At 49.1% G+C, this 46,114-nt stretch carries 42 protein-coding genes; 6 read left to right on the top strand and 36 right to left on the bottom strand.

Annotation, left to right across the window (positions count from 1 at the left end; translation table 11 throughout):
- Positions 1-157: 157 nt before the first annotated feature.
- The 9 genes from HP570_RS28440 to HP570_RS28400 all read right to left on the bottom strand — a co-directional run bounded on the left by HP570_RS28440 (position 158) and on the right by HP570_RS28400 (position 7,792).
- Positions 158-436 carry a hypothetical protein gene (locus HP570_RS28440; RefSeq protein WP_015892771.1) on the bottom strand — a complete coding sequence of 93 codons (279 nt, stop codon included), beginning with the start codon at positions 434-436 and terminating at the stop codon, positions 158-160.
- A gap of 339 nt (positions 437-775) precedes the next feature.
- Positions 776-1,018 (bottom strand): hypothetical protein, encoded by a 243-nt coding sequence (locus HP570_RS28435; RefSeq protein WP_173627898.1) that lies wholly within the window; start codon positions 1,016-1,018, stop codon positions 776-778.
- 105 nt (positions 1,019-1,123) lie between these two features.
- A complete protein-coding gene (locus tag HP570_RS28430) occupies positions 1,124-2,005 on the bottom strand; it encodes a LysR family transcriptional regulator (RefSeq protein ID WP_173627897.1) in 882 nt (293 codons plus the stop codon).
- Between the two features lie 187 nt (positions 2,006-2,192).
- Positions 2,193-3,314, bottom strand: coding sequence for an aminotransferase (locus HP570_RS28425; protein WP_173627896.1), 1,122 nt, complete (start codon positions 3,312-3,314; stop codon positions 2,193-2,195).
- Positions 3,315-3,345: 31 nt separating this feature from the next.
- Positions 3,346-4,395: an ornithine cyclodeaminase family protein gene (locus HP570_RS28420; RefSeq protein WP_173627895.1), complete on the bottom strand. Its 1,050-nt coding sequence runs from the start codon at positions 4,393-4,395 to the stop codon at positions 3,346-3,348.
- A gap of 130 nt (positions 4,396-4,525) precedes the next feature.
- A complete protein-coding gene (locus tag HP570_RS28415; RefSeq protein WP_087351054.1) occupies positions 4,526-5,257 on the bottom strand; it encodes an IclR family transcriptional regulator in 732 nt (243 codons plus the stop codon).
- 27 nt (positions 5,258-5,284) lie between these two features.
- Positions 5,285-5,974 carry an amino acid ABC transporter permease gene (locus HP570_RS28410; protein ID WP_173627894.1) on the bottom strand — a complete coding sequence of 230 codons (690 nt, stop codon included), beginning with the start codon at positions 5,972-5,974 and terminating at the stop codon, positions 5,285-5,287.
- Between the two features lie 64 nt (positions 5,975-6,038).
- Positions 6,039-6,851: an ABC transporter substrate-binding protein gene (locus HP570_RS28405; protein WP_173627893.1), complete on the bottom strand. Its 813-nt coding sequence runs from the start codon at positions 6,849-6,851 to the stop codon at positions 6,039-6,041.
- A gap of 218 nt (positions 6,852-7,069) precedes the next feature.
- On the bottom strand, positions 7,070-7,792 hold the full coding sequence (locus HP570_RS28400) for an amino acid ABC transporter ATP-binding protein (protein WP_173627892.1): 723 nt from the start codon (positions 7,790-7,792) through the stop codon (positions 7,070-7,072).
- A 213-nt stretch (positions 7,793-8,005) separates the two neighbouring features.
- Here HP570_RS28400 and HP570_RS28395 point away from each other — a divergent pair, with 213 nt between their 5' ends.
- Positions 8,006-8,605 (top strand): hypothetical protein, encoded by a 600-nt coding sequence (locus tag HP570_RS28395; RefSeq protein ID WP_173627891.1) that lies wholly within the window; start codon positions 8,006-8,008, stop codon positions 8,603-8,605.
- Between the two features lie 32 nt (positions 8,606-8,637).
- Here the strand turns inward: HP570_RS28395 and HP570_RS28390 are convergent, their stop codons facing one another.
- From HP570_RS28390 to HP570_RS28365, 6 genes are all read right to left on the bottom strand, one after another.
- A complete protein-coding gene (locus HP570_RS28390; RefSeq protein ID WP_173627890.1) occupies positions 8,638-9,450 on the bottom strand; it encodes a metallophosphoesterase family protein in 813 nt (270 codons plus the stop codon).
- Entirely contained in the window at positions 9,447-9,998 is a 552-nt protein-coding gene (locus tag HP570_RS28385) for a riboflavin biosynthesis intermediates N-glycosidase (protein ID WP_173627889.1), read from the bottom strand. Before HP570_RS28385 ends, HP570_RS28390 begins: the two co-directional genes overlap by 4 nt.
- A 21-nt stretch (positions 9,999-10,019) precedes the next feature.
- A complete protein-coding gene (locus HP570_RS28380) occupies positions 10,020-10,721 on the bottom strand; it encodes a YwqG family protein (protein ID WP_173627888.1) in 702 nt (233 codons plus the stop codon).
- A 127-nt stretch (positions 10,722-10,848) separates the two neighbouring features.
- Entirely contained in the window at positions 10,849-11,199 is a 351-nt protein-coding gene (locus tag HP570_RS28375; RefSeq protein ID WP_173627887.1) for a DUF6463 family protein, read from the bottom strand.
- Positions 11,200-11,212: 13 nt separating this feature from the next.
- On the bottom strand, positions 11,213-12,397 hold the full coding sequence (locus HP570_RS28370; RefSeq protein WP_173627886.1) for an ArsA family ATPase: 1,185 nt from the start codon (positions 12,395-12,397) through the stop codon (positions 11,213-11,215).
- A gap of 76 nt (positions 12,398-12,473) precedes the next feature.
- A complete protein-coding gene (locus HP570_RS28365; protein ID WP_173627885.1) occupies positions 12,474-12,950 on the bottom strand; it encodes a MarR family winged helix-turn-helix transcriptional regulator in 477 nt (158 codons plus the stop codon).
- 145 nt (positions 12,951-13,095) lie between these two features.
- On the opposite strand from HP570_RS28365, the gene HP570_RS28360 reads away from it, so the two are divergent.
- Complete coding sequence (locus HP570_RS28360; RefSeq protein ID WP_173627884.1) at positions 13,096-13,284, top strand: H-type small acid-soluble spore protein; 189 nt, start codon at positions 13,096-13,098, stop codon at positions 13,282-13,284.
- A gap of 85 nt (positions 13,285-13,369) precedes the next feature.
- Here HP570_RS28360 and HP570_RS28355 read toward each other — a convergent pair whose 3' ends face one another.
- The 17 genes from HP570_RS28355 to HP570_RS28275 form a co-directional block, all read right to left on the bottom strand.
- Entirely contained in the window at positions 13,370-15,553 is a 2,184-nt protein-coding gene (locus HP570_RS28355) for a polysaccharide pyruvyl transferase family protein (RefSeq protein ID WP_173627883.1), read from the bottom strand.
- A 4-nt stretch (positions 15,554-15,557) separates the two neighbouring features.
- Positions 15,558-16,265, bottom strand: coding sequence for a glycosyltransferase family 2 protein (locus HP570_RS28350; protein WP_173627882.1), 708 nt, complete (start codon positions 16,263-16,265; stop codon positions 15,558-15,560).
- A 30-nt stretch (positions 16,266-16,295) separates the two neighbouring features.
- Positions 16,296-17,789, bottom strand: a complete 1,494-nt coding sequence (locus HP570_RS28345) for a glycosyltransferase (protein ID WP_309139220.1) — start codon at positions 17,787-17,789, stop codon at positions 16,296-16,298.
- Between the two features lie 29 nt (positions 17,790-17,818).
- Complete coding sequence (locus HP570_RS28340; protein WP_015892790.1) at positions 17,819-18,016, bottom strand: hypothetical protein; 198 nt, start codon at positions 18,014-18,016, stop codon at positions 17,819-17,821.
- Between the two features lie 14 nt (positions 18,017-18,030).
- The gene (locus HP570_RS28335; RefSeq protein WP_173627881.1) at positions 18,031-18,408 is read right to left on the bottom strand and encodes a DUF2642 domain-containing protein; all 378 of its coding nucleotides are present in this window, start codon (positions 18,406-18,408) and stop codon (positions 18,031-18,033) included.
- A gap of 224 nt (positions 18,409-18,632) precedes the next feature.
- The gene (locus HP570_RS28330) at positions 18,633-19,601 is read right to left on the bottom strand and encodes an aromatic acid exporter family protein (RefSeq protein ID WP_301337221.1); all 969 of its coding nucleotides are present in this window, start codon (positions 19,599-19,601) and stop codon (positions 18,633-18,635) included.
- 162 nt (positions 19,602-19,763) lie between these two features.
- A complete protein-coding gene (locus tag HP570_RS28325; RefSeq protein WP_309139219.1) occupies positions 19,764-21,416 on the bottom strand; it encodes a YcdB/YcdC domain-containing protein in 1,653 nt (550 codons plus the stop codon).
- Between the two features lie 121 nt (positions 21,417-21,537).
- Positions 21,538-22,290 carry a hydrogen peroxide-dependent heme synthase gene (gene hemQ, locus HP570_RS28320; RefSeq protein WP_015892794.1) on the bottom strand — a complete coding sequence of 251 codons (753 nt, stop codon included), beginning with the start codon at positions 22,288-22,290 and terminating at the stop codon, positions 21,538-21,540.
- Positions 22,291-22,410: 120 nt separating this feature from the next.
- Positions 22,411-23,175, bottom strand: a complete 765-nt coding sequence (gene nagB / locus HP570_RS28315) for a glucosamine-6-phosphate deaminase (protein ID WP_173627880.1) — start codon at positions 23,173-23,175, stop codon at positions 22,411-22,413.
- A 203-nt stretch (positions 23,176-23,378) separates the two neighbouring features.
- Positions 23,379-24,272 carry a MurR/RpiR family transcriptional regulator gene (locus HP570_RS28310; protein ID WP_015892796.1) on the bottom strand — a complete coding sequence of 298 codons (894 nt, stop codon included), beginning with the start codon at positions 24,270-24,272 and terminating at the stop codon, positions 23,379-23,381.
- A gap of 119 nt (positions 24,273-24,391) precedes the next feature.
- Entirely contained in the window at positions 24,392-30,946 is a 6,555-nt protein-coding gene (locus HP570_RS28305) for a carboxypeptidase regulatory-like domain-containing protein (protein ID WP_173627879.1), read from the bottom strand.
- Positions 30,947-31,183: 237 nt separating this feature from the next.
- Positions 31,184-31,549: a YisL family protein gene (locus HP570_RS28300; protein ID WP_016741391.1), complete on the bottom strand. Its 366-nt coding sequence runs from the start codon at positions 31,547-31,549 to the stop codon at positions 31,184-31,186.
- A gap of 152 nt (positions 31,550-31,701) precedes the next feature.
- Entirely contained in the window at positions 31,702-32,706 is a 1,005-nt protein-coding gene (locus HP570_RS28295) for a proline racemase family protein (RefSeq protein WP_173627878.1), read from the bottom strand.
- A 43-nt stretch (positions 32,707-32,749) separates the two neighbouring features.
- Positions 32,750-34,189: an aldehyde dehydrogenase family protein gene (locus HP570_RS28290; RefSeq protein WP_173627877.1), complete on the bottom strand. Its 1,440-nt coding sequence runs from the start codon at positions 34,187-34,189 to the stop codon at positions 32,750-32,752.
- Between the two features lie 14 nt (positions 34,190-34,203).
- A complete protein-coding gene (locus HP570_RS28285; protein WP_142498653.1) occupies positions 34,204-35,088 on the bottom strand; it encodes a dihydrodipicolinate synthase family protein in 885 nt (294 codons plus the stop codon).
- Between the two features lie 33 nt (positions 35,089-35,121).
- Positions 35,122-36,147, bottom strand: coding sequence for a 4-hydroxyproline epimerase (locus tag HP570_RS28280; RefSeq protein WP_087350989.1), 1,026 nt, complete (start codon positions 36,145-36,147; stop codon positions 35,122-35,124).
- Entirely contained in the window at positions 36,144-37,337 is a 1,194-nt protein-coding gene (locus HP570_RS28275) for an NAD(P)/FAD-dependent oxidoreductase (protein WP_172143200.1), read from the bottom strand. Before HP570_RS28275 ends, HP570_RS28280 begins: the two co-directional genes overlap by 4 nt.
- 194 nt (positions 37,338-37,531) lie before the next feature.
- Between HP570_RS28275 and HP570_RS28270 the strand changes: the two genes are divergently transcribed.
- Complete coding sequence (locus HP570_RS28270; protein WP_173627876.1) at positions 37,532-39,232, top strand: sigma-54 interaction domain-containing protein; 1,701 nt, start codon at positions 37,532-37,534, stop codon at positions 39,230-39,232.
- Between the two features lie 599 nt (positions 39,233-39,831).
- Here the strand turns inward: HP570_RS28270 and HP570_RS28265 are convergent.
- The 3 genes from HP570_RS28265 to HP570_RS28255 all read right to left on the bottom strand — a co-directional run bounded on the left by HP570_RS28265 (position 39,832) and on the right by HP570_RS28255 (position 43,240).
- Positions 39,832-40,275 carry an ABC transporter substrate-binding protein gene (locus HP570_RS28265; protein ID WP_173627875.1) on the bottom strand — a complete coding sequence of 148 codons (444 nt, stop codon included), beginning with the start codon at positions 40,273-40,275 and terminating at the stop codon, positions 39,832-39,834.
- Between the two features lie 21 nt (positions 40,276-40,296).
- The gene (locus HP570_RS28260; protein ID WP_173627874.1) at positions 40,297-41,952 is read right to left on the bottom strand and encodes a peptide ABC transporter substrate-binding protein; all 1,656 of its coding nucleotides are present in this window, start codon (positions 41,950-41,952) and stop codon (positions 40,297-40,299) included.
- Positions 41,953-42,172: 220 nt separating this feature from the next.
- Positions 42,173-43,240, bottom strand: coding sequence for a M24 family metallopeptidase (locus HP570_RS28255; RefSeq protein WP_173627873.1), 1,068 nt, complete (start codon positions 43,238-43,240; stop codon positions 42,173-42,175).
- A gap of 149 nt (positions 43,241-43,389) precedes the next feature.
- On the opposite strand from HP570_RS28255, the gene HP570_RS28250 reads away from it, so the two are divergent.
- The 3 genes from HP570_RS28250 to HP570_RS28240 are packed head-to-tail and all read left to right on the top strand — an operon-like array spanning position 43,390 to position 45,196.
- Positions 43,390-43,662 carry a (2Fe-2S)-binding protein gene (locus HP570_RS28250; RefSeq protein ID WP_041749592.1) on the top strand — a complete coding sequence of 91 codons (273 nt, stop codon included), beginning with the start codon at positions 43,390-43,392 and terminating at the stop codon, positions 43,660-43,662.
- Positions 43,659-43,994 carry a (2Fe-2S)-binding protein gene (locus tag HP570_RS28245; protein WP_064203436.1) on the top strand — a complete coding sequence of 112 codons (336 nt, stop codon included), beginning with the start codon at positions 43,659-43,661 and terminating at the stop codon, positions 43,992-43,994. The genes HP570_RS28250 and HP570_RS28245 overlap by 4 nt, the downstream gene beginning before the upstream one ends.
- Positions 43,991-45,196, top strand: a complete 1,206-nt coding sequence (locus tag HP570_RS28240) for an NAD(P)/FAD-dependent oxidoreductase (RefSeq protein WP_173627872.1) — start codon at positions 43,991-43,993, stop codon at positions 45,194-45,196. The genes HP570_RS28245 and HP570_RS28240 overlap by 4 nt, the downstream gene beginning before the upstream one ends.
- Positions 45,197-45,226: 30 nt before the next feature.
- Here HP570_RS28240 and HP570_RS28235 read toward each other — a convergent pair whose 3' ends face one another.
- Entirely contained in the window at positions 45,227-46,054 is an 828-nt protein-coding gene (locus tag HP570_RS28235) for a DUF2161 domain-containing phosphodiesterase (protein WP_173627871.1), read from the bottom strand.
- Between the last annotated feature and the right edge of the window lie 60 nt (positions 46,055-46,114).

Here is a 46,114-nt window from a genome sequence, read left to right as displayed (position 1 = left end):
CTAGTCTGGAAATATTCTTCTCCCCACCGCAGCCACCGTCTTTCAGACTTACCATGATTACCCTTTTGCGTTGTGAGAATAAAAAAGCACATCACCCTCTACAGGGGAATGTGCTTGGAACACTACTCTTCTTTTCCTGATAACCAGACGTCCTCTATTAGTCTATGTATCCAGCGACTCCTTTTTTAATCAAGTATTCCATTTCTACATCCAGGATCTTCTCGACAGTGATCTCATCCAGCTTCACATCTGACTTACCCATGACGTAATCTACGAGATCATCAAAATCAACGTCGACATCACCTTTTGCATCTGCCTTCGCACTGTTCATGTACGCTTGCTCATGCTTGAGTACGATCATGATTTTTTGCGGGTCTACTTTTGTTTTCGCTGCTACATGCGCAACGAGTTCGGTTTCGTTTACTTGCTTACTCATTTATAGTCATCTCCTATTTCTCTTACCTTCTGTCATTTTACACTATCATTGCCCTTCCACACAGAAATGAAAGAAATCAAAATTATATCAGTCAAACAATCCTCGCTCTAGAGCTGCAAGAAGAGAAAATATTGTTTCCAAAAGACAATTTGCCCCACATTCAATTTTTATAAACGTCAGACTCAGGTCACCTTCGATATCAAAGAGCTAATTTTTGAATGAAAAGCATCGATTCCTATATTTTCCAACTAACTATTGGGAATGTCATGCTTATGCTATGTAAATAATTATCCTAACTTTATGCTACGCGTATAAAACAGTTACATGTTGGATCTACACCTATATAAAGGAGATGCTTTTCTTGGAGAATAATAACAACAGTAATAACAACTGCTCGGGGAAACCGGTGCCAAAGTCAGAGCCTTCGACAGAGTCTACTACATCTACTACATCTACAACCCCCACAACATCTACGACTCCTACAACACCTACGAGACCGAGACCGGAGCCTGGAGGAGGTTTAATACCGACGGAACCCCAAGGGGGAGGTACAATACCGTCACCGCATCGATAATAGTTCACAGATGGACAAAACCATTTGTAACCCAATTCTAAGCATGAAAGGAACCTCTAAGGGCTCCTTTCTTCTTACTTTTAAGGGACTTCTTAGACAGTCCCTTGTCATGACTACTCTTCTCTTACGGATAACCAGATGTCTTTGACTAGTTCCATGAAGGTCTGGATTGCCGGTTCTTCTCGTCGGCGACCCAGACAGACCAGCGATGTTTCTGCTTTCTTGGAAAAGCGGTACAGCTCGATTAGTTCTCCTGTTCGAAGCTCTTTTTCCACGAGAACCTTACTGAGCAGGGCTATGCCTGTTTGGTTCAGGACTGACCGTTTGATCGTTTCTTCGCTGCTACATTTTATGACAGAGGGTGGGCTGTAGTTTAACTCCAACAGGCATTGGGTAATAAATTCGTCGAGATTGCACCCCTCCTGATAGGACAAAAAAGGAAAGGTCACGAGTGCTTCTGCCAGTGTTTTGTCCTTCATCAAATCAGGAGAGGCAATCAAGGTAAATTGTTCCAAGTCCACGACGCTGGAATGAATACCTGGTTGCGAGGTGGTGCCCGCAATGATCCCAATATCCGCCTCGTGGGCCTGAATTTTTCTCAAACTCTCCTGACTGGTGCATGAAATCACCTGAAGATTGACCTGTGGATGTGGCTCGACATAAGCTTTCAGAATTTGGGGCATGTATTGTATGCAATAAAACTCCGGGGCCGCCACGACCAGCGGTCCTACAGGCATGTCTAAGTGATTAAGTCCCTCCGCCATGTGCTGGAGAACGTAGAAAAGCTGATCCGTATGCTGCTTCACTATTTTTCCGGCCGGTGTCAAAAACGTGCGCTTGCCTACCCGATTGAGCAAAGGATGTCCCAGCTCCCGCTCCAATGCTTGAATCTGGAGTGTAATCGTAGGCTGGCTGTATCCGAGTTGCTCTGCGGCCTTCGTCAGGTTCAAATGCTCGGCAACGACCTGAAATGTCTTCAGATTGCGTAACTCCATGATTGATTATCCACTCCCTCACCGAACGACACCCATTCTTCGTGTAAGTGCGTGTTCAAAAATTCGGCTTTTTGAACAACCTCAGTTAGAAAAAGTGTAGCCGAGAGTGGCTCTATGTTCAACCGATACCCTATGCGTGCTTCCCTATAATCTCCGCCAGCTTGTGAGCCGTCTCCTACTTTATCCCTTATTTGCGTGACTCCAAAAACTCCGATACTTTTGATAGACCCACTTGAAGTACTTCCGTCGAGCAGGCGTACCCGATTCGTAACCACCCTTCCATGTCAAAGCAACTGCCTGGTGTCAAAAAAGCCCCTGTCGTTTTAAACAGGTCAATACAAAACACTTCCGAAGGGATATCCAGCTCGTATTTGAGCATCGCCGTTGTTCCTGCCTGCGGCTTGACGTAAGAGACCAACGGCTCCTTTGCTACCCATTCGTCGAGTATTTGCAGGTTGTCACGCACAATCTTCAGGTTGCGCTCCATGATCTTGTCGCGGTTTTTCAGTGCATGGACAGCCAGCATATCATCCAGCATCCCGCAGCTGATAGTGGTGTAGTCGCGGTGCGTAAAGCAGCTCTTGATCACGTCCTGAGGTGCTGCAATCCACCCCAGACGCAAACCCGCCAATGAAAACACTTTGGACATGCTGCTTGTCGCAATCCCTTTTTCGTACAAGTCGACGATCGATGGCACCACAACCTCTGGGTCTTGGTGCAAATTACGATACACCTCGTCACACAGCACATAAGCGTCAACGGAGCGGGCAATCTCTACGATTTCTCGCAGCAACCCTTCACCCATCAAAGCGCCAGATGGATTGTTCGGATTGTTGATACAAATCAGCTTGGTCTTGTCTGTAACGAGCGAGCGCAGCTCATTCAGATCAGGCAGAAAATCATTTTCCGGCAAAAGTCTGAGCAGCTTGACCTGCGCTCCGAACGACTCCGGTACCGAATAAATTTGCTGATAGGTCGGATGAACGGTAATGACTTCGTCACCAGGCGCAACGAGCGAGAACAAGGTGAGAAAATTCGCTCCAATCGCCCCGTTCATCGCCAAAATGTTCTCTGGCTTCATCATTTGATACATACTCGCGACGAGGCTGCGGAATTCCGGCGAACCCTCGATATGACCGTACGTCAGCTTCTTCTGGGCCATCTCGCGGAAAAAATCTTCCGGCTCATCGGAAAGGCGGATCAACTCTTCTACCGTCAGCGAATCGACGCATGTTTCGGCAATATTGTAAACAGCCTCCGTCTCATAGGCGTTCATCCATTCTTCTACTTTAAATGGTGCAATTCTCATCGTCGTTCCTCCTTATCCTATCCTTTCACTTTTACAGATCCACTATCGTACCTACACCACGCTTATCCGCCACTTTCAAAATGTGTGCAGCTGTCAGTAAGTCTTGAAACGCGATCCCGGTGCTGTCAAAAATCGTGATTTCTTCTACATGTTGTCGTCCTTGGACATGACCGGGGATGACATTGCCGATCTCTGCTGCGATATTGCCTTCTGTTATCAGGCCCTTTTTTACAGCTACCTTTGTCTCTCCCACGCGTACAGCCTGTCCTACATCATCAACGAAGACGCGCGCTTTTGCAAAAAGCCGTTCATCGATTTCCTGTTTTCCTTCCATGTCTGCCCCGATGCAGCTAATATGCGTCCCCGGCTTTACCCACTCCGCCTGGATCATCGGTTCACGTGAAGGGGTTGCGGTGATGATAATATCTGCTTTTCTAGTCGCTTCTTCGAGGGTGTCCACTGCAATAAACTGCACGTCACAACGGCTGGCATAACACTCGTACTCTTCTCCTGCATATTTGGAGACGAATCTGGTCAAAAGGTTTTCTTTGATATTGGCGGCAAAGCTTTGCGCCTTCTCTGGTGATCGCGGATTGCAGATGTACACCCGCTTGATCTCTGTCATCGTCATCAGTGTCGCCATGATTTGAAAAGGAGCCTGGTGTCCCGTCCCGACAATTAGAAGGTTCTCCGATTCGGGACGTGCCAAATACTTTGCCCCGATTCCACCGGCAGCTCCTGTACGCATACAAGTAATGTGCTCTCCACTCAAAATCCCCTGTGGTACACCCGTTTGGCTGTCCAATACCATCACCGTACCAACTAATTGTGGCAGACCTTTCTTGTCATTGTCACCGAACCACGAGACGAGCTTGAGTCCAAATATATCCGCTTGGGGCAAATGACCGGATTTGATATCCATGTCCGCTCTACCCTCGACGAACTCATGAAAAATGAGCGGAAACAACGTCGCCTGCTGACTCGATTTCATTTGATAGGCTTGCTCGACCACTTCAATCACGCTGGCCATATCCAGCACATCTTCGGTAGTTTCCTGATTTATGACGCGAAATGGAAACATGTCTATCTTCCCTCCCTGCTGTTTCTTTCACACTAACACAGTTTTTCAGGGCGAAAAAATTGAAAGATCCAATGGTTCCTATTAAAAAAAGCAAACCCTCCACCAACAGATGCTGGAATGGAGGATTTGCTTATGCTCCACCGATTCTTGCCGAAATCGTTGTAGCTTGACGCTTCACTTTTTCGATGAGTAGGGGCAATCGATCTTCTGTCACCCGAAAGCATGGGGCGTTGATCGAGAGCGCTCCGACGAGTTGATTTCCGTAGCCGATGATCGGAGCGGCAACTGCCATGGTGCCTTCCGTCTTCTCCTCGTAGCTGATCGCATAGCCACTTTTCTTGGCTTCACTCAGCTGCTCCAAAAATGACGGCTGCTTGTCTCGTGCAAGCTGGGCGGAAACGACCTTTGTAATCGCATCCTGCTTCAAATACGCGAGAATGATTTTACTGGGGGCGCCAATTGTGAGAGGTATCCGCTCCCCCAGATTCTCATCTATGCGTATTTTCAGTGGACTTTCTACTTTTTCGATCGGCATCGAATCCGTTCCGGCCAATACGTTGAGGAAAATACTCTCCTCGACTTCATTCGCCAGCTCCTCCATGAAAGGTCTCGCTACAGCTCGCAGGTTTAGCTTTTCATGCAGGATAAAACCGATTTCCATCCACGTATATCCCGGCTTGTAATGCTTGGTGACTGGGTCCTGCTCAACCAATCCGAACTGGATCATGGATTCGAGAAAACGGTGGAGCGTACTGATTGGTAGACCTGTTGCGCTCGCTAGCTCCGAAATCGGCCAAGCATGTTTTTCGTCTGAAATCAGTACCCGAATAATTTTCATCGCCCGTTCGACTGATTGAACCATCCTTCTTTCGTCCTCCATGACAAAAAGTTACGCTGCAACACTCGTGCTATCTTTCGTTTGTTTAGTGGGAGCTTTTCCTTTGGCAAGCCTTGCTTCCAGCTTATTTACAAAATACGAGAAGATCATGATCAGTACGAGATAGTACAACCCGACGACCATATACGTCTCCAGCTGCTTGTAGTTGGAAGCTGCCTCACCGAGACCCGTTCCCCATAAATCCTGCATCCCTACGTATGCGACCAACGATGAATCCTTCAACCCGATAATAAACTGATTGCCAAGCGACGGGATCGCCCGACGGAACGCCTGCGGCAAAATGATTCTTCGCATCGCCAACGGGTACGACATTCCGAGTGATCTGGACGCTTCCATTTGCCCGCGGTCGATGGACTGGATGGAGCCTCGGAAGATTTCCGCAATATACGCACCGTTATGAACGGCCAGCGCGATGGCCCCTGCCCAAAACTGCGACAGTGTGACCATATTCGCCAAGCCGAAGTACAGAATACAAATTTGTACGATCAATGGCGTTCCGCGAATGACGGTAATATAGGTGTGCGCGATGTAGTTCAATGCTTTGGAATCGGATATCCGGAAAAAGGCAATGACAAGACCTACCACACACCCGAGGAGCAGGGCAACCGCCGTCAACTGAACCGTGAGCCATGTCGCTTTTAGAAAAAGGGGATAACTGGATAGAAAAATATCAATAATCACGTTTAATCCTCCTCACATGAAGCGTTAAAAGGAGGGCGTCCATCACGGACACCCCGTTGCCCACTTACTGTTTTTGCAAGATGTTGCGGCCAAACCATTTTTGGCTGATTTTCTCATAAGTGCCGTCTTTGACGATCTCATCCAACGCCTTGTTGATCCGCTCCACTGCCTCTTGGTCGCCCAAGCGCACAGCGATTGCTTGCTCGTCAAAGCTGAGTGGTTCGCCTACATCAATCACTTTTCCGCCGCCTTCTTTAATGAATCGCAAGCCTACTACCTGGTCGGTAATCACTGCATCGAGACGCCCTGTCGGCAGGTCGAGCAAAGCGGTGATATCGCTATCATATTGAGTGATTTTGTCTTCATCCGTCAGCTTTTTCGCCCAATCCAAGTAGTTGGATGCTTTCACGACGCCGATCTTTTTACCTTTCAAATCCTCTTTGGTCTTGATTGTTGTATTGCCCTCTTGTACGAAAATTTGCGAACCGGAACGGTAGTATGGATTGGTGAACAAAACAGCTTTTTGGCGTTCAGGTGTGACGGTCAAGCTCCCGATGACAGCGTCGTATTTTTTCGCGTCCAGGCCAGGGATGATCGTTTCGAATGGATTGGTGATCGGCACCGCGTTCATGCCCATTTTTTCTGCCAGCGCTTGTCCAATCTCTACGTCAAAGCCAGTCAGTTGCCCGTTTTCCTTGAAGCTAAACGGCTTGTACACGCCACTCATGGCGTACGTAAAATCCTTCTTTCCACCGTCACCAGCAGCTTGTCCACCTGCTGCCGGTGCACTTCCCTGTGATCCACAAGCAGAGAGCAACAACGAGCCTACTAGGACAGTGGACAACAAAATTCCGGACCATTTTGCATGCTTTTTCATTGGTGATTCCCCCTGTATTCATCTCTACTATTCGTGTTCAAAAAGTTGGCTTTTCAGCACCGAGAAAGTGGTGAGAACCTGAAGAAGGAGGAGCGGAATGTAGCGGACCTACATGAGCACCGGACTTCGAAGGTGAACACCTCTTTCGATGTCGAATTAGCTTTCAGGACTACTTCGTGATCAAAAGACGACTTTTTGAACTACCTTTTTCATGGATTTTAACGGATGCTGCGTAAAAACTGCTTGGTACGATCATGCTGTGGGTTTTCAAAGAATTCTTTCGGCGGTCCTTGCTCCAGAATTTGCCCATCGTGCATGAACACCGCCCGATCAGCTACTTCACGAGCGAACCCCATCTCGTGTGTCACGACGATCATCGTCATTCCTTCTTTGGCGAGCTGCTTCATGACCTGTAACACTTCACCGACGAGCTCGGGATCGAGTGCAGAGGTTGGCTCATCAAACAGCATGATCTTCGGCTTCATCGCAAGAGCCCGGGCGATGGCAACCCGCTGCTTTTGTCCACCAGAGAGCATATCCGGGTAGACATCGGCTTTGTCCTGCATATTTACTTTTTTTAGGAGCTCGTACGCTAATTGTTTGGCTTCTGCTGCACTCATCCCTTTGACGTGAACTGGTGCCTCGATCACGTTTTCCAAAACGGTCTTGTGCGGAAACAGATTGAAGTGCTGAAAAACCATGCCGACCTCGGCGCGGAACTGATTCAGATTCGTCTTGTGTGGATCAATTTGCTGGCCGCCGATTCGAATCTCTCCGCTGTCATAAAATTCCAGAAAATTCAAACATCGGAGTAAAGTACTTTTGCCTGATCCACTGGCTCCAAGCAAGACAACCACTTCCTTTTCTTCCACCGTGAGCGTAACGCCCTTCAACACGGTTAACGGGCCAAAAGATTTGACAAGCTGCTTAACCTCAATCATCCTGCTATCCCCCATTTATCTCCCGGATGAATTGCGTATTCCTTTTTCCGAATACCGGAAACGTTTTCTGATTTAAATTATAATTATATATTTTCTGATATTCAAGAAAAATATGTTTTATTGAATAAATATTCATGATAAGAATATGGAATAGTTTTCCTCCCCGCTTGGAATGAATAAATGAGAGTGTTTTATACATCAAGGAGGATCGGGATGAAAGTAGCAACGTGCTTCTCAGTAGGACTCATCATCATTTTTCAGCTCTCCGCCTGTTCGCTGCCAGGTCCACAAGCAGCACCACCCCCACAGCAAGCGGCTCCATCTGACCCTGAGCCGGAAGTCAAAAGACCGGCAACCGATGAGATCAAAGGTCGAATCATAAACAATCAGTTCACGGTGCCGATCCCGATCACCGAGACATTTACGTTTACCCTTCCTCCCACTTGGAAAGGAAATTACATCGTGGAGGAGTTCTCATCGACGACGAAGCGTCCCCCTCGCCAACAGCCACAGGAGGGCAAGCTGGATGTGCCGACGAAATACGAAGTGCATTTTATGTTCGCGCCTAATCAGCGAAAGGAAGGGCACTCCTCACTCCTCACCATTTTTGTCATGACGGTACCGCATTGGAATCACTTGTCCAAAATGGAAGGGCCTCCGCTAGGTGATGTACTGGCACAAACACATGGGCTTGTCTACGCTGTCTCCTTGCCCCAGTCCAATCCATATGACCCCGCGACTCCAGACGGAAAGCTATATGGGCAAATGGTCATGTCCCTTGAACAGGTAAAAAATTCCTTTTCCGTTCAGTAATAGAAAAAAGTGGTTAGCAGCGCAGAGTCTGCTCAACCACTTTTTCGCGTAAAGACAAATAGTTTCCCATCCGCGTTCAACACTTGTGTCCCTTGGCCAAGCTCGATCCAAGATCGCGCCCAGTGTACATGCCCACAGCAGACGAGTACTGGAGAGTGTTGCTGCAAGCACTCACGAATTTCAGGTAAGCCTTGCAAATCAAATGAAGGCTCATCCGGACCTTGATGAAGTAACAAAATGTCAGGCTGCTTCCGAAGCAGCTCCCGCATTCCTTTCAGGAACTCCTTCCTTTCCCTCCGATTCGGTTTATCCGCACGACCTACGATTCCGCCCAGGCCCGCAATACGGAGCTGGCTGACTTGCACCATTTCGGGATCATTGATTACGGTGATGTCTGCCATGTGTTGAAGCTGTGCGAATGAACCCGAGTCAAACAAATCGTGATTGCCAACAACCCCGACCACCTCTCCAAACTCGCGTTGAAAAGCTTTCCACACGGAAGAGGGATCGCCGCTACTTCCCCGTTCCCATGGATCGGCATACAAGTCTCCGCATAGCAAGACCAGAACGCGTTCCCTTGAAATGGATGGCTTTTCGATTTGGAGTAACAGTGAAACCATCTCTGGCAACGCTTCGCCAAGCAGTACCTGCTGCTCGTGTCGAGACTCTATCACCCCTTGCAGATCGGAAGTAATGATGATCGCATCATAAGCATCAGGAATATTCACCATTTCCCCAAAAAAGATGGGCAACCTGCTCGGAACAACACCTTTGCCATTCGCGCCTGCTGCTAGATAGGGAACCTGCTCGACGGGTTCTTCTCCGATCTTGGTAATCCGGATCACGAACGCAGTTGCTCCCTGACTGCCATCAATGCAAAACCGAGCAAATTTTCTCCCCGCCACTTTTCGGGCTGTTCCGCATGCGGATGATCTTGGGCCATTCCTATTCCCCATATCCGATCATAAGGACTCGCTTCGACAATAATGCGGTCACCTGTGTCCAAGAGGTATGCTTTCAAATCGACATGCTGGCTGAATTTTAACAGGTTTGCTTGGCGAACAATCGATGTCTTGTTCGCATTCCACACAGCCTCGTCAAAGGAATGTACCTTTCGTCCCAAATCCTTCGCTTGTTTCGGATGATTTTTTCTCAGTATTTCATCACGGATGGCAAGATCACCAAACAGCTCAGCCTTTTTCGCCATCATGTAATGCTCCGCGGTTAGGTACGTGATACCGTCCTCTACAAAAGCGGCCGGATACCATTGGCTGAAACAAGATTTATCGGTCGTGCCTGAATCCTTCTGTGTATGCCCCCAAAAGAACAAGTATTTCACTCTGGTCTTCTGCGATTCTTTGAGTAAGCTTTGGACGTCATGTATGTGCGCCATCGTTGTATCCCCATCTTTCTTTTATAGACAATCCCATGAATACGAAACCTTTGAAAAATCCAGACGAAGAAGGTCCTCCCTGCGAATGAAGAAGTTGCCCACTCCGCTATCTCCCCACGAGACATAGTAATCGTAATTGTCGCCTTCCATATCCAGTTGAAGGAGCATCTCCCATCCATCCTGATTCCCATACTCCTGGGTAAAGTAGGGATATCCTCCGATCCGTGAACCGCTTGCATCGGCAAGGTCCCAATATTTGGAGTAGGCCACTTGATTCTCGTCAGTAGGTAGCTGATAATTCACCGCCTGTGGATCTCGATGAGGGACGTACTGCGACTCTAGTTTTCCTGTCACTTTGTATGGCCCACCTAGTACCGGACTGTACACGTCAGGGTCCTCTGGTTGAAACGGGTCAATTTCCTGTGTGTCCATGACCTCATCAAAATGGAGCACGTGAAAGGATTGATCCATCAATCCGAAGGTATCATCCTCCTTGACAAAAAAACTGGTCAATCCACTAGCAGGGTAGCCATCGAGTCGCGGCATTTGCGTCCAGTTGATTTGTTCGAGAAACAAGTAGTCGTTTCCATCTTCATCCTGTGGGTATGGCATTTGTGGCGGCAGCCACGGCTTTCCGCCCACCTTGCTATCTGTTAAGGTGGCCGCTTCTTTCGTCAGCGTGAGCTTAATGGATGACTTCGCGGATTTTTGGATGTGTTCCAAAAACTCTGGGGTCCATTGGTTATTGCATCTAAGAAGTTCAAGGAAGATCACCTCGGATATTGAACCATATGGAAAATGGTTACATTCATTTTATCTGAACCATCTACCTATCCGCAAATTTCTTACATCACTTGCGCAGCAGGATGCCAGCCTGTGGTATACCAAGCCAGAAGCCAGAGGTAGGCATGGCAATCATCCCGACCACACATATCCCGAGTATCGTCCACCCAAAGGCAGCCGGCGTCTCCATTCCCTTCTTTTTCATCAGCCAATCCGCCATATATCCGAGCAACATCAGCAAAAAGCCAAACATTAGAAACCAGAAAGCAGCAACTTCTTCTTTCCCTACCGCATTCCAAAAGCCATTAGCAACAATCTGCTGAAGCGGCTCCGCGTATAAAAACAGACCGACAACCGTATGCAGCAGTCCTGTCAGGATGAGAGTGAAGCCCATTTGGCGCTTGATCCCACTTACCATGTCCATTCTCCTCTCAATGCTGGGCAGCCCCTTCCCTTGCGCTAAAACGAATGATCAGCCGATCTTCCGCATATTTCGCTCCCGTCACCTGTCGTCCCATTAACACTCGTGGCAAGATGACTTTTCGCTTGTAGGCGCCAGCATTTACGGTCAATTCATCCCCTGTTTGCGTTAAATCCAGCGCTGCCTTATCCACAAAAGGAATCATCAGCTCCAAATGCAGCTCACCATCCACTTCTCGAATCAGTTCCGTTCTGCCCTGATAAAGCTTGGCGGATGGATCTTCTGTTCCAAAAACGATATCAGCCAATTCTTCTAACACGGGAAGCCCAATCACTTCTTTTGGCATCATCGGGGCTTTCAAAATCGGCAGCGGCTGAAAGTTTTCCACGATTTCGTTCTCATACTTGCGCTGCAGATCCCGCCAGTGGGCAAAAAATCCTTCTCCCGCTTCATCCGGAAGCACCCGATTCACGATGATGGCATCCGTATTGAACCCGAACAGATTCAAGTACGTAAACGAGCGCTTTGCTTCCGCAAGTACCATTTTTTCTGGATTTACTACGATCCTAACTGATGTGATTTCCGGGTCCAAAACAATGCGTTGCATTTCCTCCAGCCCCCGGGCGAGCTGCTCGACGCTGTTTAGCACATCATCAGAAGGAAGCTCTACTTTGTTGACGATCTTGGCCACTGGGCGAACCAGTTTGATCAGCTTGCGTTCCGTCGGAAAAATTTTCTCCAACCACCAATTCAATACGTTGGGATAACTGAGCAGACGCAGGGTTTCTCCGGTTGGGGCACAATCTACTACCAGGACGTCGAACTGCCCGCTTACGGCATGTTCCTTGATCTGTAGCAAACTGAACATTTCCTCCATGCCAGGAAAAACAAGCATCTCCTCCGTCGTAATATCAGTCAGCTGTGCTTTGTCGAGCAGTGTTGTCAGCCATCCCTGAACGGCTCCCCAATTGCGCTCGGTTTCCCGCAAGCTGTTTACTTCCTGGCCCCATAAATTTTCGCTAATGAGTACGGGGTCTGGTCCGATCACAGTCCCCAATGAATCTGCCAAACTGTGTGCCGCATCCGTACTGAGTACGAGCGTCCTCTTTCCCTGCTTTGCTAGCTTAACAGCCGTTGCTGCTGCAACACTTGTCTTGCCAACTCCACCTTTGCCAGTGTAGATGATGATTCTCATCTCGACTCTCTCCTTCACGATCCATTTAGTACGATTTCGTAGTAATTAAACAAAAAAAGAAGCAGATTCGATCAAACTATTCCTCAATGTTGATCTTGATGGAACGAACCTTTGTTTCACGAGGCTTGACAGGTCCTCCGTCCTGAAATACCTTGGCGGCTTTGAGTAAAAGGGCAGTGAATTGCTCCATTTCCTCCGGTGTAAATGCCTCCTGAAGCCTCCCCAACATCGCTAGCATCATTTGCTCTGATTCTTTTGCGAGCTGTTTGCCTGGTTGTGTCAGTGTGACGAGCTTCACCCGTTGATCCTCTGCAGAGGTAGCCCTCGCGATGTAGCCTTTGCGTTCAAGCCGTTTCGCGATGCTGGTCATCGAACTAAGCGGCGCCCCCATCTCTTGCGCCAACTCTGACATAGTCAAATCTCCGCGGAACAACAATAGGAGGAGGGTCGTCAAATCAGAGCGAGTCAGTTTTTCTTCAAGCTGCATCGTATCGGGCATAAAGGCGAACGGACGCAAACCGGTTTTCAGAAAGAGGTCATATAGTTGCTGCATACCGGTGACTCCTTTTAGTACGATTTCGTAGTAATTTCCCCTCCAATTTATTACATATTTTAGGTAATGTCAACAGCGGTAAAAAGTATACTGCGCTGGGCTGACGTACATATTAAAGCTGTTACAACTGACAGGAGGAATCAAAATGAATAAACAGCGCGCGAAAGAAATCGCCGCTTCACCCGTTATGGCGAATGTGACCTGCGATGGAATGCCCGTATACATCCAGCACATAGATGATGACAACGACATGGCGAGAATTTACCCGCTCAACCAGCCGGATCATGAGATGAGCGTTCCTGTAGCCAGCTTGCGGGAGCACGGTGAGTACTGATTTTTGTCACGATCAACGATTGAGGGGACCTGTAGCGAATCCACAGGTCCCCTCATCTTTTACTTTTTTTATCGTACAAATGGTCTTACAACAAGCCCTGAATGAACGGCAGCTCCAAATTCTCGATCATTTTTTTCTGACTCGCCGCCAATTTTGCTGTGATCTGATCCTTGCGTGCGATGGCCTCCCAGGTGCAGGAAAGAATTCGTTCACCTAGTCGCGGCTCGTCTGTTGACACGATGAGCTCCGGGAGATCCAGTGAATAAGCGAAGTCAATACCCTTAATGCGATACGCCAAACAAACGAACGGAACACCCGCAGCGGCACTCAGCACATTGGCATGCAACTTAAAGTTGATTGTCGCTTGAAAGCCTTTCATCAACTGCAGCATTTGCGTATGATCGTGCAGCTCAAGGTCGAGAATCGTATGCGCTGGATCGTTGATTTTTTTGTACAGTCTTTTAATGGCTTCCCGATCCGGTCCCCACATGGTGAGCAAGTGGATATCGTAGCCTGCCTGGATTAGCTTCTTGGCTGCATGCGCTAGCGCATCCTCTACTGCAGTCTCGTTTTTCCCATAAATCCGGTTATAGGAAGTGCCCCAGTTGATACCAATCGTGGGTCGCTTGTTTTTATCTACGACTATTGGCAATGATGCAGGGAGAAGCAGCATCCCCGGATCTCCGCTAATCGCTGCCTTTTCTCCTACTCCCGCTTGCTGGAGGTATTGGAGTGTAATTGGTCCGCGTACACCCAAAAACGTGGCGTGCTCGGTGATTTTTTGCAGCATGTGGCTCATTTTATCTTGGCCATTTATCAGCTTGCTCGTCATTCTGCCGGAAGAATCCAGCTCTACTCGATCTTGCGAGTCAAATCCGCTTCCCCAGACCCAAAGATTTTTTTTCTGTTCAACAGCACGATAAGCTACATCCACATACCCAGGGATGAGAAGCGATCCTCCCCCCAAAACGACGGTGTCATACTCGCTTACATCCTTCAGATCAACCCCGGGCAAGGAAGGTATTACCTTGTATTGTGTAGGGTCGAGGTATTTGCACGACAAATTGTAAAAGGCATGCCACATCAGCTCGTCGCCCAAATTGTTGAACCCCAGCCACCCAACGTACAAGACTTTTTTCATATTTGTTGTCCCCCCTCCATTCTTTATTTGTGCATAAATAGTAAGCAAGGAGGCACATTTTTGCGTGATATGAAAATGGTTTTGAACCCACACCCTTCCATGACCTCCTATTTCCTTCAATTGACTCCGGTCGCTACATGCTTGACGCAATGCACTATCAATCAACGAAGGAGACGGCTTCTGCACAGAGGAGTGGTCACCGAAGTAACAATCCCAAGCCAACTCGTAAGACGAAGGTTCCACCAAACCGACGTAGCCGTGATTCCCGATCGCAAGCACAGGCTTTCCACATGCCATCGCTTCGAGTGCGACCCTCCCTGTTCCAATCACCAAATCACTGATGGCGTAATACGGCCGGACATCCGTTTGTTCCCCCACAATGTGAATATAGGGCTGCCCTGCGGCTTTATTCAGCACTTTTGCCAGCTCATGAACATGAATGGCCTGGGCACCCGAACCCACCACCACGATATGCAGGTTGGGGATTTCATTCCGCAGTGTTTTGGTTGCCCGCAACACCATGTTGCACACCGTCGCTTTTTGCCAAGCCAACCTGCTGACATACGTAACCACTGTGGCATCAGGCGGCAAAGACGGCACATCAGCCCTACTTGCTGAGCCTGACTGAAACTCTTCCATATCAATCCCATTGGAAATGAGTGTGGTTTTTACCCCGCGCTTTTGCCAGAATAGTTGGACAGGTTTGCTCACACTGATAACGGCGGAGCAGAGCTGGGCTACTTTTATCGCCTCATCCTTTGGGTAGTACGTTCCATGCAAGGTGAACACGACAGGAATGCCGAGCTCATTGGCTGCCGTAGCGGCAAGAAAGCCTGATGGCGTTTGATGGACATGGACGATGGTAATACGATGCTTCTTCATACATGCACGGTAACATTCGATCAGATGCTGTCTGCGTGCCGAAAGCGGCTCACGAGCGGATTCTATCGGTTCAACCAAAAAGCCTGCATCAACAAATTCTTGGTAGAAGGGGCCATTACCACCTGCATAAAACAATTGGACTCCTTTTTTCCTCAATGCTTTCCCCATGCTAAGAACGTATGTCTCCGTTCCGCCTGTCCTCAAACTGTCCAGCACCATCAATATCCGATCATTACTGCTAGTCAACTTTTTACCCTCCCTTCTTCCGATAATAGTGGGCTGAACGCTGCTCAGCGTGGGTCCGGTAATAATACAATGCTTCTGCTATATTGTTCACGCCTGCTCTCGCATTCAAAGCTTTGGCGATAAATTCGTAGTCTTCTGCACCCTCAATCCGGCGTGTCGGGCCACCAATCTGGTCAAACAATCGCCCTCGAAACATGCAGGTTCCGTGACAGACGCAGTGTCCCCCGTTTCCGTATACTTTGCGAATGTCATCGCCGTACTTGATCCATCCAGCTAGCTGCTTTTTTTCCGGATGATCGGCCGAAAACGCATAGTAGTTCGTACCAACCAAATCGATCTGGGGATGGTTTTTCAAATATTCAACCTGCCGCGAAAGACGCAGGATATGGGAGAAATCATCCGAGTCCTGAATCGCGATGAACTCGCCTCTGCTCAGGTAATGCCCGACATTGATGGCACCCGAAAAGCCAATATTGCGAGGGAGCTCATGAATCAGCACCTGATTCTCTCTTGGAAAAAACCTTTTACTCTCTTCCAACCATTTTTTGGCCACTTCTACGGAATGATCTGTCGATGCATCATCGATCAGGATAATCTCCCAATTCTCATAGGTTTGCTGGAGGATGCTGTCCAAGCATTCACGTATATAAGCAGCCCTGTTGAAATTGGTAATGACGACACTTACTAGACCTTCTATTCTCTCTTTTGCCAAATTCTTTTCCTCCTTCCAGTCCTCTTGTTTTCACATCTCATCTCGCTGCCGTCCTTTCGCCAGAAACTGTAAAGCTTCCACGTGGTCACCCGCAATCTGTTCGACGGCGGGGGGCATTCCAGCGCTGGCGAAGTGTTTTTCTGGCCGGAGTCGGTTGGAGGTGAAGCTGTTCACCTGATGAACCAATTCCATCTTTACACCTGCCTGGGCATATGCTGCTTGTGCTTTTGGAGGACAAAGCAGTATGTGCCACCCGAGCGGAGCAACCGCTTCCCTGCGTAAGGCAAAGGGGACGGTCACCATAGACCCGATCCCCAAATCCTTACGATTCAAAGCCAAGTTGAGCGCTTGGCGACAAGCCACGAAGACATTGTCTGGGCAAGGTTGATTCAAAAATACAGAAACATCATTCAGGGCCACATCCACGCCGCACTCACACGCGAGAACAAATGGGTACAGATCATGGACGGTCATAATCATATCCGCATCGACAAACAACAGGATGTCGCCTTTCGACAAACTTGCACCAATTGCCCGTCCAGTATCGACGCCCAATGCAAATGGGAACTCTACGGTCGTCACGCCGCATTCACGGGCAAGCTGTGCTGTTTGATCAACGGAACCATTGACGACCACGATGATCTCAGCAGGGTCCAGTCGAAGAACTTCACGGATCACTTGCTGGATCGTCGCTGCCTCGTTACGGGCTGGAATGATCACGGATAGCGTTTTCCCACCGTAAAGAGTTGTTCGTCGCAAAGGCCATTTCCCTACCTGTGTAACAGGCATACCACTGTTTTTACTACTCACATTCTCTGCTATATCTCTTCGCCGGCCTCCATCGGACAGTCCGCCGCGAAAAGGAAGACGCGAGACGAGATCAAGCTGTTCGGCAATCACCAGCTTTTCATACAAGGAGAGCTCTTTGAGCAACGAACCGTGAAGCTGTGGCAAAAACATCCGTTCTTCCGTCCCCGTTCCAAAGGTTTGCGCGGTAATGGACAGCCCACTCATAACCGCCCGCTTGTGTGCTTGGACAGGCTGTGCCAACTGTTCCACTCCGATTTTGGAAAGTGCCTCTCTGGTCATCGCGTGAGGGGTGTCTAGTAAGGAAGCTTCACGCAGATCAGTGCGGCCGAAAAGATTATTTAGCAGCAGGGAAAAACTGTGGATAGGCCTTGGTTTTGTCAGCCTCCTGTGTCGTATATCCTGCTGGGGCAAAACGACCTGTGCCTTTCCATATAAAATCGGGAACAAGAAGCGCTGCAATCCAGACAGCGAATCGATTTGTTCTTCACCGAGAAAAAGCAGGACACTTCCTTTTGCATGCTTGGCAGCCTCTCTGCGCCATGAGAATAGATTCTCAGCAGCCTCTACAAGAACGACGCGGACACCTGAGTCAAGTTCCAGGGCCCTTGTTGAAATCACGATGATCTCCAGAGGTGCAAGCTGTTTGCATGCGGCGATCAGCTTTGGCAGATGAGCTGTCCCATGCATGGCAGAGATTAGAATGGATAGGGGCACTAGGCCCCTTATCCCTTGCCTCTCTTTCATTAGAGAACGCGCACGTACGTGATGCGATCGAGTTGAAATACTACTGTTTGGCCACCGCCATAGCCGGGATCACTTGCTGCAAGCACGGTTAATGTCGAATTGGTCACGCCAAGCAACTCACCGTTAATCACGTCTAATCCGATTACGACTTGTACACTATCGCCTATAAACGTTCTCAATTTCTGTACATAGTTCATTTGTCTTCTCCTCCTTACACCTCATGAACATAATTAATTTGTGTGAAACGAATCAGCACACGTGAACCGCCTGACTCTATGATTTCAGCATAGTCCCGACCAACCTCATTCAGGACGCCTGTGACACTTCCTGCATCAGTTCCCAGCTCGACGTTTTCATGCAAATAGCGCAGCAGCACTTTACGAAAAGAATCTTGTCGCAGCAAATTATTGTGGTTTTCTTGCAGAAACGCGGCGAATTCTTCTGCATACAGCTCTTTGCGAAGCGAACAGCGAATAGCTTCTTCCTTGTCATTTTCGACTTCTTCGTCTCTTTGATCTTTTCCCCAAACGAGACGTCGCAGCCCTTGAAAATACTCTTTCAACTCTTTTTCATTCACAATTAATTTCATCTGGTCACTCTCATCTCCTTGATCCTACTCTTTTGATTTATTTTTCGCCGCTTGTACACGGTATACAAGTAAGTTCAAAAACGTACTAGGACAACTGTGTAACTTTTTGGTTTTAATGAAAAGTTCACGGAGTTTTTACCGAAAAACAAAAAAAGACTGCGAAAAGTATTCGCAGCCCTTCCTTCGGTGTTCTACAACTCTTTCATTGTTACGTACTGTTTTGGCTAACTCTTTGCCACCTGTGCCTTTTCGTCCCTGTTCTTGCCTAGCTCATGCTTGATGAACAAATAGCTCTCAATTTCCCCCAGAAGGTAGAAAAGCGAGGCACGCGTCTCAAATTCCTCTCGCGTTCGCGGCAAATCTGCTGCCTTGATCTCCTCTTGCATCACACGTAGTTGGTCGATGAAGCGGTAGGCGGTATTGCCCGGATGTACCGAGGCACTGATTCGCTCAAGAAAATCTGCGATCCGATGGCTCTCTGCCACCTGATTGTCCAAGGAAGAGACGATTGGCATCATGCGTTCCAGTAACTCGAACTGCTTTTGCCGCATCACAAAATACTCGTAGTACGAATCATGACGACGTCCCAATCGATTGCCAACATCTCGTGAAGCCAAACGAATTGCCGTTTCCAATACACCGGTTGTTTCGATCAATTCTTTCCCGTCCCAATCACTTTCCCCGTGACGCAAGTAGTAGCAGAACTCTCGCAAAATTTTGCTGAACAGCTTCTCCACCTTTACTTGCATCCCTTTCAGCTCTTTATCGAGACTCGGCATGTACAGATTGACCAGTAGGGCTACACCCACACCGATGACGAGCAAAGCAACCTCATTTAGCAATAGCATCCCATCGATTCTCTTTGAAGAATACAGATGCATAAGCACAACCATGCTGTTGACGAAGCCTTCCTGAATGCCAAAACGCACGGCGAGCGGCAAGAAAAGCAAAATGAAAAGGAGAATGGCAATCGGCGTATAGCCCATAAGGGAAAACAGACAAACACCGATTCCCAGACCCAATAAACTGGCCAGAATCCGATTCCATGCTGTCTGAAACGATTGCTTGACTGTTACCTGAATACACAAGATCGTAATGATCCCCGCAGAAGAAGCAAACATCAAGCCTAGCTGCTGGGCGATCAGAATCGAGATAGCCGTTCCAATGGCTGTTTTTAACGTACGATAACCAATTTTAAACTTGAGAAAGCCCAGTCTTGTTCCCCTCCGCTGTCAAAAATGCTTTCCTGTTTACTTTAACAAAAAGTGTCCGGGAACCAAAGACAAGGTTTCATAAATTTTTGCAGGAATGTCGGCAAGGGTATTCATGCGGTCTGGCTTGAGCCACCCACTCGGCTACTGCTTTCGTTCCTTGGTAAAGCTGTGCCACTTGCCATCTGCTGTGACGAGCCCTTTTTCTCCCACATAACGATAGACGAGGAGTGGCTGTTGAAGCATTTTCATTATTCCATTACTCCCCCTTACTTTTGGCTGAAAGTAAGTAAGCATGAGCTTCTTGTTCTCTTTCACGACTTTTTTCGCCGCATTCAGATCGATACCATCTTCATTTTTGGGAAGAGATGAATCACCCGAAGGTCCAAGGTTATACAGATGGTTATACAGATCCACTACTTCCCCTGTCTCAGCGTCGACATTGACTTGAAAGATGCTGGAATCGCCTGCCGGTACGCCGTTTATCAGATAGCCAAATTCGATCTCATACGGTTCATCATTTTCCCAGATTTCTTTGATCCTTTCCTCACTTGGAGCGTAATCGACCGCATATATTATTCCTAACTGATCAGAGTAGAATGTTTGTACGAGCTTTCGTGCACTCTCTTGTGCTTGTACCCAGGTAATACCCTTTTCTATTTTCTTGCTCTCTTCGTTGAACCTGGTCTTTTGATTCACGTTGTATTGGACGAAATAGCCACTGGTGTCAATCCCTATTTTCACAGTATCTGACTTTTTTCCCTCCCTTGGTTGGGAGGTAAACTCGAAAAACCAGACCTTTCGATCAGATCCTGAGCCTGATTCAATAACCCTGCCATTCGAAAGATATGTACCAGGGAGCTTTTTGAGCTGTTGCTCGGCTATTTTTTGCGCCTCGTCTTTCGTAATGAGCTTTCTTTCTGCGGTGGATGGAGGAACGGTTTTCCCTAACGGCTGTATCTTCCTTTCTTTGGCAACCTGTCCGTACGAATCGAGCATCTTTCCTGTGATGGCATCTACAAACTGGGGGTCGTTACGCTGGAATTCATACACGAGCTGGTATGGTTCAGATTCCTTCCGAGAGACGAACGCCATATCCTTTGTTGGAAACGCCCCTTCATCCCATTTCTTCTCCGCTTCCGCTATCTTGATGACTTTCGAAGCATCTGGAAGTTTCCCCTCGGACCAGCGCCGCTCAAAATAGATCACTTCTCCATCATTACCCACTATCAGTCGAAACCCATTCTCCAGAAAAGGAATCCCGTTTTCGATACGAGTAAAATTTACATCTATTCCCTGTTTATCACGCGTGTAGAAAATGTCCGAATCAGGATATTCATTGGGCTTGGATACACGGCTCCGTTCTTCTTCTGTCGCTACTTGCTTAAGAAATTGAGTCGCCACTTGAAACGCCTGATCTTCCGTTAGTTTCTTTTGATTTGCATCCAAGTCCTGTTCTTCCCCAAGATACTCGTATTTCCATATTTTTCCTGACGTTGCATCCTGTTGCACACCTAAACTTCCACCATTTTCTTTATCCCACCTGGTATACCATATGGATTTTCCCCATAACATTTCAATGCCGTCTACGAATTGGGCATCTCTTAACTTATACTCGCTCAGCATCGTCAACTGCTTCTGGGCAAGTGCGATTGCCTCTTTCTCCGAAAGCGTCTTCTCGGCAGCATGTACGGCTGGCGTCAGAATTTCTCCCCCTACTGAAGCAAATACAGTTGTCATCAAAAGGGTAGATGACACTCCTAGTGAAAGTCCCCACGATTTAGTACGTTTTAACACAAATCAACCTCTCCTCTCCAATTCCAAACAACCTTATTTTACCATTTATGAATAACAAAGGCTCAAATAAAAAAATCCGCCAATGCGACGATCTCGCACAGCGGATTTTTGGGCATGTTGATTATACTTCCAGCTTTTTCACCAGTGTTTCTTCATTCAATATGTTTCCTACGAGGAAGTTGCCGAATTCACCGAAGCGCGCACTCACTTCGTCAAAGCGCATTTCGTAGACGATATGCTTGAATTCCAGCGGATCGTTGGCAAAGAGGGTAACGCCCCACTCCCAATCGTCGAAACCAACGGAGCCACCGATGATTTGCTTCACGCGACCAGCGTAGGAGCGACCGATCAAGCCGTGGGAGCGCATCATTTCTTGGCGCTCCTGCATGGAGAGCATGTACCAGTTGTCTTGCAGATCGCGCTTTTTGTTCATTGGATAGAAGCAAATGTGCTCCCATTTTGGCAGGATTGGATAGAGGCGGTCGCGCACATGCGGATTCGCTTTTGGATCTTCACCTGGGCTATTTACATAATTGCTCAGCTCTACTACGGATACATACGAATAAGGAGCTTCTGTATAAGCAGCAAAGCGAGTTTTATTGAACACTGTTTTGATCTCATCGAGTTCTTGCATAGTTGGACGCAGGAACATGAACACAAGGTCTGCTTTGTGTCCGAGAATGGAGTACACAGCCGTGCTTCCTTGGTTCTCTCCCTCATTCGCTTCCCATGTGCGGATCAAAGCATTCAGCTCGTCCAACGCTTCTTTGCGTTCTGCTGCGGACGCTGCTTTCCACTTTTCCCAATTGATGGTGCGGAAATTATGATACGTATACCAACCTTCTAATGTAAGCAACGCTTCGTTTGCGCTCATTAAAATCAGCTCCTTAGAAAAATCTGGTGACCTTCTTGCAACATTCCCAGTATAGCATAAGGAACAAGTGCGTATTCGGAACAGATTGGTGAACAAGCAAAAGAAAAACCAAGCGGTACATTAGCTGCCGCTTGGTTTGGTTCCTGCAAGTATGGAGGTGGTCAGCTTGCTAGCTGCTTCCTGATCTACAATAACGGTTACGTCTCTATGCAATTGCAATAAGGAGGCTGGGACATCTGCCGTAGGCTCTTCCTCTAGCATCAATCGCACGGCTTCTGCTTTTGCCTCTCCACTTGCGAGAAGTACAACTTTTTTAGCACCAAGAATCGTCTTGATCCCCATGGAAACCGCCTGAGTCGGCACCTGTTCCACACTATCAAAATAGCGGGCATTTGCTTCTATCGTACTGTCAGTGAGCTGGACCACGCGCGTCAATGAGTCAGCAGGAGAGCCAGGCTCGTTGAAGCCAATATGGCCGTTATTGCCGATCCCCAGCACCTGGATATCAATCCCGCCCGCCAATCGGATCGCTTCCTCATAGCGTGCACACTCTGCCAAATGATCTGTCGTATTCCCAACTGGCACATGTGTTTTCTCCACAGGAATGTTGATGTGATTGAACAAGTTTTCTTCCATATACGAGCGATAGCTTTGCGGATGAGTCGAAGAAAGTCCGACGTATTCATCCAGATTAAAGCTGCTCGCTTGCGAATAATCGATGCTCTGTGCTTGCGACAGCTTGATCAGCTCACGGTACATCCCTACTGGCGTGCCTCCGGTTGCAAGGCCAAGGACGGTCTTCGGATTTGCTTTTACTTCGCTTACGAGCATTTCAGCAGCTTTTCTGCTGAGCTCCGTGTAATCTTTCACGATCACGAGCTTCATTTCCAACCACTCCTATTTCATATAAAAATAAGTTCAAAAAGTCGTCTTTTCAGCATCTAGAAAGTGGCGAGAACCTGAAGAAGGAGGAGCGGAGTGTAGGTAAACTACATGAGCACCGGACTTCGAAGGTGAACGCCAATTTCGAAGTCGAATTCGCTCCCTGTACTACTCCATGATCAAAAGACGACTTTTTGAACTACCACTTAGTATTTTCTCTCTAGGACAGCCTTCGCTGTTCTCTCTTTATATAAAAGGGCCTTTTCCTTGTTGCGCATCGTGATTGTCGTACTGATAACATCCAGTACATGCAGCTGTGCAATTTTCGCTGCGAGAGAGCCCCCCTGCAACGGACCTTCTTGCGCTGCGGTTAAAAGCGTAATGTCCGCTACATTCGTAATCGGCGAGCGTCGATAGTGCGTCAGACAAATGCAAGCTGCGCCTGCCTGTTTGGCGACCTTCAATGAATCGATCGTGTCTTTCGTACTGCCTGATACAGACAAACCGATCGCGACATCCCCCGGTCCCAGAGTCGCTGCAGCCATCGCTTGCAGATGCGATTCATTAAAAGCGTCCACGCGAAGCCCAATCCGCAAGAACGTGTACTTGGCATCCTGGGCTGTTACCGCAGACGTGCCTACCCCGTAAAAATGGATCGTGTTTGCTTTTTGCAAAAGGTCTACACAGCGCTCCAGCTGTTCGAGCTGAAACAGCGCCGAGGTATCCCCAATCGCCTGTTGGTTGGTTGCGGTTACTTTGTGCGTGATGATGTCCAGCGAATCGTCTTCTCCTACTTCGCCATGCAAGTTTTTGACCGGATTGACCAATTCCTGCGCCAATGCCAGTTTGAATTCCTGATAGCCATGGAAGCCTATTTTCCTGCAAAATCGCAAAACGGTCGTCTCACCCACTCCAGCCTTTTCGGCAAGGTCAATCACCGATGAATAAATCACGCTGTCTGTCTGCTGTAAGACAATATGGGCAACCTTTTGCTCCGATTTCGTAAAGGAGGGAAGGAGACTCTGAATATGCAAAAGCGTATTTGTCTTCGTGATGGTAGCTGTCAATGGATGGGACAGCTCCTCCTGCTGTTTCATCATATGGCCCGCTCCCCCTTGTTTTTACCCAAAACAAAATAGCCGTATTTCTACAGCTATTATACCAAAAAAGGAGTTATCCGCCATATTTATATTTTTAAGTGGAGCAATTCTCCAAATCATCAAAATGGGGTAAACAAAATGGTCGGACATGTTGCGACTCGAAAAGATCCGCTCATGGCTGCTGGAACTAGAACTAGATCGAGCGTCACGATATCCCCTGTGCCTAGCGTTACTGTCCCTCTCGCTTCTCCACTCCCCATCGCATTGGCTACAACCAAGTAGGTGCCAGGAGCAAGACCAGTCACCTTGTACCTGCCAAAGCTGTCTGTTTGGACGACCACAGTGGTTCTGTTCGATTGATTTACCGTTTGCACATATACGGTCGCTCCAGCAATTTTCAAGCCTGTTAAACCAGATCGAACCGTTCCTTGTATCGTACCCGTTTGAGAAAGGCGGATGATGATAAAGGTTGTTTGGTTCGGCAAAACGACTGCTTCTGCCTGGCCGGTACCAATGCCCAGGATGGTCCCGATAACGGTATACGTCCCCGGAGCGACATTGACAAAATGGAATGTGCCATCCGGCTCAGCCAGGATATTTTGCAGCCGAATCTGTTTTGAATGGAATAGCGACAATTGAATATTGTTACCACTGGCTTGATTTCCGTCTGGCAAGAGGACAATCCCTGATACCGTTCCGACGAATGGCAATAGCTCAACTGTCGCCACGGTCGTCTGCCCGCTTGCTACCGTAACTGTACTGTAATGTGTACCGAAGCCATCTGCGCTTGCGATGACATTGTACTCTCCGGCCGTCAAGCCTTTCACCTGGAATTGCCCACTCTGGTTCGTAACGGTGTTGGCAACAAACAAGCCGTTTGCAAACAGCTGAATCGCAACGGCCGCCCCTGTGATCGGGAGTCCCGTCAACTGATTGGTCACCTGTCCGAAAATGTTGCCTGGAAGAGGAGACATCGTGAGAATAACTCCGCTTACTGTCTGTCCAGCTGGCACTGTTATGCTTTGTATTGCTGTTGCGTAGCTATTTTCACTTGCGCTAATCAAATACGTCCCAGGTGGCAGGTTACCAACTGAGAAATGGCCTACGTCATCTGTAATTGCACTGCCGAACAATGTTCCATGTGAATCCTTCACCTGCACCAATGCTTTGGGAACGACAGCTCCACCAGCAGCCTGTACCTGACCTGTTACAGTAGCTGGAAAGGGAGGGAGCCCCACTTCAATTGCAGTCGTCTGTCCAGAAAAAATCGTCGCACCAACAGGCTGTGTGGTGTAGTTTTGAGCGCTTATCGCAAGCGTATAAGTTAATGGCGCTAAGCCGTCGATTTTAAACTGACCGAGACCGTCCGTAATCGTCCGTGATAACAAATTGTTTGTGCCCGGAAAATAGATCAATACTTCCGCCCCTACCAGTGGCGTGCCATCAAGCGCATCTCTGACGGTGCCCTGCAAATCACCAGGATTCGGGTCCAGTGGGATATTGACTGTAGCTGTTCCTCCAGCGGCTACATCAAAGGAAACACTCTCCCTCTGATAGCTTTCGTTCCTTGCCAAAATGGTGTAATTTCCAGCCACAAATCCATTCATGAAGTATATCCCCTGGGCGTCTGTCTGCGTTGCAAAGAGAATCGTGTTATTGTTGCCCAGCAAACGGATGAGCGTATTCGGCAAGGGTGTGGCGAGAATGGCGTCACTAATTTTTCCTGTGACATTTGCTGGTAGACTCGACAAAGAAAAATCAAGTCCGGTAGTCGCTCCCAATCCGACCATAGCTGTTGAAGCCTCAGCAGCGAAACCCGTCGCACTCGCGATCAGTGTATAGCTCCCAGAAGACAGTCCACTCACCATATACTGGCCCTGTGCATTCGTCAGGACAATAGCCAGTATCGTTCCAGACGGACTTCCTTGTCGAACCGTAATGACCGCACCGGCAATCGGTGAAGCTGTACCTTCGTCTCGCACTGTACCAGCAATCCCACCGGGCAACTCGTTTAACGCAAAGCTTAATACGGACGCCGCCCCTGCTTGTATTTGTGCGCCAGCTACATCCCTTGCATATCCAGTTGCATTGACATTGACGGTGTACCCTCCAGGAGCCAGCCTATCAAGCGAAAAGCTTCCCGTTGCATCTGTCAGAACGGAGCCCACAGCGGCACGAGTGCTGTCGAAGACGATTACCGTTGCTCCAATGATCGGCAAGCCCGTCTCCTGATCAGTCACAACGCCGGATAAACTCCCGGGATTGGGAACTAATGCCTGCTGAAAGGTGGTGGTAATGCCCCCTTGCAAAATAACCGCCTGCGAGACGGATACAAAGTTCGGCGCAGAAACAGTTACATTTACAACACTCGGCGGAAGCTTCTCTGCCAAAAAATTGCCTTGATTATCTGTCAATAATTGAGCAAGCACAACGCCATGTCCATCCGTAATGAGCACGGTGCTTCCCGGAATCCCGAATCCCGTCATCTGATTAGTCACTACACCCGAAATAGCCGCTGGCAAGTCAGGTAACGTGACAGTTGTCGGAGTTGCGGTATTGGCTACAACGATCACGCCAATACTGCCTACGGCATAGCCAGACGCTGATGCGATCACGGTGTAAACGCCAGGAGAGACACTCCCAATGAAAAATACGCCCGATTCATTCGCGAGCAAGCTCTGTTTGACGGCTTGATTGCTATCCAACAGCTTGACGCTGATTTCGCTTCCCGTAACTGGTACACCCAAGCTATTTATGACACTGCCCACGATGGACCCAGGCAAAGGAAAGAGCGCCACACTAGCCCCTGTCGTTTCTCCACTGACTACATTGGCCCCTACTGATTGATCTGCATAGCTAGGCGCACTAACTGTGACGGTATAAGCCCCCGGCAACAGATGTTGAATCAAATAGCTGCCCGTCTGGTCGGTACTTGCTGTAGCCACTACATTTCCGTTACTTATGGAACGAATCAGTACAACGGCGCCTGCAATAAATACCGCAGGATTCGTTGCGTCCGTCACCTGCCCACTAATCCCGCCTGCATTCGCCTCAAGATCAAAGTCTACTCCGGTCTTATTTTCACCAGGTCCAAGAGTAACACCAACCGAGCCCGTAACATATTCGGGGGCGCTTGCCACTACGACAAATGATCCGGCAGGCAGGTTGCCTATTGTATAGGCCCCGTTTGAATCCGTATACCCAAAGCCTATTGTCGTCTCATTCAAATCCAGAATACGAACAACAGCATTGACAATCGGCTGCATACCCGTGTCTTGCACCGTTCCAGAAATACTGCCCGGATTCGGGATAAGCGAAAAGGAAACGATGGTCGTCTGCCCAGGCTGTACGATCGCCCCAACAGATTGAACAGCGTAGCTTGGAGCGGTAGCGATAAGGATATAAGAGCCTGGTGCGACCCCTGAAAATGATAATGCCCCATTTCCATCTGCGACGAATGTATCTTTCAACAGGTTATTGTTATCAAACAATTGAATGGTCGTTCCCGGTACGACAGGAGATACTGTACCGTTAATAGTGCCGAAATCCTGATTGAGCTGAACCTGGACAGGAGTAGTTGTATTCGCGAATACAATGGCTCCGACATGATTGGACTGAAAACCATCCGCCGAAGCACTGATAACGTATTGAGCTTGCGCCAAGCCCGTGATCACAAAGCTTCCTTGACTATCGCTATATACCAAATGCACGACGGAGCCATTGAAATCGAGTGCATTTACTTGTGCACCAGCAATCGGCTGCAGTGTCCCTGCAGCAAGCACCTGCCCTTGGATCTCACCCGGACTCGCAAACAACGCCAAGCTGACAGGCGTATTTGTGTTGGCAAGTACAGTAGCGGAAGCACTGTTTGTTTCATAATTGGTTGCACGAGCCGTAATGGTATAGACTCCGGGTGCAAGCCCTGTGATCTGGTAATTGCCCGACAGATCGCTATTTGCATGGGCGACGATTGCCCCTGCTTGGTTCAACACGCTAACCGCTATCGAAGCACCAGTGATCGGCAGACCAGAGGTAGCATCAAAAACCGAACCTGAAATGCTTCCCGGCAAGTCTGCCAGCTGCACATTCACCATTGTTGTCGTTAATGAGGTGACGATTGCCCCTGTGATTACTGTCGTTTTATTCGGAGCAGATACGATGACAACGTACGCCTGGGGTAGCAGATTAGGTACCACATACTGTCCGTTCCCATCAGTCAATACAGTAGCGACAACAGCACCTGCTGCCGTATTATCCCTTACGATCACAGCGGCACCCTGAATCGGCTGATTGCCGCTGTCGACCACCTGTCCTGCGATTGATCCCGGAGAAGCTTGTAGGACAAAAGCAAGGGACGATATTTCCTGAGGCTGCACAGTTGCCCCCAACACAATAGTGGAATAACCAGAAGCCGAAGCGGTTACGGTATACGTGCCTGGGGCCAAGTGTGGAAAGGAAAAGGTGCCAGCGCTGTCGGTAATGGTCTGCGCTACAGGAACAATTCCCTTCATAACAATGACAGTAGCATTACCAAGCGGATTGCTGCCTGTGTCCGAGACAGTCCCGTTCAATACCCCTGCCAGTTTTTCCAATTGGAGGTCAACTGGTGTAGTAGCCCCAGCATTGATCCCTATCCCAACTGTTTTGCCCGCATACCCCTCTGCAGCAGCCGTAAGGACATAGTTTTCCGGACCAAGCAAGGATAAAGCGTAGTCTCCATTCGCGTCGGTTACTGTCTCTCCTACTGCAATCCCTGAGCGAGATACCACCTTGATGCTTGCATTTGGGATTCCTTCACCCGTTTGCGCATCAGAAATGGTTCCACTTACCGTTCCAAATGCAGTCGTAAGAGAAAAATGAAGTACCTTGGCATCGCCCGCTTGCAGACTGATTCCAGCTAATTGTGTGGAAAAGCCCGCGGCACTGACGCGGATTTGATAAATACCTCCTGCGAGCTTGGTCAACAGATACGTGCCAGCTCCATCTGTTGTCGTTTCTGTTAGCGTAATCCCTGTCTGATTCAGCACTTCCACCAATGCCCCGGCGATTGGTATGCTACCAGGACCTGTTACCAGTCCGGAGAGCTTTGCAATAGATGTTTGGAGTGCTACATTTTGTGTAGTCGTCTGGGCTCGAATGACATTGATTGCAACGGTTGCTGGCTGGAATGTATCTGCACTGACTGCAAGGGTGTAGGCACCCGGCACGACATTGGTAAACTGGTAAGTCCCCCCTCCCCCAGTCACTGCCTGGTTTACAGTCACGCCTGTCGTATTAATGAGCTTTACCACTGCCCCTGAGATGGGGGCCAACCCGGTATCTGTTATCGTCCCGTTCACCTGACCCGGACTCGGAGGAAGCAAAATGTCTGCTCTTGTGGTCTGCCCTGCCAAAACGCTCACGAATTGGATTTTGGCGTTATAAGTTGGCGCGGTCACCAACACAGAATACAGACCAGGAGCCAATCCAGTAAACGAATAGGCACCATCTGTGTCTGTCGTCGTCGTTCCGAGTAATACGGGAATCGAATCATACAGCGCGACCTGCGCACCTGCTACAGGCAAGTTCGTGGACTGGTCAAGCACCACGCCAGCCACACTACCAGCCAAGTTAACCGTGATGACAATATTATCCTGGACAGGAGAAAGCCTCCCGCCAGAAAAGCTGTCTACGCCAGTGACTGTCGCTGTGTTTAAGCGCCGTGTTCCGCCGGGAGAGACCGTGAAAACCCCACTGACCGCAAATGACAAGCTGGCAGTAGAACCTGCGGCCAAATTGCCAATCGTCCAGCTGAGCACCTTCGTGAGGGGATTGTAGATGACAGAGCCGATACTTGTTGCGTTCACCGTAAAAGCCGTTACCTGATCCAGCTCGATCAAATCGTTGACAACAACTGTCGTTGCCTGGCTCTTCCCGATATTGGTAACAGTGATCGATCCCGTCCATTGCGATAGTTGTCCTGTTGTAACCACTGTTGGTCCTGCTGTTACTTGCTTATCGATGGCAAGGCTAGCCCGAACGTCTCCTGTCGCCACCGTAGTCGTATTGCTCAAGGAATTTTCAAAGCTAAAGCCTTCACTGATTCGCAGAGAGTCTTTGTTGTAATTATTGTCATTTGCAGAGGTAAAAGGGAGGAAGCGAATGGAAGTAAGGGAGGTAACACCGATCGTGGAAAAAAAAGTAGCAGCCGGCATGACGAGATCGATGAAGTAATCAGGAGTGCCGCTAAAATTAGAGCCGTCATTCGTCAGCCGCACACGAGCCGTGTCAAAATTGATAATCGGCGCTTGCCAGTTGGGTGCTCCACTGCCGTTTGTGCCCTCTGCCGGATCGTTCCAGGAGTTAAATTCAACAATGGTGTTTTGAATCAAGGCAACTCGGTTGCGCAAGCCTTGCACGCCCAACATCCATTGGTATGTGCCAGCCACTCCGGTTGTATTGATCAAATATCCCCAAGCAAAGTTTTGAAACCCTGTTTTTTGCGAATTTCTTGGATCTTCATTGACTCTCAACCGAAAGTAGAGATACGTTCCATCATAAGCCAAAAAGGCAACGGGAAACGTAGCGTTTCCTACCATGTCGACAGAGCCGGGACTTTCATCGTTCGGGACGTCTACGAATGGACTTCCCCCGAGCATAAACGGGATGAATTGACTGTCAGAAGGATAGGCCATTTTTCTTCCTCACCTCTCCCCTCTAACATATGTACATAGAGTGATATGGCCCCAACCCTTCCTTTGCTAATTGGCTTGTCCGTGCCCGTCCAAACAAAACGGTCATGACCGTTTTGTTGACCGCAAGCGGTCGCATCCACTTTTATGAAAAACGTCGAGACGTTTTTCACAAAAAAAGGGCTTTCACCCGCAAATATTTCTCGCGAGGAAACCCTCTTCCTTTCCGTATTGCCTATCTTACATAAGTACGCGATAACCAAGCAGAATAACCAGCACCAAAACGACAATACAGCCGATGAAGAAGCCGATGCTGCCTTCTTGTCTCTTTGCTTTGCCCAGGGACATTTCCATCAAACCAAAGGCGATAACCGCAATAATACCCTTCACGTAGTAATAGAAATCTGTTGCGTGACCCACGAAAAGCATCCAAGCTCCGGATACAAGAATGATGACCATCATGAGTCTGAGCAGCATATGTACGATCTTGCCTGCTTTTGCTTTGCCCACGCGATACAGAATGTAGGCCACGATCAAGAGCACGAATGCGACTTCCCAGCTACCCACATGCGCTTCAATTAACGCTTTGTACGGCAAAAAATTCAACCCCTTTACTCCTAAATTCAATCTTGTCCATTATACCAGAAGAAGGGAAAAAATGCTGATGTCCCAATGCGTGGCAGTATTGTGACCAGGCTTTTTGAGGATGAACAAGAGGCTGCCTGTGATCGGCAACCTCTTGTTTCTAGCAAACGATCCTATCGCAGTAAAAATCCGTCTTTCAGCGGGTCCGTAGGGTCAACGACAAATTGATGCAGACCTGTGATGAACGCCTTGCCTTCTATGCTCGGAATGACAGCCGGATAACTCCCTACCTGGGTTGTTGCTTCCACCTTGCCGATAAACTGGCTTCCGACAATTCCTTCATGGACAAACGATTCTCCAAGAGCCAGCTTTCCTCGCGCATGCAAGGTGGCTACGCGAGCCGCAGTGCCTGTACCGCATGGGGACCGATCGACCTGCTTATCGGCGAAAATCGTCACGTTGCGCAGATCTGATCCTTCCACTCTCGGCTTATCCGAGATAATCACTCCATAAATTCCTTTGAGCTCAGGCTCCAACGGATGAACGACCTCTATTTTCGCCTCGATTTGTTCCTTGATTCGTCTGCCCCATTCTTGCAGCTCGACCAATTGCTCCATTTCCACCTGAACCCCGATATCTTCTGCCTGTACGACTGCATAGAATGCGCCGCCAAAAGAAATGTCCACAGAAAAAGTACGTCCTCCCCATTCAATGGGAACGTCATGTGCCAAAACAAAGGAAGGGACATTTTCAAACGAGACGGAATGGACCAGCGATTCTTTCACAGTGGCGTGTGCAATGATTCTTCCTGCCGGACTGTCAATCACAATACGCTCGTTTGGACCTTCCAGCCGAAGTATTCCAGTCTCAATCGCAGCGGTCACAACTGCAATGATTCCATGCCCGCACATAGTACTGTAGCCCTCATTATGCATGAACAGCACTCCAAATGCCGCATCTGGGCTGACGGGCTCTGTCATGACACATCCGTACATCCCATGATGGCCGCGCGGTTCATACATGAGTACCCGCCGGATATGGTCCAGCTCCTCCCGAAAGTATCGTCTCTTCTCCAAAATCGTCTCGCCCGCGAGCGGCGGGATGCCGCCTGTTATGATGCGGAGCGGCTCCCCACCGGTATGGGCCTCGATCGTCGTAAACAACTGATTGATGTGCATGACATCCTCACCTTTTTATGCGATTAGCGAAAAGCTTGCTGGATCACCACGCGTATTTGATCGCGCATGTTTTCGTCGTACTGTAGAAATCGAGCGCCGCCTGACCCTGCTCTCGTGTATGCGAGCTGGACAGCTTCATGCCGCCAAATGGAGCCTGGTATTCCACACCTGCCGTCTCCTGATTGACCCGAACCATTCCCGCCTGCGCCACATCCAAGAAGCGATGGGCACTCGCCAAATCTCGGGTGAACAGCGAAGCACTCAGTCCGTATACAGACTGGTTGCACAGCTCCACCGCCTCTTCAAAACCGTCTGCTGTCAAAAGCACAGCCAATGGTCCGAACACTTCCTCCTGAACAAGGCGATGATTAGCAGCGACGCCCTCAACAATTTGGGGACGGATGTAATAGCCTTGCTCCTCTTTTGCATAGGAGGGGCTCTGGGCAATGACTGTCGCTTCATCATTCGCCAAGGCGATGTATTGCCCAACCGTCTCATACTGTGCAGCCGAGGCAACTGGCCCCAAATACGCTTCTAGATCGCTGGCATCTCCTACCCGGCATGTCTCCATAGCCGTTTGCAATCGCTCAACAAGTGGCTGGTAGATCGCTTTTTCGACAATGATCCTGCTGGTAGCCGTACATTTTTGACCAGCCGATCGAAACGCGCCGCTGAGCAAAATCGGAACGGTTTTGTCCAGATCAGCATCAGCCAAAACGACTGCCGCATTTTTTCCGCCCATTTCAGTTTGATATTTGATGTTCCGACCCGCGCACGCGATGGCAATCTGTCTGCCAGTTTCCGATGAACCCGTAAAGCTGACGGCATCGACTTCGGCTTCATTCGTGAGTGTGTTGCCGATCTCTCGGCCCTTGCCAATCACCAGATTCAGCACACCCGCAGGCAGCTTTGTTGCCGCAAATATTTCAGCTAGTCGTGTCGCTGTGAGCGAACCATTTTCCGCTGGCTTCCAAATCACTGTGTTCCCGCAAATGAGTGCAGGGGCGATCTTCCAGATGGGGATCGCGACAGGGAAGTTCCATGGTGTGATGACCGCCACAACTCCGAGCGGGATACGACGGCTGTATTGCAGCACGTTCGTATCTGAAGAAGGAATCAGGTTGCCGTTGGAACGCATCCCTTCTCCGGCATAATAGCGCAACAGACTGACCCCGCGAGCCACTTCTCCGCGCATCTCACCGAGCTGCTTGCCCATTTCCCGACTTGCCAGCTGTGCCAAGCTGTCTGCCTCTGCCTCTAATGCAGCAGCCATTTGAAAAAGGATTTCGCCACGAGCCGCACCCGTTTGTTTTGCCCAGCCGATCTGTGCTGCACGGGCTGCCTGTTCAGCGGCAAAAACATGTGACCGATCAGATAGATGCAGAACGCCGACTTCTTCTGTGGTACGCGACGGGTTTTTGACGGTTAGTTCTTTCCCTGACGGCGTCATCCATTCGCCGCCAATCCAGTTTTTGCTGTGCATTCTGCCCATCCCCCTTATCGTCCACTTGCAGCGCCAACAGCGTAGTCAAACGCCTTTTTAATACCTGCGTAGTATTCTTCAGTCAGTGGTAGACGCGGCGGACGAGTCGGTCCTACAGGGAAATTCGCCAGCTCCATCATGTATTTGATCGACTGTACCAACTGTGGACTTGCATCATAGTGGAACAGTGGCAACAAACGACGATAAAGCGCTTGTGCTTCACCGAGCTTACCCGCCCGTGCCAGACGGAACAGCTCCACTCCTTCTTTTGGCAGTGCATTTGGCACACCCGAAATCCAACCTGTCGCCCCGATCAAGCCTCCCTCCATGACGAGATCGTCTACACCGACCATAACTTCCAGGTCCGTCTGCGCGAGAATGTCCTGCATACGGCGTACGTCACCCGAGAATTCTTTTACAGCGACGATATTTTCGAACTTCGCCAATCTTGCCAAAATGTCCGGTGTCAGGTCGATTTTGTAGTCGTGAGGATTGTTATAGGCAATGATCGGCAGCCCGACGGTGTTCAGTGCCTCATAGTGGGCAAATACTTCATTTTCCAATGGCTTGTAGTTAATCGGAGGCAGAGCCATCACGCCTGCTGCTCCCGCATCCTTGGAGAATTGCACCCATTCCACTGCTTGACGGGTAGACGGAGCAGCAGAGCCTACGACCACCGGGACTCGACCTTTTGCGGCAGCGATCACGGTATGAATAACTTTAGCCCGCTCTTCTCCTGTCATCGTGGCGTATTCCCCCAGTGAACCGGACGGAACCAGTCCATCTACGCCCTCCTGAATCAACCAGTCACACAATTCCGCCAAACGCTTGTAATCCACTTCATAATCGTTTGTAAACGGCGTGACAATCGCCACGTACACTCCTTCAAATCTTGCCATTTTTCATTCTCCTCTCCCATTTTGGGCTTTGTTTTAGTGATCAGTTGCGGCTGGGATGAGCAAAAAGCCATTCGCCAGCTCGTCTTCCGGATTGTAAAAAATCGTATGCTTGCCCATCAGCCAGGCTGAGCCTGCAATTCGGGTGATGACAGCAGGCAGCCCGCCTTCCTCCGTCACCTGCAGCACTCTTCCTGTAAACAGAGAACCGACGATGCTCTCATGTACAAACGGTTCGTCTATCCCGATCTCCCCCTTGGCAAACAAGGTCGCCAGCTTGGCGGAAGTGCCTGTTCCACATGGCGATCGGTCTATTCCTCCCGGTGGGACGACGACGGTATTTTTCACATCCGCTCCCGGATTGTCAGGGGCCGTATAGAATTCCACATGGGTCAATCCGCGTATAAACGGCTTCTCTGGATGAACGATCTCCATCGCCTGATTCATCGCTTTTCGAATCGCAACGGCCGTATCGACAATGGTGGATGCATGGGCTGGCGTTAGTTCGAGATGGAGCTTGCGTGCATCGGTGATGGCATAAAAGTTTCCACCGTATGCAATATCGCAGGTCACCGCTCCAATCCCTTCTACTTCTACAGTCACATCTTTTTGATAGAGGAAGGCTGGAATGTTCACAAACGATACTTCCTTGGCTTTCCCTCCCTCTACCTGTATGTCTACCTCGACCAATCCTGCTGGCGTATCGAGCGTAAGCTTTGTCACCGGCTCGGTCACAGGGATCATACCTGTCTCCACCAGCGCGGTACATAGACCGATCGTATCGTGGCCACACATCGGCAAGTATCCGCCCGTCTCGATATAGATCACTCCTACATCCGCATCCGGATGGCAAGGATCAACGATCAAGGCCCCGGACATCACATCATGCCCGCGCGGCTCATACATCAAAAACGTGCGAATCCAGTCGTACTCGGCTTTCATCTGGAGCATTTTTTCTCCCATCGTGGCTCCGGTAAGCTTTGGCAGACCACTGATTACCGTGCGGGTAGGGTTTCCCCCAGTATGCGTGTCAATGGTGGTAAACACTCTCGTTGCTTTCATGGATGCAACACTCCTTTTTTCGTAAAACGATCCAAGCGCAGCGGCTCTGTCGGAATGATGGTGTCTGTCTGATCGACTAGCATCTCGGACACCAGCTTGCCTGTGACCGCAGCCAGACTGATTCCATCTCCTTCATGACCAGCCGCGATGAAATAACCGGGAACTTCTTCTACGCGAGAAATAATCGGCAAGTGGTCCTCTGTCCACGGGCGCAAACCGCAATAGGTGCGGATGATGGCGAAGTCGGCGATCTTCGGATAAAAGCGCAGTGCTCTTCTCGCCATGCACCTGACGACATTCAGGTCAATCTGTGTATCAAAGCCTGCGAACTGACGACTGGAGCCAATCAAGAAGTTCTGACTTTCTGTCGGTTCAAATACGAGCGCGACTCCGTACTTCTCTGTCTCCTCGTCTACTTGTCGCACGCCGCCAAACTTCGAGATGAGATAGCCGAATTCCATCACCTTTCGCACACCGACAGGCATCTGTCTCGAGGCGACGATCAAATGCCCTTTGCGCGGAACGATCGGAATGTCCACCCCAACCATTTTGCCAATGACTGGCGCCCACACCCCTGCGGCGTTGACGACCTGCTTGGCTGTCATGCTGCCTGTACTAAGCCCGATGTGAAACGTTCCCGTCGCCTGATCACGTCTAAGCGACTTGACCTCAGTACGGCGTATGATCCTCGCTCCATGCTTTTTCGCTCCTTCAAACAGGGCAAAGGTCAGCATGTACGGATTGACGGTAGAATCGGTGGCGCACTCCAAGCCTCCCAGCAAGTCGTCGGCAAAGTAAGGCGACTCCTGCCGAATATCCGCCCTATCCAGCATCCGAAACGGCAAGCCTGCTTCTTTTTGCCGTCGCACCCATTGATGAGCGGCTTCCATTTCAGATTCTGATTCGCAGACGAGAATACTCCCCGGTGCCCGATATTCAAACGTATGGTCTAGCTCCCGGCTTAGCTGATCAACGAGCATCTGGCTTTTCAGGGACATCTGACTGTCAAAGCCGGGATCCTTGTCGATCGCCAAAATATTCCCGTCACAGCGTGAGGACGTCCCTGATGCCAGCTCACCTTTTTCCAAGACAACGACATCCAATCCAGCCTTCGCAGCGTAATACGCAATCGCCGCGCCGATGATACCACCGCCGATTACTGCAATCTGCGCATGGGTTTGTACTGTCATGCTGATTCTCCTCAAATGCGTATTCTGCTACTCGCTTACTCTTTTTTGCAAAAGCCATGCCAATCGTTCTAAGCAAGATCTCTAAAATATTTCGTCTAAATTCTTTGACAATTGAGTGAGTGACTGTATAATAAATGAGAAAATGTTCAAAATTTTATACACTTGAACTACCTCTTTAAAAAGGGATGATCGAGTTGAATCACAAACTTCCTGCCTTAACCGAATTGATCCAGACAAACATGCGGATTTTCAACGATCAAGAGCTTCTCCCTCCTCAATTGAACGAAACCGTTCCTGTATTTACCCAGCGTCAAACCAGCTGGTATGTCGCCGATTCCTCTCATTTCACTACCAATTTGTCGATCGATTGCACACATGTCCCTTGGGAACCAGCTGCTGTGACGACACGGGATTCAACATTGGCCGATGCCATCCGCCTGCTAGCTACTCACAACTATCTCCTAATCGAAAAACAACCTGGAGTCCCTGTCGGCTACCTTCATCGAGGTGCAGTCATACAAGCCATTTTTTCCTCGTATGAGATCTTGGAAGCGTATTTCGAGACGATGATTAAGACCATGGATGCATCCATATCCGTCATCGATGAAAAAGCGCGTGTAATGGTTTGGACAGAAGGCGCTGAACGAATCTTTTCCTTGAAAGCAAAAGAAACGATTGGTCACCCGATCACCGAATTTTTCCCGCTCGAAATGCTTGAAACACTTAAATCTCTGCAAAGCGGACACTCTCTCTACCGACATCAGCATCAGCCGCGGGAGGATCTCGTCGTTCTCATCAATACGAATCCGATCTATTTGCATGACAAAATCATCGGTGCTGTTGCGGCGGAAACCGATATCACGAGCCAAGTCCGACTGAACCAGGAGCTGTTGAACGCCAATAAAAAAGTGAATCACTTGCAGCAGGAAATGGCAAAGCTCAGTCCGACGGCCGATCCATTTGCTCAGATCAAGGGAACGAGTCTCCCCATTCGCCATATCAAGTCCATGATCCAAAAGCTCAGCGCTACGCAAGCAACCGTCTTGATCACAGGGGAAAGCGGCGTCGGCAAGGAGCTTTTCGCCAAAGCCGTGCATGATGTGCGGGAAGGCTCCAATGCACCCTTTATCGCCATCAACTGCGGTGCGATTTCGCCTACTTTGTTTGAAAGCGAGCTGTTTGGTTACGAAAAAGGGGCCTTCTCTGGTGCGGATCAAAAAGGGAAAAAAGGAATGATTGAGCTGGCCCGCGGAGGAACGCTGTTTCTCGACGAAATAGGAGAAATGCCGCTCGATATGCAAGTGAAGCTGCTTCGCGTGCTTCAGGAGAAAAAGTATTATTCGGTCGGAGGGACCAAGCAGATTGAGGCGGACTTCCGCGTGCTTGCTGCCACGAATAAAAATCTAGAGGAGTTAGTGAAGGAAGGGAAGTTTCGCCAAGACCTGTTCTATCGGCTCAATGTCGTGACGCTGAAAATTCCTCCGCTACGAGAACGCATTGAAGATACGATTGAGCTCGCCCACTTTTTTCTCTATGAATTGTCTTTACGTTACAATCGTCCCATTCATGCCATCTCACAAAATGTGATGCAAAACCTGCTTCAATACGACTGGCCAGGCAACATTCGCGAGCTACGAAATGCCATTGAACGATTGGTGGTATTCGCGACGGACGGTATTATCAAAGAAGAGGATTTGCCTTATTCCATGCAAGGTCAGACGAAACAGGTACCGATTGAGCTTCCTCCTGATCTCTTTTCTCTGCAAGAGGAAATCGAGGCACACGAGCGCCGTGTCATTTTGCGAGCCATTGAGCTGGAAAACGGCAACAAGCAAGCGGCTGCGAAAAGACTTGGCATATCGCGGGCCACTCTGTATAACAAATTGGGGAAGTAAAAAACGTTGTCCTTCAACGGTTGTTCATGGGAAGCCCTGCCACATGTTTTCCAGTCGCCTGTATCCTCTCTTCGTTCGGGCGGCTCCTTCCAAACATGTGACAGGGCTTTCGAGCTGTTAACGTTCATCGAGCTTTTCAAATCGTTTTTGGGCTTGGTCACGGTAGATTTCTTGTGCTTACTGATCATCTTGAGTTATCGAATTATGATCGTGAAGCATTTTTGGTTCGTTTTGACGACCCAATGATCGCGAGTTGTTCATCTTCCTTCTTGGATCGACTTGCAATCATGTTTTACAAAAGCTACGAAGAAGAAGCGGATTTCCAGTCCAAGCGCCTCTGGAGCCCATCCCAGCGGAGGAATGAATGGCGGGGAATTTAAGCTTCACTTATGGAATACTTCTTCGAAACTTCTACGTTTGAAGCGCTCCCGCCATTCATTCCGGAGCGGGCAGTCAATCCCCCCTTGCGGGGCGTAGGCCGAAGCGTAGACTGGAAATTCGCTTCTTCCCTCCACTACAGCCTCTTTTTACACGCAAAAAACGCACGCCAACGCGAACAAAAATCAGGAAACCTTCGCCCCTCTTTTGGCGGCAACACCTCAGACAAAATACGGATCAATTCCATGGTTGATTGCTTCATACGCAATGACGGCACCGCCGGATTTTTCAACAGAAGATTTGGAAAAGCCACCCAAGTCTTTGGCAGAATTGTCATGGATGAGCACGACTTTTTCCGCTTGGTTCGCTGCCATGTAATCTGCTGCGGTTTGTGCTTGATCTGGGGTTAGGCCATTGATCAAAAAGAGGGTGTCATAGCTTTGGGCGGGTAATTTGGCTGAGTTGGCTGCTGTCGTCGCCATTTGTGGATCACAGCCATCATCAGCCTCTTCAATCTTCAATTTTTTTCCAATCACTTCACTGCTGTCATTTATTTTTTTGACAGCCATTTCGATGGCGTTTTGCATGTTTTTTCCATCTGTTTCGTCGTTACCAGTTACTGGTAAAACAACACCAACAACTATCACACTTCCCCATTTTTTCATTGCCCATCCCCCATCCGAGTATTATTCGATTGATGTCCATTTCCAATCGATTGCCCCTAGACCATCCTGGAAGATTCCTTTTACCTTGTCATTCTTCACCCATGTATGCGTATAGAAGTAGATCGGCATAATCGGCATTTCATCCATCATGATTTGCTCAGCTTCACGTAGAATCGCCTTACGCTTTTCCGGATCACTCTCAGTGGCAGATTGATTCAACAGCTCTTTGAATCTCGGATTCTCCCAACGCGTGTCATTGTTTCCTCCGTCCTTTTCCTTGAACAGCTCCAGGAAGTTGATCGGATCGTTGAAGTCACCCGACCAGCCGAGACGCCCGACCTGATAGTTGCCCTCGTGCATGGTCTCGAGGTACACCTTCCATTCCTGATTTTCCAGCTTCACATCTGCTCCAAGGTTTTGGCGCCATTGATCCTGAATCGCTTCTGCGATTTTTTTATGCCCCTCGGACGTGTTGTAGCTGAGCTTGATCGGCGGCAGTTTAGAAATGCCCAGCTCTTTAATTCCTTCCACTAACAGCTTTTTGGCTGTCTCTTGATCATTGTCTTTGAAATAACCACCCGTATTGAGTCCCATTGTCGGAGGAACTGCTGCCATCGCTGGCTGCTGATTCGCTTGGAGTACGTTGTCGATCAAGATTTGACGGTTAATGGCGTAGGCAAAGGCTTTCCGAATCTTCACGTTATTGAAAGGAGGTTTCTCTGTATTGAACTTGTACCAGTAGGTAGCACCGACAGGCTTCACTTGCAGCTTACCGCTATCTTTAAGCGCTGGCATCGCATCTGTTGGCAGCGAGCTTAACGGACTGCCTGCCCAATCAATCTCGCCGTTTTCGAACATGGACAGCTCTGTGTTTTCATCCTCCACCATCGAGAACTCGATCTTGTCCAGCTTGACACGATCTTTGTCCCAGTAGTTGTCGTTTTTCACGAGTATCATTTTGCTTTTGTGTTCCCATGACTCCATTTTGAATGGACCATTTCCTACATGTGTTTTAGCATCTCCGGCCCATTTTTCACCGGTCTCGATTACCTTTTTATTTACCGGGAAATAAGTTTGGAAGGCGGTTAGCTCCAGAAAAAACGGAGTTGGATTCGTCAACTCTACTTGGAGGGTCTTGTCGTCCAATGCTTTTACGCCGACATCATTCAAGCTGCCAGTCCCTTTGTTGGCCTTCTCCGCATTCTTGATGTAATAGAGCTGGTAGGCGTAATTCGACGCTGTCTTCGGATCAAGAGCTCGCTTCCACGCGTATTCGAAATCGTGAGCTGTTACTGGTTCTCCGTTGCTCCACTTGGAGTCTCTCAGCTTGAAGGTGTATGTTTTCATATCACTCGATACTTCAATCTTCTCGGCTACTGCTTCCTCTGGCTTGCCCGATGGCCCGATGCGTGTCAGTCCATCAAAAACTGCTTTAACGATGGCAGCAGAAGTCGTGTCTTCCGCAAGTCCAGGATCACCTGTAGGTGGTTCGGAGTGAAGATTCCAGCGGAGGACTTGTGCTTTTGCTGGTTCTTTAGCCGTGGTGGCAGGTGCTGGCTGCGTACTCGACTGTCCACTCTGTGCTGCTTGCTCGGCTGGCTGTCCTCCTCCACATCCTGCCAACGCTAATCCCATGACTGCTACGCTACTCATTACCGCGAACACACTTTTTTTCATTGGATCAACCCCCATTATTCAGTCGTTATGTGTTTATTTTCGGAATTATCAGAATGCAAAAGATGTGCCAAAAATGAAAGCGGCAGTAGCTTCGTTCTAACGTTGGTTGTTGTAAAGTTTTTTGTACACGGTATTACTTGTCGTGTTTCAAATCTTAGACACTGCTGTTAGACAAAAAAAGCCTCAGCCCACTTACTCGGCCAAGACTTTGTCTCTCGATTTATAAAATGATCAATTCGCGTGGTGAATGTGTTAGCACCTCATTGCCGCTCTCTGTGACAACCAGATCGTCTTCGATACGGACTCCACCAAGCTCTGGGATATAAATCCCCGGCTCCACGGTCAAAATCATGCCTTCTTGGAGAACAGCGGTGCAACGTGTGGACATAAATGGCTCCTCATGAATATCGAGGCCCACTCCATGCCCCATTCCATGTCCAAAACGCTCGCCATAACCGTGCTCCGTGATGTAGTCCCGTGCGAAGGCGTCTGCCTCTTTCCCGGTAATACCAGGACGAATGCCTGCAACAGCCCGATTGCGTGCTTCCAAAACGATCTCGTAGATGGCTTTGAGCTGTTCATCAGGAGTGCCAACCGCAACCGTACGGGTAATATCTGAGCGATACCCTTGGTACAATGCACCAAAGTCCATCGTGACCATATCGCCCGCTTCAATCGTTTTTTCACTCGCTACGCCATGAGGAAGTGCGGAACGATAGCCAGAAGCAATAATGATGTCAAAAGCAGAGCCCGACGCCCCTTCCTTTCGCATGAACATTTCCAATTCATTAGACACCGCGAGCTCTGTGATACCAGGACGCAGGAATGAAATTATATGGGAAAATGCCGCATCAGCGATTTGCGCAGCCGTTCGGATGATCGCCAGTTCTTCCTTTGTCTTTATCATCCGCAATCCCTCAATGACACCTGACGTCGGAATGAATGCTGTTTGGACGGCCTCGCTGTATTTACGATGTAAGGCAAACGAGACATTCTCCTCCTCAAAGCCGAGATGATTAATTCCCATCGTTGCCGCCTGACGCGCTATTTCGCTGTAAACGGATTCTTTTGTCGGCAAATAAACAATCTCAAACCCCGTTGCTTGTGCTTGCGCTTGGGCTGTGTAACGGAAATCTGTGAAGAGCTTGGCCTGGTCCCTGGAAATGAGGACAACTCCGTATGTACCTGTAAAGTTTGTGAGGTATCGGCGGTTTTGTCCATTGGTGATCAACATCCCGTCAATCCCCATTGAATCGAATTGCTCACGCAGTCTTGTTACTTTTTCCATCTCTGTCATCCCTCTTTTGTTTTGTCGTGATTGGGCTATTTCTTTAAGAATATTCAGCAAGTATTGTGCCAGCCAGGACGATCTCACTTGCTTTCCCGTGGCACGACACTTGCATTTTTCATCAAGCAAGAATGAAAGGAGGCATCATCATGGAATCGCATCCATTGATTATCTGCCGTTGTGAAGAAGTAACTCTCGCTGAATTGGTAGAGACCGCTCAAACCTACCAATGTACCGCACGCGAGCTGAAGCTACGGACCAGAGCCGGCATGGGCTGCTGCGGTGGGAGAACCTGCCGTACATTGATCGATCAGGTCATTCAGCAAGTAACTGGCCAAGTGCCTTCTCATACTGTACCTCTTGGATACCAACCGCCTATCCGTCCTGTCTCATTTCAAACGCTTGGGGGGCAACGGGCATGAATCAACGAATTGATCACCATCCGGTCCTCGGTTCACTCGGGGACAGAAAGCAGCTTCCTTTTTATTATAACGGCTCTGTCTATACGGCTTTCGAAGGCGAAACGATTGCGGGTGCCCTATTGGCCGCAGGGGTCCGTACGCTTCGGGTGCACGAGGAAAAAGGAACACCACGAGGAATTTACTGCAATATTGGTCACTGCTATGAATGTCGCGTCCATGTAGATGGTGTCCCTACCGTGCGTGCTTGTATGACGCTTGTGCAGGAAGGCATGCAAGTAAATGCGGGTTCTCTCCTTCCTACGCCGTTGAAAAAAGGAGGGCATGGTGCATGATCGACCTTCTCATCATCGGGGCTGGACCCGCGGGCTTATCCGCAGCAATTGCTAGTGCAAGGCAGGGATTGGCTGTTCGTGTAGTCGATGAGTTTTATCGCCCTGGTGGCCGCTTGCTTGGACAGCTTCACGAAGAACCGGACGGTGTGTGGTGGAATGGACTGGATGAGGCTGCTCGTCTCACGCAAGAAGCGATTGGGCTTGGCGTAGAGATCCGTTGCGGCGTTTCCGTGTTCCATTTGACCCAATCTCAAAATGGCTGGATTGTTTCTACCACAGTGGGGGAAATGATAGCCCCGTTGCTCCTGATCGCAACGGGGGCTTCTGAGGCAGCTGTACCTGTGCCAGGGTGGACGTTACCTGGCGTGATGTCCATCGGAGCGGCTCAAGTCATGACGAATGTGCAGCGCGTGCGAGTAGGACAGCGCGGAGTTGTCATTGGAATCAATATCTTATCGGTGGCGATATCCCGGGAATTGCAGTTGGCTGGAATTACGGTAGATCGAATGATTCTCCCACCTAGTACAGCTGTCAGTGGCACTACGGGGCAACCACAAGCCGTGATGCAATCCTTATTGCGCGTCGCCCATCTTGCCCCTTCTTTGATGATTCGGCTGGGGAGCAAACTGATGGGAAGTCCATGGATGCAAAAACTGGCAGTGTCCCTCTACCCCTCCAACGGGTTTTCTATGTGGGACATCCCGATTCAACTGCGAACAGCAGCACTGGAAATCGTCGGAACCTTTCAAGTCGAGGGTGTCCGTATCGCCCGAGTTGCAGCCGATGGTTCACCCATAGCTGGAACCGAACAAGTCATTCCAGCTGATTTCGTCTGTATCGCAGGCGGATTAAGTCCACTCGCCGAATTAGCAGCGATTGCTGGGTGCCCTTTTGCCTACGTTCCCTCCTTGGGCGGGCATGTCCCCTTACACAATGAAAGCATGCGAACACCACTCCCCGGACTCTATGTTGCCGGCAATATCACGGGAATTGAAAGTGCCAAAGTGGCAATGGCTCAAGGCACGGTCGCGGGACTTTCTATCGCAAAAGCTCAGGGAAAGCTAACAAATGAACAACCATTATCGGATGCCATTCAACAGGTGAAAATCGTCCGCCAAAACGCAACGATTCAGTTCCATCCAGACATTGTTGCTGGACGTGCACTGGTAGGGCAAATGACAGCAGAATGGATCGCACACTAATTGATTCTTTTCATAGGAAAAGGCAGCCTGTCATTCTTTCACGGCAGGCTGCCTTTGTTTTTTCTTTCTGGATTGTGCTTTGGTAGTTGATGAAGATGGCAACTCTGAGCCTAGAGTAAGTGTACCGTGTATTTCCTCCGCTTGTTCTTGATAGTAAGCAATGAGCTCAGGGTATTCCGCGATTTCTCTCTCTCCTGTCGGCGTGATTGCATACAGCCCTCGTTGCACACGAGTAAACCACCCATAATGATTTTGGATAAGAATCGACGAAGTCTTCTCCCCTGCCCCTTTACTCTTAAGTAGTTTAGGCGATAACGGCCCATACTGCTGAAGCAACGTCGCGATTTGAATGCAGCTCTGCTTGTAGGCCGTCATGAGCTTGGTTTGATAACTGCCGCCAACATTGTAATCGCCGTATCTTCCCCGCATCTCTTCAATGATGCGGTTTCGCTTTTTTTGATTGAATTGCTTGCTTTTTACCCGATCAAACGGTCCCGGTGAAATATTCACTTCCATGACTGCTGGCCCTCTTTTTGGAAAGGACACGAGAATAAGACCGAGCTCAAGACGTCTAACCAAGTAGCATATATCTTGCCATTTTTTCGAAAACAATTTGTATTTGGGCTTCGGAATTGCCATATAAACAAAATCGGTATAGCGTTGTCGCTTGGTTGCCTGTATGAGCAATTCCACGCTTAGGTTGCGCTTAAATTCAACAATGATCAGTTCCTCGCCTTTCATGGCTGTTAAATCGCAATGCTTGACCTCGCCAAAAACGTCATATCCTTGCGCGACAAAATAATTTCGAATCGGTTCGTACATGTCAGCTTCATATTTTTTCTCTGCTTTCGGTTCCATGTGCTCCCCTTCTCTTATAGGAAAAAGAGCCAATCCAGTGGATTGACTCCTTTCTTCGTT

This window comes from Brevibacillus sp. RS1.1 (genome assembly GCF_013284365.1).
GTDB lineage: Bacteria > Bacillota > Bacilli > Brevibacillales > Brevibacillaceae > Brevibacillus > Brevibacillus brevis_D.
This window is presented reverse-complemented; position numbering and strand designations above follow the sequence as displayed.

Bases quoted from the DNA above. Each gene is read 5' to 3' on its own strand.
- HP570_RS28375 (WP_173627887.1), bottom strand. From the start codon at position 11,199: ATGGTAAGTGGGATCAAGCGCCAAATGGGCTTCACTCTCATCCTGACA.
- HP570_RS28415 (WP_087351054.1), bottom strand. From the start codon at position 5,257: ATGGTTCAATCAGTCGAACGGGCGATGAAAATTATTCGGGTACTGATT.
- HP570_RS28280 (WP_087350989.1), bottom strand. From the start codon at position 36,147: ATGAAAGCAACGAGAGTGTTTACCACCATTGACACGCATACTGGGGGA.
- HP570_RS28265 (WP_173627875.1), bottom strand. From the start codon at position 40,275: ATGAAAAAATGGGGAAGTGTGATAGTTGTTGGTGTTGTTTTACCAGTA.
- HP570_RS28260 (WP_173627874.1), bottom strand. From the start codon at position 41,952: ATGAAAAAAAGTGTGTTCGCGGTAATGAGTAGCGTAGCAGTCATGGGA.
- HP570_RS28295 (WP_173627878.1), bottom strand. From the start codon at position 32,706: ATGCACATCAATCAGTTGTTTACGACGATCGAGGCCCATACCGGTGGG.
- HP570_RS28395 (WP_173627891.1), top strand. From the start codon at position 8,006: ATGAAAGTAGCAACGTGCTTCTCAGTAGGACTCATCATCATTTTTCAG.
- HP570_RS28245 (WP_064203436.1), top strand. From the start codon at position 43,659: ATGAATCAACGAATTGATCACCATCCGGTCCTCGGTTCACTCGGGGAC.
- HP570_RS28425 (WP_173627896.1), bottom strand. From the start codon at position 3,314: ATGAGAATTGCACCATTTAAAGTAGAAGAATGGATGAACGCCTATGAG.
- HP570_RS28440 (WP_015892771.1), bottom strand. From the start codon at position 436: ATGAGTAAGCAAGTAAACGAAACCGAACTCGTTGCGCATGTAGCAGCG.
- HP570_RS28365 (WP_173627885.1), bottom strand. From the start codon at position 12,950: ATGCAGCAACTATATGACCTCTTTCTGAAAACCGGTTTGCGTCCGTTC.
- HP570_RS28385 (WP_173627889.1), bottom strand. From the start codon at position 9,998: ATGGCGCACATACATGACGTCCAAAGCTTACTCAAAGAATCGCAGAAG.
- HP570_RS28240 (WP_173627872.1), top strand. From the start codon at position 43,991: ATGATCGACCTTCTCATCATCGGGGCTGGACCCGCGGGCTTATCCGCA.
- HP570_RS28310 (WP_015892796.1), bottom strand. From the start codon at position 24,272: ATGATGAAACAGCAGGAGGAGCTGTCCCATCCATTGACAGCTACCATC.
- HP570_RS28370 (WP_173627886.1), bottom strand. From the start codon at position 12,397: ATGAGAATCATCATCTACACTGGCAAAGGTGGAGTTGGCAAGACAAGT.
- HP570_RS28290 (WP_173627877.1), bottom strand. From the start codon at position 34,189: ATGCACAGCAAAAACTGGATTGGCGGCGAATGGATGACGCCGTCAGGG.
- HP570_RS28250 (WP_041749592.1), top strand. From the start codon at position 43,390: ATGGAATCGCATCCATTGATTATCTGCCGTTGTGAAGAAGTAACTCTC.
- hemQ (WP_015892794.1), bottom strand. From the start codon at position 22,290: ATGAGCGCAAACGAAGCGTTGCTTACATTAGAAGGTTGGTATACGTAT.
- HP570_RS28285 (WP_142498653.1), bottom strand. From the start codon at position 35,088: ATGGCAAGATTTGAAGGAGTGTACGTGGCGATTGTCACGCCGTTTACA.
- nagB (WP_173627880.1), bottom strand. From the start codon at position 23,175: ATGAAGCTCGTGATCGTGAAAGATTACACGGAGCTCAGCAGAAAAGCT.
- HP570_RS28430 (WP_173627897.1), bottom strand. From the start codon at position 2,005: ATGGAGTTACGCAATCTGAAGACATTTCAGGTCGTTGCCGAGCATTTG.
- HP570_RS28335 (WP_173627881.1), bottom strand. From the start codon at position 18,408: ATGAAATTAATTGTGAATGAAAAAGAGTTGAAAGAGTATTTTCAAGGG.
- HP570_RS28405 (WP_173627893.1), bottom strand. From the start codon at position 6,851: ATGAAAAAGCATGCAAAATGGTCCGGAATTTTGTTGTCCACTGTCCTA.
- HP570_RS28400 (WP_173627892.1), bottom strand. From the start codon at position 7,792: ATGATTGAGGTTAAGCAGCTTGTCAAATCTTTTGGCCCGTTAACCGTG.
- HP570_RS28255 (WP_173627873.1), bottom strand. From the start codon at position 43,240: ATGGAAAAAGTAACAAGACTGCGTGAGCAATTCGATTCAATGGGGATT.
- HP570_RS28420 (WP_173627895.1), bottom strand. From the start codon at position 4,395: ATGTTTCCATTTCGCGTCATAAATCAGGAAACTACCGAAGATGTGCTG.
- HP570_RS28340 (WP_015892790.1), bottom strand. From the start codon at position 18,016: ATGAACTATGTACAGAAATTGAGAACGTTTATAGGCGATAGTGTACAA.
- HP570_RS28305 (WP_173627879.1), bottom strand. From the start codon at position 30,946: ATGGCCTATCCTTCTGACAGTCAATTCATCCCGTTTATGCTCGGGGGA.
- HP570_RS28360 (WP_173627884.1), top strand. From the start codon at position 13,096: ATGAATAAACAGCGCGCGAAAGAAATCGCCGCTTCACCCGTTATGGCG.
- HP570_RS28275 (WP_172143200.1), bottom strand. From the start codon at position 37,337: ATGACAGTACAAACCCATGCGCAGATTGCAGTAATCGGCGGTGGTATC.
- HP570_RS28235 (WP_173627871.1), bottom strand. From the start codon at position 46,054: ATGGAACCGAAAGCAGAGAAAAAATATGAAGCTGACATGTACGAACCG.